The following is a 57,671-nucleotide window of genomic DNA, read 5'->3' as shown; positions in this document are numbered from 1 at the left end:
TCCAGTTTTGTCCTGTTCGGAAATCAGGCGGATGACTTTGCATGGGACTCCGGCAGCGATGACACCTGACGGAATATCTGATGTCACAACACTGCCGGAGCCAATGATCGAACCATCTCCAATCGCTACCCCGGGATTGATGTGCACGCCTGCTCCAACCCAGACTCGATTGCCAATCTTTACGGGCTTTGCGAAGCATCCACCTGCGGCGCGCTCCATGGGGTCAATTGCGTGATTAGACGTATAGATACCGACTCGCGGCGCAAGGAGCACATCGTCACCGATGTATATGCCACCGCCATCAAGCATGATGCAATCGAAGTTGGCATAGAAATTGTCGCCAATGTGGATATTCCGTCCGAACTCACAACGGAAGGTGGGCTCGAAGTGTACGTTTCGACCTAGATGCCCTAGCAGAGACCTGAGGATCGCCTCCCGCTCACTAGCTGGTTTCGAGAAGGAGTTGTTGTACTCATTGGTCAGCAGCACCGCACTCTGCCTCGCCGCCACTAATTCAGGCGAGAGGTCGTTATACATTTGCCCAGAACAAATATGAGCAAGTTGCGTTTCGAGCTTTGACATTGGGTGCGACTAGTTTTTTAGGAAGGCGATAACCATAGCGCATCGCTGACACTCCTACGGCAACTCCTGGCCACAAGCAACCGTCTCAGAGCCACTCACTCAATGCGGCAATTTGTCCGGATCTACCTCTCAAGTGAGGCATCCGCTTGTTTGTATTAGTCGCGCGAATTGGTAGCTGCCAGATCGGAGTATTTGCACAGCATCTGTATCGGGAAGATAGGGCAATTCGATTCGTACACGATCTTGCTGCCATACCGCGATAGGTACACAGGGAAAAGTGGGCAACCACGGTAGAAAATGCACCGCAGGTTTGGATGAATCACGTGCGATACCCGCCCCAAGCGCCCTGCATCGCAGCGAAGACAATGCCCCGCTCAAGTAGTTCACCGCGTCTTCAGCAAAGGCATCAATGCAGGAGTGATTGCCTGCGCCTGCTCCGAGGTCAGCGGGTCGTACGAGACAACAATATAGGCGCCCTCCTCCAGCACATCCGCACGGGCGACGTGGTCGCCGAGTATGCCTACCACCTGCTCTGGCGTGAGTCCGAAGTAGTTGTTGCACTGTTCTCTGGCCCAGTAGTTCACCTGCCTGATGTGAAGGCACTCTTGTCTGCGTGGACCGGCCTGAGCCCGGGCATGCATACGTTCTTCATCGCTGGATTTCCAGAATTCATCTTCCTCTTCGGCCAGCACATCCATGTCCTCCACCGCAGCGAAGAATGCACCAAAGCTGCGTATATAGAGGGGGATCACCTGGTCGAAGACATACTTCAGGTCGGCTCCATTTTTTGCAGAATCAAATTCGACAGTCATGTAGTCTTCAAGGCATGGAGCCACCTCTGAATGTCGCCGATACCTCCGGCTTAGAAGTCCAATTTCAAGGCGACTGACCTCCTCGTGAAGTCGATAGCTCACTTCATTGACAGGCCAATCCGATCGGTCTTCAAATGTGATGACATCCACATCTGCCAGCCCCCAAGGTGCAGGAAGCAAAGACAAGCTCTTGCATAGCTTTGCGTAGATTTCAGAAGGACTTTCGTCGAAGTCGAATACTCTGCAAACTCTGACAACGTTGGACGTATTTTTCATTTTCTCCGCTGCCGGACATTCATTCCGCTCGGACAGACCGAGTGGATTCCGAAATTCAATCTAAGCTTGTCCGCTGCGATTTTTACTCTGGCATCTGCAGGCAAGTGCCAAGCGGCATACACACCGTTTTGGTGCAGCGCAGACTTGCGGCACTTAAGGCCCTGGCCGCTTTGGCTCTGAATAAATGGAAGGCCGGATGCGCAAACCTGCTCTCTTCCAAGAGAAAGTTGCGGGGAGCCTGTATCCCGCCACCTGGTCTCTCTCATTAGAGAAAAGTGGCTTTCCTGCGGGGGACAGCACCCCGTCTCAACCGCAAACCTTCGGTTTGGTGGTCAGTGCCAGCCGCTCTTTATTTGTAGCTGATGACAAAGGTGGCATCGGCATTCGCGCTGCCGGGCGTCGGCTCCTGCACGAGCGACGTCCAGGTATAGCGGGCCTTCAGTTTGATATTCACCGGCTCATTACCAAATTCGCCAACCATCCACTGATTGACCTCCCCCGATTCGGGCCCGAAGCTCACGAGCTCTTCATTTTCTCGTTGAATCTCGATACCTACGTTTTTGGCCACCGAATCCTCAGAAAGGGACAGAGTCGTTGATCGATTCGCCGGGTTCTGCGCATCCGAAAATACAACAAACATTCTGGTACTTGTCCCGATATCGCCCCCTGCGCATGCAAGGCTCAGGCTGAAATCCTTCCACGGCCCTTTTCCGTTATCCATCAGGTCGGAGGCACTGATGCTATCGAGAGATACCGGAACCAATGGGGTATTGAGCTTGCATGTCGGCACTCTAGGCTCAACCGAGATGCCGCTTCCTGATACCGAGATTCTTCTAAATGTTTGTTGCAAGTCGACATATCTGGACTCACCAATCAGTCCTCTAATATATCCCCCTGCTGTGATGGGCCCTGTCTTCACCAACTCCACGACAAAGTCTTCTGCTGCCGCGAGAAAATAGTTAGTACGGTCGTCATATCGCGATTGAGGCCACCAACTATTTATATTGATGCCGCCCCTGATTCGGATCCCCACGCCAGCGATGGAAGTCTTGAAGGTTTCAAAGCCATCCGGCTGGCTACTGGTCGCGACGGAGTAAAGAGTTCGGCCGATTTTCCTGTTGCACTTGACGAACCCGTCGGGGCCTGAGGCACTGACGGACTTCGAGTAAATAACTGTTCCCGGCGGAACCGAGGGATCAAAAGACCCTGTCTCCCACGGCTCCAGCCACCAGTCAACCGTCGAAACTGTCTGACCGCCTTCCAGCTTGATAGTGCAGGCGTCTTGAGCCTGTGCTGTCATCGATGCAGCCACAAGAGACGAAGTGCACAAGAATCGCAAAATGACTGGCATCAATTTGCGTTTTCGAAATCGTTGATTTGCCATTGAAATTCCACAAATACCTTTTCTGAGCATGGTATTTGTGGTTCATATGGCGATTTCTAGGATTTTTCTTAAAAGCTTGGCGTGAGCCGGCTCTCACCGAGTTTTGAACTTCTCCCCACTCAGGCTTGCAATCAGGTCGGCTTCAGGCTGACCTGAGTCACTCACAGCCCCATACCGAAGCGGCAGCAATCGCCAACACCAGTTGCTGCACGCCGCCTGTCCTTAACAGCTGTTTTACGCTCCACACAAGCTGTTCGAATTGCATGACCGCCACGTACCGGCTCAAAGGGCCGCTTCTGCGTGCCGCGACAGGTTCGTGTCGTCCCTAAGCAGTCTGTCAACGCCTGAAGAATGAGCGAGCTCTTCGAGAGCACCGCTTGTTATTGCAGACGGCTTCACAGACGAAAACGCGGGCTTGCGCGAGCCATGGCGGGGTCGGACCGGCCTTGCGCACCCTGCGCCGGCGGCCGCAGAAGCACACCAATACAGGTATTAACCCGAATAAAGTCGCTGAAACTGGCTAAAATCGCGCCCATCCCGCGGGAGAGCGGAGCCTTTAGAGGGTTCCCGCCGAAGGCGCAAACTCCCATAATCGCTCAGGCAATAAGTACCGCAGGTGGGTCTGACAAGACCCGGATATCGCCAACTGGAGAGCAGCCCGCAACCACAAGTCTGCAGGGCTCACCGAAGGGGCAAGCATGTCCACCGCGAAGGTGCTCATGCGCAACTCTCAGGTAAAAGGACAGCGGGAGAGGCAAGCCGGACACTCCCGCCGATGTGAGTGGCTGGTCTATTTTCAAGTGCCTTCATGCTTCCTTCCGTCTCTTTGCTGGACTCGTTCCAGGCCTCCAACTTCACCGTCATGCTGGTCATCTATCTGGTGGCCATTACCGCCGAAGCCATGTCCGGCGCACTCGCCGCAGGCCGGCGCAATATGGATATCTTCGGCGTCGTCGTCATCGCCTTTGTCACTGCCCTGGGCGGCGGCACCATCCGCGACATGGTGCTGGGCCACTACCCCATCGGCTGGACCCAGCACCCTGAGTATGTGTATCTGGTCATCAGCTTCGGTCTGCTGACCACCGTGATTGCACGCCATATGCACAGGCTCAAGCAGGTGTTTCTGCTGCTGGACGCCATGGGTCTGATCGCCTTTTCGCTGATCGGCTGCAATACCGCGCTGGAGCTGGGCTACCCCACCATCGTCATCATCATGGCCGGCATGATTACCGGCATCAGCGGCGGCATCTTGCGCGATGTGCTCTGCAACCAGGTCCCCGTGGTGTTCCGCCGCGAGCTGTATGCCAGCGTGTCGCTGTCCGTATGCCTGATGTTCCTGGGCCTGCGCTATCTGGATGTCAGCCCCAATATCAGCACCATCGTGTGTTTTGCCGGCGGTCTGGCCTTCCGTCTGGCCGCCATTCGTTTCAAATGGCGCCTGCCGGTTTTTTCGTACCAGCAGCGCTGGGAATAAGATCGAGCTCCCCCTGTGGCGCTGCGCGCCTTTCCCCTCTCTTGCTACGCAGGAGGGGGACGCAGCCATCGCGGCGGGGCGGCCCTTGCCTGGCTGCTCTGACCTAGACTGCGCCATGCATTACTCATGTAGTTTCACTTTCCATGTCTGAACCGATCACATGGATGCCGGATGGCACCCCCTACAGCTCCAGATTCGGCGATCGCTATCACAGCGAGTTCGGCGGCCTCGACCAGGCCCGCCAGGTTTTTCTCGGTGGCTGCAACCTGCCAGCAGCCTGGGCCGATGCAGCGCAGTGGCGCATCCTGGAGACCGGCTTTGGCTTCGGCCTGAATTTCCTGGTCACCTGGGCGGCATGGAAGGCCGATCCCAGACGCCCGCGCATTCTGCATTTTGTCTCGGTGGAGGCCTACCCTGTCTCGCGCGAGGATCTGCTCGCGTTTTTGCCGGCCGATGAGGTACTGCGCGCGCTTGGCGAACAACTGGCCGAGCAATGGTGGGGACTGCTGCCGGGCGTGCATCGCCTTTCCTTTGATGACGGCCAGGTGCTGCTGACGCTCTATATAGGCGATGCCAGGACCATGCTGCGCAAGCAGCAGATGACGGCGGACAGCGTGTATCTGGATGGCTTCTCTCCCCAGCTCAACCCCGAGATGTGGGATGAAGATGCCATGAAGAACATTGCCCGCCATTGCCGCCGGGGCACGCAGCTTGCCACCTGGTGCGTGGCCGGCCATGTGCGCCTGGCGCTCAAGGCTCAGGGTTTTGAAGTCAAGAAGCGCGCTGGCGTGCCGCCCAAGCGCCATAACCTGCATGCAGCCTACAACCCGGCCTGGGAGCCACGCCATCGCCCTGACGGCCTGCCTGCGCCCGTGGGCCAGGCCGGCCGCTGCCTGGTGCTGGGTGCAGGCCTGGCTGGTGCCGCCGCTGCCGCCAGCCTGGCAAGACGCGGCTGGGAAGTGACGATGCTGGATGCGGCGGCCGAGCCTGCGGCAGGAGCATCAGGCTTGCCAGCCGGCTTGTTTTGCCCGCATATTTCGCCCGATGACAGTGTTCTATCGCGCCTGTCCAGAAGCGGCGTACGCACAACGCTACAAAATCTGCAGCAACTGAGCCAAGCGCAAAAGTTGCATCCAGCCCAGGACTGGGCCCATGGCGGCGTGCTGGAGCATGACCTGAACGAGCCCTCCCATCTGCCCAGGTCATGGCTGCAACCCGGCAGCGAGAACAGCCCCTGGGGCCTGCACTGGAGTGCGCCTGCGCTGCCGGCTCAGCTGGCTGCGGCACAGCTGCCTGCAGACAGCCACGCCGTATGGCATGAGCAGGCTGGCTGGGTACGCCCCGCACAACTGGTGCGCGCGCTGCTGCAAGCCCCCGGGATTCATTGGCAGGGCCATGCCCGAGCTTCGAGCCTGGTGCGCGATGAAGTGCGCAATATCTGGCAGGTGCTGGATGCGCAGGGCCAGACCCTGGCCGAAGCCCCCATGCTGGTGCTGGCCCTTGGCCCGGACACCAAGCCCTTGTTGCAAGCCAGCGGCCTGGCAGCAGGAGAATGGGAGCTGCAAGCCATACGCGGCCAGGTCAGCGTGGCCGAGCATGATGCAGGGACGCTGGCGGCCATGCCGCCCTTCCCCGTCAACGGTCATGGCAATCTGGTGCCGGACTTCCCCTCGGCCGACCGGGCCGGCGCGCACCAGTGGATCATGGGATCGACCTTCGAGCGCGATGTGACCGAGCTGCCGCCCACGGCTGCCGACCAGCAGGCCGCCCATGCCAGCAATGGCGAAAAGCTGGCCGCTTTGCTGCCGGGCTGCAGGCAGGCGCTGCGTTCCTTCTTCGATGCTGACCAGCGCCCTGCCACCTGGGCGCGCCTGCGTTGCGCGGCCTATGACCGTCTGCCGCTGGCAGGCCCTGCCGGGCAGTCGGCAGCCGATCTACCGGGCCTGTGGGTGCTGACGGGGCTGGGCTCACGCGGGCTGACGCTGTCCATGCTTTGCGGCGAGCTGCTGGCGGCACGCCTGCATGGCGAGCCGCTGCCGCTGGATGCCAGGCTGGCTCAGGCCCTGGGTACGCAGCGCCTGTGGAGCCGCTCTCTGCAGCAGCCCAGGTAGGCCACTCGCAAAAAAAGCACGCAGCGCTTACGGAGAAGTAAGTGCTGCGTGCCGTTTCGGCCCTGATTCTGAAGCCGGGTTTATTCGCTGCTTAACGATGCCACGGTGACCAGGGGCTCCAGTCTGGTCGCCAGTACCTTGTCCAGCGTCTTGCCGTCCATGTCCACGACTTCAAAGCGCCAGTCTTCCCACTCCACCACGTCGGCCTCGGTGGGCACGCGGCCCAGCAGCAGCATGATCATGCCGCTCAAGGTGTGATAGCGGCCGCGCTCTTCCTCGGGCACGGTATGCAGGCTCAGGCGGTCCTTGAGTTCGGGCACGGGAATATGGCCGTCCAGCAGCCAGCTGCCGTCTTCGCGCTGCACGGCCCAGCTGGTTTCGGGATCACGCGGCTGGAATTCGCCGGTAATCGCCTCGATCAGGTCCTGCAGCGTGACAATGCCCTGCACCTCGCCGTACTCGTCGATCACAAAGGCCATATGCAGATCGGAGGTGCGGAAGTTGTCCAGCAACTCCATGCCGGTAATGGTCTCGGGCACATAGAGGGCAGCCTGCAGAGGCTGGTCCTTGAGCGCCTGCCTGCCCTTGTTGAGCAAGGCCTGCGTCAGCCACTGGCGGGCATTGAGCACGCCCACGATATTGTTCATATCGCCGCGCACGACGGGGAAGCGCGCATGGTCGGCCTGTTCGACACGGGTCAGAGTCTCTTCCAGGCTCTCGTCGATATCGAGGCAGATGACATCGCTGCGCGGCACCATCAGCGAGCCGATCTGGCGATCGTCCAGACGGAACACATTGCGCACCATGGTGTGCTCCTGCGACTCGATCACGCCGGCCGTGTGGCCTTCCACCAAAATGGCCTGGATTTCCTCTTCGGTCACCACGCTGCCATTGCTCTCCTTGACGCCCAGGACCTTGAGCAGGCCGCGCGTCGATGCCGACAGCAACCAGACAAAGGGTTTGGTGGCCAGGGCCAGGAAGTTGATGGGACGCGAGATCAGGCGCGCCAGGGCCTCGGGATGGGTCTGACCCAGGCGCTTGGGAACCAGCTCGCCCACGACGATGGAGAAGTAGGTGATCAGCACCACCACCAGGCCGGTGGAGAGGTAGTCGGCATATTTCTGGGTCATGCCCATGGTGATCAGCCAGTTCTCCAGCGGGCCGGCCAGAGCCGCCTCGCCGACGATGCCGTTGAGCACGCCGATGGAGGTGATACCGATCTGGATGGTGGAGAGGAAACGCGTCGGATCCTCTCCCAATTTGATAGCAGCTGCCGCGCCGCTGTCGCCCTCATCCACCAGTTTCTGCATGCGGGTCTTGCGGGCGGTGACCAGCGCAATTTCCGACATGGCGAAGACGCCGTTCAGACAGATGAGAGCGAAAAGTATGGCTATTTCCATAGTCAGGCACCCGCTTTCAATCCAGGCGCCTCAATCATTGAACAAGCCTTGATTCTAGAGAATGCCCGGCGCAGGGCCGCTCACAAAATGCAAGCGCGCAGAAAGGAAATTGGTTCAAGCGCTCCGTACGGGCGTTCTGGCAGCTCTTCACATATTCATTCAGATATATATGAAGCACTAAATAATCGTTTGTTTTTATATAAAGCCTCTCTACAGTTCAGTCCAACGATCCAAGTGCAATGCCACCCGAGGCAAGGCATCCGCTCCACGGAAGAACTGAAGACATGTATCAATACACCGATTTCGACAAAGCGTTCGTCAAGCAACGCGCCGACCAGTTCCGTGACCAGCTCCAACGCTGGCAGGCAGGCAAGCTCACGGAAGACGACTTCCGCCCGCTGCGCCTGCAAAACGGCTGGTATGTGCAGCGCTATGCCCCCATGCTGCGCGTGGCCGTGCCCTACGGCGAAATCAACTCGGCCCAGATCCGCGTGCTGGCCAAAGTGGCCCGCGAGTACGACGAGCCCGAGGCCGAAGTCTTCAAACAGGCCCTGGAAGGCCAGGGCAAGCTGGGCACGACCTATCTGCCCAAGAACTGCGCCCACTTCACCACCCGCACCAATGTGCAGTTCAACTGGATTCCGCTGAGCAAGTCCGCCGATGTGATGGATCTGCTGGCATCCGTGAACCTGCACGGCATCCAGACCAGCGGCAACTGCATCCGCAACACCACCACCGATGCGCTGGCCGGTATCGCACCCGACGAGATCATCGACCCCCGTCCCTACGCTGAAATTCTGCGTCAGTGGACCACGCTGCACCCCGAGTTCGCGTTTCTGCCACGCAAGTTCAAGATCGCCATCACCGGCGCCAGCGAAGACCGCGCCGCCACGGGCTGGCATGACGTGGGCCTGCACCTGGTCAAGAACGAAGCCGGCGAGATCGGCTTCAAGGTCTTCGTGGGCGGCGGCATGGGCCGCACGCCCGTGATCGGCACCGTGATCCGCGAGTTCCTGCCCTGGAACCAGATCATGAATTACATCGAGGCCATCGTCCGCGTCTACAACGAGCTGGGCCGCCGCGACAACAAGTACAAGGCCCGTATCAAGATTCTGGTCAAGGCCGAAGGCCAGGCCTATATCGATGCCGTGGAAGAGGAATTCCGCCAGATCGTCGAAGTGGACGGCGGCCCTCACACCGTGCCCCAGGCCGAGTTCGATCGCGTGTCTGCCATGTTCACCACGCCCGCTCTGCCCGTGGTGGCCGATGCCGCAGGCGATGAGCAGGCCCTGATTGCCCAGACTGCCAAGGAACCCGCCTTTGCACGCTGGATTGCCCGCAACGTCCACGCCCACCGCGTGGCCGGTCTGCGCGCCGTGACCCTGTCCTTCAAGCGTGTGGGCCAGGCCCCCGGCGATGCACAAAGCGAACAGCTCGACGCACTGGCTCATCTGGTGGACAAGTTCTCTGCCGGCGAAGCCCGCGTGACGCACGACCAGAACGTGATGCTGCCCTGGGTGCAGGTCGGCCAGCTGCATGCGCTGTGGACCGAGGCCAAGGCCCTGGGTCTGGCCAGCACCAATGTGGCGCTGCTCACCGACATGATCGCCTGCCCCGGCGGCGACTTCTGCGCGCTGGCCAATGCCCGCAGCCTGCCGATTGCCGACGCCATCACGGCCCGCTACCAGGATCTGGACGAGCTGGACGACATCGGCGAGATCGATCTGCATATCAGCGGTTGCATCAACAGCTGCGGCCACCACCACAGCGGCCATATCGGCATTCTGGGCGTGGATAAGGACGGCAAGGAGTGGTATCAGGTCACGCTGGGCGGCTCCGACGGCTCGACCCTGTCCGGCCAGGCCGTGGCCGGCAAGGTCATCGGCCCCTCGTTCAGCGCAGCCGAAGTGCCCGATGTGATCGAAGCCGTGCTCAGCACCTATCGCGACCTGCGCCAGCCCGGCGAGCACTTCATCGACGCCGTGCGCCGCATCGGCCTGGACCCCTTCAAGGAAGCCGGCAAGGCAGCCCGCCACCCTGTGGAAGCCGAAGAAGAAGCGCTGGCCTGAAGCCATAAGAACAAGGATAGAGTCATGAAAATTCTGGCAAGCAACGAATACCAGGCCCCCAGCGAGAGCACCGGCAATGTGCTGGTGCTGGCCAACGATGTGAACGCCCTTGAGGTGAATCTGGACGGTATCACGCAGGTGGACCTGTACTTCCCCAACTTCACCGACGGCCGCGCCTTCAGCCAGGCCTATCTGCTGCGCCGTCGTCTGAAGTTTGCGGGCGACATCCGTGCCACCGGCGATGTGCTGATCGACCAGCTGGTTCAAATGGAGCGCACGGGCTTCAGCAGCGCCGTGCTGCGCGAAGGCGTGGACGCCGCCGATGCGCAGCGCCAGTTCGAGCGCTTTGGCGGTTTCTACCAGGCCGATGCCGTGCACACACAGCCCCATTTCGTAGAGGTGCAAGCATGAGCCAGCTCGCCCCCGTAAGCACCCTCGACCTGGATCTGGCACCAATCAATGCCGAGCTGGGCCGCGACGCCCAGGCGCTGGTGAACTGGGCCGTGGGCCTGGGTCAGCCCACCATAGTCACGACCAACTTCCGCCCCTTCGAGGCGGTGATCCTGCACATGGTGACGCGCGCCAACCCCGACGTGCCCGTGGTCTGGATGGACAACGGCTACAACACCGAAGCCACCTATCAGTTTGCCGATGCGGTGACCAAGCAGCTTGGGCTCAACCTCAAGATCTACCTGCCGCTGCGCTCACGCGCCCACCGCGAGGCCGTGGAAGGCGCCACGCCGGCGCTGGACGATCCGCGCCATGCGGCCTTCACCGAAGAAGTGAAGCTGGAGCCTTTTGCCCGCGCCCTGCGCGAAACCGCACCCAAGGTCTGGTTCACCGCCCTGCGCGCCACCGACACCGCCGTGCGAGCACAGATGGAGCCCGTGAGCATCAATCCCGACGGTCTGATCAAGGTTGCGCCTCTGCTGCACTGGTCGTCCAAGGAGCTGTACGAGTACTGCGAAAAGCACGGCCTGCCCAACAACTTTGACTATGTGGACCCGACCAAGGGTGAAGACAACCGCGAATGCGGACTTCATATATCTCACTGACCCCCTGAGCCGCTTTGCGGCTTCCCCCTTTCTCGCTGTGCGGAAGGGGGACGACAGCATCGCGGCGGGGCGGCCCTTGCTCGCTGCCTCTTGTTCAGGTTGCGCCAGCTTTTAGGTCTTGCTTAATAAAAAGATAGCTGCTAGCCAAATATCCATAAGCGCTACAGCATTATTTGATTGGATAAAAAATGAACGCTCGTGTGGATACTTCCGTGTTGAGCCATCTCAGCAACCGCCACCTGGATGCACTGGAAGAAGAAACCATTTTCATCCTGCGCGAAGTGGCCGCGACTTTTGAACGCCCCACCCTGCTGTTTTCGGGCGGCAAGGATTCGCTGGTCATGCTGCGCTGCGCCGAAAAGGCCTTTGGCGCTGGCCGCATTCCCTATCCCTTGCTGATGATCGACACCGGCCACAACTTCCCCGAAGTGACCGATTTCCGCGACCAGCGAGCCAAGGAACTGGGCGCCGAGCTGATCGTGCGCAGCGTGGAAGACTCCATGGCGCGCGGCACCGTGCGTCTGGCACACCCCGGCGAATCGCGCAATGTGCACCAGTCGGTGACGCTGCTGGAGGCGATTGACGAGTTCCGCTTCGATGCCCTGATCGGCGGCGCGCGCCGCGACGAGGAAAAGGCCCGCGCCAAGGAGCGTATCTTCAGCCACCGCGACAGCTTCGGCCAGTGGCAGCCCAAGGCCCAGCGCCCCGAGCTGTGGACGCTGTTCAACACCCGCATTGCACAGGGCGAGCATTTCCGCGTCTTCCCCATCAGCAACTGGACCGAGCTGGATGTGTGGCAGTACATCGCCCGTGAAAACATAGCCCTGCCATCGATCTACTACACCCACAAGCGCGATGTCGTGGAGCGCAAGGGCCTGCTGGTGCCCGTGACCGAACTGACCCCGCCGCGTGACGGCGAGGAAGTCGTGCAGCGCGATGTGCGCTTCCGTACCGTGGGCGACATCACCTGCACCTGCCCTGTGGAAAGCACGGCAGCAACGGCCGCAGACATCGTGATCGAGACTCTGGCCGCCGAGGTCAGCGAACGTGGCGCGACGCGCATGGACGACAAGACCAGCGAAGCGTCCATGGAAAAGCGCAAGAAAGACGGTTACTTCTAACGCTCCCCCTGTGGCGCTATCGCGCCTTCCCCCTCTCTCATCAGGCTTCGCCTTCGGGAGGGGGACGACACCAGCGCGGCGGGACGGCCCTTGCGCGGTGTCCGGGGTTGGGCCATGCCTGTTCAAGGATCACGCCCAGGCTTGATCGAAGAAAGAATGCGATGACTGAAACTATTAATTCCGTAGCTGCTAGCGCAAATCCATCAAGCGCTTCAGGCCAATTTGATGCACATAACAGCAGCGCGCTGCGCTTTATCACCTGCGGCTCGGTCGATGACGGCAAGAGCACGCTGATCGGTCGTCTGCTGGTGGACACCCGCGCCGTGCTGCAGGATCAGCTGGCCGGCGTCACCAAGTCCGGCGAGACGGACCTGGCCCTGCTGACCGACGGCCTGGCCGCCGAGCGCGAGCAAGGCATCACGATCGATGTGGCCTACCGCTACTTCGCCACCGAGTCGCGCAAGTTCATCATCGGCGACGCTCCCGGTCACGAGCAGTACACACGCAATATGGTGACGGCAGCATCGAGTGCCGATGCCGCCGTGGTGCTGGTCGATGCCACCAAGCTGGACTGGAAGAATGCCGATCTGGAGCTGCTGCCCCAGACCCGCCGCCACAGCCTGCTGGCCCATCTGCTGCGCGTGAATTCGCTGGTGTTTGCCGTCAACAAGCTCGATGCCGTGGAAGACCCGGCCCTGGCCTTTGCCCATATCAGCGCGGCGCTGCAGAAGTTCACTGCCTCCGCAGACATCAAGATCACGGCCACCGTGCCCGTGTCCGCGCTCAAGGGCTACAACGTGGTCAACAGCACTGACGGCTGGGCCGGCTACCACGGCCCCAGCCTGCTCCAACTGCTGGAACAACTGCCCAACACGCCGACCGACAGCGATCTGGCGCTGGCCTTCCCCGTGCAGTGGGTGGAGAAGTTCTCTTCTTCGTCCGACACCAGCCAGGGCCGCCGCGTGTTCTGGGGCCGTGTCGCCACCGGCGTGGCCCAAGTCGGTGCCCAGGTGCAGATTCTGCCCAGCGGCCAGCTCGCGACCGTGGCCCAGGTCATCGACCACGCCCGCGCGCCCAAGGAAGTGGCGGCAGGCCTGTCCGCCGGCATCACGCTGGACCGCGAGGTCGATGTCTCGCGCGGCGACTGGATCATTGCCGCCCCCGTGCAAGCCGAAGTGGCCGAGGATGATTTTGATGCCCCTGCTGCTGCAAGCCCCTGGCCCAGCAGCCGCGAGATCACTGCCACCGTGGCCTGGATGGACACCGAACCCCTGGTGCCCGGTCGCGTTTACTGGGCGCTGCATGGCCATCGCTGGGTCAAGGCCAAGGCGCGCCGCTTGGTGCACCGCCTCAATATCAATACACTGGACAAGGAAGACGCCCAGCAGCTTGAGGCCAATGCCATCGGCCAGGTGGAGCTGGTGCTGCAGGAAGCCATCCCGGCCGCCCCCTTCACCCAAGCTCGCCAGCTGGGCTCGCTGATTCTGGTGGACACTGCCAGCAATGCGACAGCCGGTGCTGCGCTGGTGAACTGAAGCTAATGAAGACAGGGCCGCAACGGCGATCTGGCCGTCAAACCAGATCTCCATACGGCCTTATCCAGCCAGGCACTGGCGCTGCGCGGGAAAAAACCTAAAATCACGGGGTTTTACCAATCCCCACCCAAGAAGAAGATTCTCAATGACTCACGTCGTTACCGAAAACTGCATCAAGTGCAAGTACACCGATTGCGTGGACGTTTGCCCCGTGGACTGCTTCCGTGAAGGGCCCAACTTTCTGGTGATCGATCCCGATGAATGCATTGACTGCGCCGTCTGCATTCCCGAGTGCCCGGCCAATGCCATCTTTGCCGAAGAAGATGTGCCTGCCGATCAACTGGCCTTCATCAAGCTGAACGTGGATCTGTCCCAGCTCAAGAGCTGGAAGAGCATCACCAAGCGCAAGGCTTCGCTGCCCGACGCCGACGAGTGGAATGGCAAGCCGAACAAAGTGGATTTGCTGGAGCGCTAAGCCGGTCAGTGCGCGGACTGCGCTACGCTTGCCTGCATGAGCCTGTCCAACGCAACGACCAACGCTTCTCTCTCACTACAACCCGCCGTGGAAACCGACGCCATCATCATTGGCGCAGGTCCGGCGGGTTTGTTTCAGGCCTTTCAGCTTGGCCTGCAGGGCATTCAAGCCCATTTGATCGATGCCCTGCCCCATGTGGGCGGCCAGTGCAGCCAGCTCTACGCACACAAGCCCATCTACGACATCCCCGGCATTCCGGTCTGCACGGGCCTGGAGCTGGTGCAACTGCTGGAGAAGCAGATCGCGCCCATGCAGGTGACCCGCCATCTGTCCCAGCAAGTACAGACCCTGCAGGCCCTTGACGACGGGCGCTGGCAGGTCGGCACCACGGCAGGAGTGCTGTTCCATACCCGCACCGTCTTCATCGCCGCAGGCGTCGGCGCGTTCGTGCCCAAGGCCCTCAAGGCGCCAGGAGTGGATGAGCTCGGCACGGGTCAGCTGCACTATCACCCGCAGCAGCTGGATATGGCTGCAGGCCGCCAGGCGCTGGTCTATGGCGGCGATGAGGAAGCCGTAGCTGCAGCCATTGACTGCAGTTCAAGCGCGGCCAGAACCGTTCTCATGCATCGCCGTGACAGCTTCAATGCCGAGCCGGCGCAGCTGACCCGGCTTCAGCAGTTGCGCGAGTCTGGCGTTGTCGAAGTACTGATCGGCCAGATCACCGAAGTGCGGAACGGCGATGGCCGGCTGGAGGCCGTGCAATGGATGGACGGCGAAGGCAATGAACATCTGCTGCCTGTCGAACAGTTGCTGGTCTATCAGGGCATTTCACCCAAGCTGGGCCCTTTGACGGACTGGGGACTGGCACTAGAGCGCAAACAACTGGCGGTGGATCCGGCAACGCTTGCCACCAGCGCCCCGGGGATTTATGCCATTGGCGACATCGTCAGCTACAGCGGCAAGAAACGGCTGATCCTCTGCGCCTTCCACGAGGCCACCATGGCCGCGTTTGCAGCCGCCGAATACCTGCAAGGCAGCAAGCCTTTGCTGGAGTACACGACGACCAGCGCGCGCCTGCATGCCATCCTGGGCGTGTCTCACTGAAGAGCCGCCAGTGCCTTGTCTCGGACTCCTTGGAGTCTGCTGCTTCTGAGGCAGGCATAAAAAAACCGCTATCCCTCGGGATAGCGGTGTAAATCACGACGGGGTCAAACCCCACCGCGCGCACTTTGATCTCGGCTCAATGGCCATGTGCCGGCTTGACCGGAATGATGGGCACTTCCTTGCCTTCCTTGTCGTAGACCTTGCCACCTTCGACGCGGTCGCCATCGGCCAGGGCTTCCAGCACATGCTGGCTCAGGGCGCGGCCATAGCCGGCTTCAAAGACGGAAGGCTGATCGGAATTGCCTTGCTTGAAGTGGTTGTAGAGCAGGTTCAGGGTCACTGCAACCAGGGCCGTTGCGCTGATGCCCGAGTGAAAGATCGTGGCAAACCATGCGGGGAACTGGTCATAGAACTTGGGAGCCACCACCGGCAGCAGACCCGCGCTCACCGAGGTGGCAACAATGATCAGATTCATATTGTTGTTGTATTCCACCTTGGCCAGGGTACGGATGCCGCTGGCAGCCACGGTACCGAACAGCACCAGACCGGCACCGCCCAGCACGGAGGGAGGCACGCAGGCCACGATGCGGCCCATCACCGGCAGCACGCCAAACACGATCAGGATCAGGCCGGAGAAAGCCACCACGAAACGGCTCTTGATTCCGGTCACGGCCACCAGACCCACGTTCTGTGCAAAAGCGCTTTGCGTGAAGCCGCCGAAGATGGGAGCCACGATGCTGGAGAGCATGTCGGCGCGCAGACCATCACCCAGACGGCGACCGTCCACAGGGCTGTCCACGATTTCGCCCACGGCCAGCACGTCGGCCGAGGTTTCCACCAGGATCACCAGAATCACGATGAACATGGAGATGGTGGCAGCCATGTCGAAAGTGGGCCAGCCGAAGTGCAAAGGCGTAGGCACCGCAAAAATGGGGCCGTTGAACACCTGGGAGAAATCGGCCTTGCCGATGAAGACGGCCGTGATGGTACCCACCACAATCGCCACCAGAATCGACAGGCGCGACAGCATGGCATTGCCCAGCTTGCTGAACAGCAGCACCATGAACAGCGACAGACCGGCCAGGCCGATATTGCCCATGCTGCCGTAATCAGCAGACTTGGCATTGCCGCCCATGGCCCAATGCGCAGCCACAGGCATCAGCGACATGCCGATCACCGTGATCACGCAGCCGTTGACCAGCGGCGGGAAGAATTTGGTGATGCGTGAGAAAACCGGCGCAATGATCAGACCCAGTACCGAGGCGTACATGACGGCCCCCAGCACGCCCTGCATGCCACCACCGGTGTGCAGAATGCTGACCATGGTGGCCACGCCTGCGAACGAAACGCCCTGAACCAGAGGCAGACGGCAGCCGAAGAAAGGGATGCCCAGGGTCTGCAGCAAGGTTGCCACACCACCCATGAACAGGCAGGCGGTCACCAGCAGACCGGCATCGGCAGCAGACATGCCAGCCGCTTCAGCGACGATCAGAGGCACCGCCACGATGCCGCCGTACATGGTCAACACATGTTGCAAGCCATACATGAGGTTGGCGGTGACGCCAAGATTCTCATCTTCGGGGCGCTTGACGGCCGCATCCCTGGATGCTCCGGTCTGATCGTTCATCTTTGTCTCCTAAATTACCTACTCACCAAGGCTCTAGAGGCCTTTCGCTCTGTCCGGTCGACTTGCAGCAACTCTTTCGGCAGCGATCTTTTCCGATCGCCCCGGCGAGGCCTTGTGCTGCAGCCAGTCGCTCTTCTTCGAGAGCGATCCGACCTATGGAAAAGAGCAAACCACTCTTTCATTCACCCAAGTCAGTCTTTCAATCTCCTTTGATTGCAGGACATCCGCCAGACGGACTATTCCATTACGCAATCAAAGCCATACCCAGAAGGGCATGAGTCGAGACTTTACGTTGCCAGAAGACCAAAATTGTCTACAGTTTTGTATACAAAGTGCTGACCAGAACCTTTCCAAAGCAAAAAAGCACACCGATTGGTTGCGATCGGGCGCAGGAAATTGACGCAGATCATGCCCGTCGAGGCGTCCATGCCCCATATAAAGAACAAAAGGATGCAAGACACATTCCCAGTTGTGTCCTGCATCCAGCAGAGAAGAGAAAAGAGAAATCTGGAGCGCTGATCAGTCTTCCTCGGCCTGAGCGATGCCGGGAAACAGTACATCGGTAAAGCCGAAACGGCTGAAATCGCGCACCCTCATCGGATAGAGCTTGCCCCAGAGGTGGTCGCACTCATGCTGGACCACGCGCGCGTGAAAGCCCTCGACCGTGCGGTCAATCGGGTCGCCGTAGATATCAAAGCCGGTGTAGCGCACCTTGTTCCAGCGTGGCACCATGGCTCGCAGACCGGGAACTGACAGACAGCCTTCCCAATCCAGCTGCTCCTCTTCACCGATGGGTGTGATGACTGGATTGATCAGCACGGTACGAGGCACTATGGGGGCATCCGGATAACGGGGATTGGGCTCACCCGAGCCAAACACCACCATCTGCAAATCCTCGCCGATCTGCGGCGCCGCCAGGCCGGCACCGTTGGCAGCATGCATGGTGTCCAGCAAATCCTTGAGAAGCAGATGCAGCGCATCCGTATCAAATTCAGTCACCGGCTTGGCAAGCCTCAGCAGACGGGGATCACCCATCTTCAAAATGGTACGTACAGTCATATATCAATACAGCGTGCAGCAACCACCGGGTCACCGCACTGTTCAATCATCAAAAGCATAGCGTCGCCACCAATCCACGTGAACGGTGCGGCCAGTTCGGGCATCAGGCACAGAGAATTTAATGAAATTGTGATGAACTTCCTGCGAGCCCATTTTTACACCCTATAATCTAGGTCTTCTTCCTCAATAGCTCAGTCGGTAGAGCGCCGGACTGTTAATCCGTAGGTCCCTGGTTCGAGCCCAGGTTGAGGAGCCATTCAAAAGCCTGTATGCAAGTCATACAGGCTTTTTCTTTTATCTGCTCAGGCGGCTCTCACCACGCCCACCGAAGCACCCACGGGTGGCGCATCTACAGCGACGGCCTTGTGTGCAGAGCGAGGGACATAGGGATAGTGATGCGGCACCACGGGAATATGCTGCTCGCCCTGCTCCCAGGCTCGCAATTCATCTTCCAGTCGAGCAGCACGTTCGGCATACATCTGAGCGGAGGACTGGTAGTACTCCGCCGCGATAGTGTGCTCCAGAACAGCCATGCGCGCCTCTTGCAGATAGGCACGCGTACGGCGGATATAGCGCGGTTCGGAACGTCCAAAACCGAAGATCTTGCCGAAAAACATGACCAGCCTCCTTTTCCGGTAACAACGCAAATCCGTCACGACTCCTCAACCGATGGAGCAATGTTGCCAGCGTAATGTCTCCGTTTCAAGACATCTGTCCCACAGCAAGAGTTCGCCTCGTAGGAGGGGCACCCGCCACTTGCGGCCGCCCGCCCAAAGCCGGCTCCAGGCAGGGCCTGAAACACTGCTTTCCTGTCACAAAGCCCAACTCAGGAATCAATCAGACACATTGTTCGGGTATTTCCGCCCCCACATCGCCCGGCGAGCAAGGGCTTGCCGGCGATTCAAGCAAGGGCAAACACGCAGGACTCCCGCCGCGAACCGCTGCCAATCCCGGCCTGCCCATGCGCTGCGGCAGGCAAGAGCACCCGCCATCAAGACTGGATCGCTACAGAATTCAATGCAGCATCCCTGCCGCACAGACAGGCACAACCCAGCGAGTCAGTTGCCCCGCAGGAAGTTCTGCACCCCTTCGGCCACATGAACACCAGAGGACATACAGGCCGTGAGCAGATAGCCGCCCGTGGGGGCCTCCCAGTCCAGCATTTCTCCCGCACAGAAGACGCCAGGCAGAGCGGCACACATCCCCCGCGCATCCAGAGCCTCCAGACGAACTCCGCCTGCCGTGCTGATGGCCTCATCGATGGGGCGCGGTGCGATCACCGTCAAAGGCACCGCCTTGATCGTGGATGCCAGGCGCTTCATGTCCGCCATGCCATCCTTGCCAAGCACCTCATACAGCAAACCCGCCTTGATGCCATCAAGCCCCAGACGCCCCTTGAGATGACTGCTGAGGCTGCGCGAGCCGCGCGGCCGCATCACCTCCTGCTGCACACGCTCCACACTCCACTGCGGCAACAGGTCCAGCTCGAAGCGCGCAGTGCCCTGGCGGGCAATGCAGTCCCGCAACAGGGAGGAGACAGCATAGATCAGGCTCCCCTCCACCCCGGTCTGCGTCGCAACAAATTCACCTTGACGTTCAAAGCCGGCACTTTGCTCGTCCGCAAACTTCAAGACCACCGACTTGAACGGCTGCCCGGCAAAGCGCTGAGCAAAGACCTCGCTCCAGCCGGCTTCACGCCCTTGCGGCCAGCCCACATCAAAGCCACAGTTGGCCGCCTGCAACGGGGCAATGCCCACCCCCTTGTCCTGCAGCAGCGAAACCCAAGCGCCGTCCGAGCCCAGACGCGCCCAGCTGCCGCCGCCCGTCGCCAGCACCAAAGCCTTGCAGCCAATCTTGACCCTGGCACTTTCTGTCTGAAGAACCGGCTTGCCATCCTCTGCCCAGCCGATCCAGCGGTGACGCATATGAAACTGCACGCCCTGCGACTTCATACGCACCAGCCAGGCACGCAGCAGCGGCGCTGCCTTCATATCCGCAGGGAACACTCTTCCGGATGTCCCCACAAAGGTATCAAAACCCAGCTCCTTGACCCAGGCCTGAAGCTCGCTCGCACCCCACTTTTCGAGCCAGGGAGTCAAATCTGCAGAGCGGCAGCCATAGCGAGTGACAAAGCTCGAGAACTCCTCGGAGTGCGTAAGATTGAGGCCGCCTTTGCCGGCCATGAGGAATTTGCGAGCCGCCGAGGCTTTCGCCTCGAACACCCTGACCGACAAGCCGGCCTTTGCCAATTGCTCGGCTGCCATCAAGCCCGCAGGCCCGGCACCGATCACAGCCACATCACAGACCCATTCGGAATCGGCCATCAAGGGCTCCGAGACACTCATACTTCTACCACCTCAATCTGCCGGCAGCCACCGGCCGCCAAAGGGTGCGCAGAATACCACCGACGGCATTTCTGCAATATTGCGGGCACTATTAGCGCGATAGCTGCAAACAACCAGCCACACACCGTGGCGGGAGATGAGTTTCTGTCACAATCAACTCACTAGGCGAATAGACCGCCTACCTTTTTGATTCAAGAAAATCCAGGACTACAAATGGCCAGCGAATTGATCAAGCACATCACGGATGCAAGCTTTGAGTCTGACGTACTGCAACCCGGCACGACCGTGCTGGTGGATTACTGGGCTGAATGGTGCGGCCCTTGCAAGATGATCGCCCCCATCTTGGACGATGTGGCCGAAGGCTACAAAGGCAAGGTGCAGATCGCCAAGATGAATGTGGACGAAAACCGTGAGATCCCTGCCAAGTTCGGCATTCGCGGCATTCCCACACTGATGTTGTTCAAGGACGGCCAGCTGGCCGCCACCAAGGTTGGCGCGCTGAACAAGACGCAACTGTCCGCCTTCCTCGACCAGCACATCTAATGCATTCAACAAACAGAGCTCCCAATGGAGCTCTGTTTGCTTCTGGGCACCCGCTACCCTCCCCCATTTGCATCTGCTACAGACCCGGCACAGGTTGCAGATGACAAGTCCTCGATAAATTGCTTGCAAGCTGCGCCAGTTTTCCTGTCATAATGTATGAACCGCCGGCCACCGCATGGGACCGCGCTGGATTTTTCTTCAGGCAAGCCTGCCCACTTTCACAGTGTCTCGTTAGGCTCTACGCCTCCCCCCCCTGGTTATTCTCACTCCACGCTTGGAGTCATTTCATGCACCTTAATGAACTCAAGGCACTGCACGTGTCTGAAGTCTTGAAGCAGGCCGAAGCGCTTGAGATCGAAAACGTCGGTCGCATGCGCAAGCAGGAACTGATGTTCGCCATCATCAAAAAGCGCGCCAAGGCCGGTGAACAGGTCTTTGCCGACGGCGTGCTGGAAATCCTGCCCGATGGCTTCGGCTTTCTGCGTAGCCCCGATACCAGCTACACCGCCAGCACCGACGACATCTATATCTCGCCCAGCCAGGTGCGCCGCTTCAATCTGCACACCGGCGACATGATCGAAGGCGAAGTGCGCATCCCCAAGGATGGCGAGCGCTACTTCGCACTGACCAAGCTCGACAAGGTCAATGGCAATTCACCCGAGCAAAACAAGCACAAGGTGCTGTTTGAAAACCTGACCCCTCTGTTCCCCAAGGAACAGATGCGCCTGGAGCGCGACATCAAGGGCGAAGAGAACATCACCGGCCGCATCATCGACATCATCGCCCCCATCGGCCGCGGCCAGCGCGCGCTGATCGTGGCGCCGCCCAAGAGCGGCAAGACCATGATGATGCAGAGCATTGCGCACGCCATCACCGCCAATCACCCCGATGTGCACCTGATGGTGCTGCTGGTGGACGAGCGCCCCGAAGAAGTGACGGAAATGCAGCGCTCGGTGAAGGGCGAAATCATTGCCTCCACCTTTGACGAGCCAGCTACCCGTCATGTGCACGTGGCCGAAATGGTGATCGAGCGCGCCAAGCGCCTGGTGGAACTGGGCAAGGATGTGGTCATCCTGCTGGACTCCATCACCCGTCTGGCCCGCGCCTACAACAACGTCGTGCCCTCGTCGGGCAAGGTGCTGTCCGGCGGTGTGGACTCCAACGCCCTGCAGCGCCCCAAGCGCTTCTTCGGCGCCGCCCGCAATGTGGAAGAAGGTGGCTCCCTGACCATCATCGCCACTGCACTGGTCGACACCGGCAGCCGCATGGACGAAGTGATCTTTGAAGAATTCAAGGGCACGGGCAACAGCGAACTGCACCTGAATCGTCGCCTCTACGAGAAGCGCGTCTTCCCGGCCATCGAGCTCAACAAGAGCGGCACCCGCCGTGAAGAGTTGCTGCTGCCTCCCGAGATCCTGCAGAAGACCCGCATCCTGCGTCAGTTCATGTACAACATGGACGAGATCGAGTCCATGGAACTCATGATCAAGAACATGAAGGCCACCAAGAACAACGTGGAGTTCTTCGACATGATGCGTCGCGGCGGCTAAGGCCTCTTCGTGCATCGAAACAACAAAGCCCCGCCTTGCGGGGCTTTGTTGTTTCTGGCGCTTGACCCCATTAATTGACATAGCTCAAACTGACTTGCAAGCCGCCCCTCAATACTAGGGATATACATCTATACAAATCTTGCGATAACCGGAAGCCAAAAGCTTTCAAGTCGCAGGTTCTGCATTCATGGCCCCTTCAGCAAATCGCACACCACCCTACAACACCACACCGATGCGCCTGCTGGCAGCAGCCACATTGCTGACAGCGCTGGCAGCCTGCAGCCCGACGGTGCCGATGCTGCAGCCACAGGCCCAGGCCAAGCTACCGGACAAGTGGCCTCAGGAGTGGACAAAAAAAACAAGAGAACGCTGCGGCAGCAAATACGGCATCGATTGCCTGGCAAGACTTCTACCTTGACCAAAACCTGCAGGAGCTGATTCGCGCAGCGCTTGCCCACAATCAGGACCAGCGCCTTGCATTGCTGCGTGTGCAGGAGGCCCAGGCTGCCTATGACATACAGAGTGCTGCGCGACTGCCGACGATCGGCCTGGGCAGCAGTCATGGCAGAGCACGTGTTCCTGCCGACCTCAACGCCAGTGGCCGCTCCGTCGTCGCCGGCGATCAGCAAGTCTTTGTCGGCCTCAACAGCTGGGAGCTCGATCTCTGGGGCCGTGTCAAAAGTCTCAGCGAGGCTGCTTTGGGCAATTATCTGGCGCTGGATGCCACGCAGCATGCGGTTCAATCCAGTCTCGTCAAGCAGGTCGCGCTGAATTATCTGGCTCTGCGCAGTCTGGATGAGCGCCTGACCCTGACCCAGCGCACGATTGCCAGCCGCGAGGAATCGCTGCGCATCTTCAAGCGCCGCACCGAGGTGGGCTCCACTTCACGCTATGCGCTCACGCAGGTACAGACTCTGGTTCACCAGGCCAAGGCCATAGGCACTCAGCTGGCACAGCAGCGCGCGCTGCAGGCCAATGCACTGCAGCAGCTCACGGGAATGGATGCAGACCGCTTGCCGCAAAGCAGCTCCACCGTCGTGATCCTGAACCCGATTCCCGAAGGCCTGCCGTCCGATCTGCTGACACAGCGCCCCGACATCATTGCCGCCGAGTACGGCCTGCAGGCAACCAAGGCCAATGTGTCTGCCGCGCGCGCTGCGTTTTTGCCTCGCATCGCCCTGACCGGCAGCTGGGGCACGGCCAGTGCGGAGCTCGACGGCCTGTTCAGAAGCGGCAGCCGTGCCTGGCAGTTTGCTCCCACGATTTCGCTACCGATCTTTGACGGCGGCCAGCGCCAGGCCAACCTGAATCTGCAGGCCGTGCGACAGAACATGGCGGTTGTCCAGTACGAAAAAACCATTGAGACAGCAATGCGCGAAGTGCTGGACGCGCTATCCAGCCGCACCATGCTCGAGCAGCAGCTCGTGGTTCTGACCGATCAGCGCGCTGCACTCAAGGAACGCGCCCGACTGGCCCGGCTGCGCTATGACCAGGGAGCCTCGCCCTATCTCGATGTGCTGGATGCCGAACGCGACCTGCTCAGTGCCGAGCAGCAACTGGTTCAGGGCCGCGAAGCCCTGTTGTCCACCCAGGTCGCTCTCTATGCCGCTTTGGGTGGAGGCTACTTTGCTCAAGGCCAGAGCAGCCCCCCCCAGCCCTGCAGCCCTCCAACCTTGACCTGCGAATCCATGTCCATGAACAAGAAATTGACCATCGCCGCGCTCATCGTTGCCGCCGCCGCCCTTGGCGCTTATGGCTGGCAGCAATGGCGCAGCGCACAGGCATCCGAAGGCCTGGTCAGCGGCAACGGCCGCATCGAAGCCACCGAAATCGACGTCGCCACCAAATACGCCGGCCGCATCGCAGAAATCCTGGTGCAGGAAGGCGAGTTCGTGAAAGCCGGTCAGCCACTGGCGCGCATGCAGATCGAGAGCCTGCAGGCCCAGCAGCGCGAAGCCATTGCGGGCCGCGAGCGCGCCTCTCATGCAGTGACCTCGGCGCGTGCCGAAATCGCGCTACGCGAAAGCCAGTACGCTGCCACCATGGCCACCGTGGCCCAGCGCGAAGCCGAGCTGGATGCAGCGCTGCGCCGCGTCAAACGCTCCGAGACACTGGCCCGCGAAGGTGCTTCATCGGAGCAGGAACTGGACGACGACCGGGCCCGCGTGCGTGGCGCCCAGGCTGCGCTCAAGGCTGCCCAGGCACAGGCCACGGCCGCCAAGGCAGCGATCGATGCTGCCAAGGCCCAGACCATAGGTGCGGAATCGGCGGTGACGGCCGCTGCCGCCACCGTCCAGCGCATCGACGCCGATGTGAAGGACAGCGAACTCACCGCCCCGCGCGATGGCCGCGTGCAATACCGACTGGCCCAGCCCGGCGAGGTGATCGGCGCAGGCGGCAAGGTGCTGAACATGGTGGATGTCTCGGACGTCTACATCAGCTTCTTCCTGCCCGAGACCGTGGCAGGCCGAGTGGCCCTTGGCACCGAGGTGCGCATCGTGCTGGATGCGGCTCCGCAATATGTGATTCCGGCTCAGGTGTCCTTTGTCGCCAGCACCGCCCAGTTCACACCCAAGACTGTGGAGACGGCCAGCGAAAGACAGAAGCTGATGTTCCGCGTCAAGGCACGTATTGCACCGGATCTGCTGCAAAAGCACCTGACTCAAGTCAAGACAGGCCTGCCCGGCGTGGCCTGGATCAAGCTCGATAAAGAGCGCGAATGGCCGGCCAAGCTGGAACTGCGCACCGGCGACGCTTCTGCCTCTTGAACGTTGCGTCCCCATTTGCCATGACCCAGCATGTAGCCACCTTGCGCAATGTGACGCTCGCCTACGGCAAGACGCAGGCGCTGCGCGGACTGAGCCTGGAGATTCCTGCAGGCATCATGGTCGGCCTGATCGGCCCTGACGGCGTGGGCAAGTCAAGCCTGTTGTCTTTGATTGCCGGCGCGCGTGCCCTGCAGGGCGGCGAGATACAGGTGCTTGACGGCGACCTGCGCAGCAAAAAACACCGCGATGCCGTCTGCCCCCGCATTGCCTACATGCCTCAGGGCCTGGGCAAGAACCTCTACCCCACACTGTCGGTGGAAGAGAATCTGCAGTTCTTCGGCCGCCTTTTCGGCCATGACGCGGCCGAGCGCCGGGCGCGCATCGACGATCTGACCCAGAGCACCGGACTGCAGAAATTCCTCTCCCGCCCTGCCGGCAAGCTCTCGGGCGGCATGAAGCAGAAGCTGGCGCTGTGCTGTGCCCTCATCCACGACCCCGACCTGCTGATTCTCGATGAGCCCACGACCGGCGTGGACCCGCTGGCACGCGCGCAGTTCTGGGATCTGATCAACCGCATCCGCGGCCAGCGCCCGCAGATGAGCGTGATCGTGGCCACGGCCTATATGGACGAGGCCCAGCGATTCGATTGGCTGGCTGCCATGGATGATGGCCTGATTCTGGCCACCGGCACCCCCGCCGAGTTGCTGGAGCGCACCGGCATGCCGGCGCTGGAGGCCGCCTTCATCGCCCTGCTGCCCGAGGAAAAAAAAGCGCGGCCATGCCGCCGTGGTGATCCCGCCGCTGCAGACCAGCGATGACGACATCGCCATCGAGGCGCGTGATCTCACCATGCGCTTTGGCGACTTTGTGGCCGTGGACCATGTGAATTTCCGCATTCGTCGCGGCGAGATCTTCGGCTTTCTGGGCTCCAACGGCTGCGGCAAATCGACCACCATGAAGATGCTGACCGGGCTGCTGCCCGCCAGCGAGGGCGATGCCTGGCTGTTTGGCAAGAAGATCGATCCGCATGATGTGGCCACGCGCCGGCGCGTGGGCTATATGTCGCAGGCCTTCTCGCTCTACGGCGAGCTGACCGTGCTGCAGAACCTGGTGCTGCACGCCGAACTCTTCCACGTGGATCCGGCCGAGATCCCCGCGCGGTCGAGGAGATGCTCACCCGCTTCGGGCTCACAGAAGTGCGCGAGACGCTGCCCGGCAATATCCCGCTGGGCATGCGCCAGCGCCTGTCGCTGGCCGTGGCCATGGTGCACAAGCCGGAGCTGCTGATTCTCGACGAGCCCACCTCGGGCGTGGACCCCGTGGCGCGCGACCAGTTCTGGCGCTTGCTGATCGAGCTCTCGCGCCGCGACCGGGTGACGATCTTCATCTCCACGCACTTCATGAACGAGGCCGAGCGCTGCGACCGCATGTCCATGATGCATGCGGGCAAGGTGTTGGACAGCGACCGGCCCGCAGCCCTGACCGCCAAGCGCGGCGCGGCCACACTGGAGGAGGCCTTCATCGGCTATCTGGTGGAGGCCTCGGGCGAGGCAGCGCCCGTGCTTGATATTAAAAAAGAAGCTACTACCGCTGACTCAGCCTTATCCTCAGCATCAAAAGTATCTGATATCAATACAGATAAAGCGCAGCAAGCTCCTATTTCAGAAGCACACAAAGGCCCTGGCTTCAGCCTGCAACGCTTGTGGAGCTATCTGTGGCGCGAGTCGCTGGAGCTGCAGCGCGATCCCGTGCGCGCCACGCTGGCTCTGGTGGGCTCGCTGGTGCTGATGGTGGTGATCGGCTTCGGCATCAGCATGGACGTCGAAGACCTGAAGTTTGCCGTGCTCGACCGCGATCAGAGCACTATCAGCCAGAACTATGTGAACAATCTCGCAGGCTCGCGCTATTTCATTGAAATGCGCCCCATCCAGGACTACGCGGACCTGGACCGGCGCATGAAGAGCGGCGAGCTGGCGCTGGCCATCGAGATACCGCCCGGCTTTGGCCGTGATGTGCTGCGCGGCTCGAAGGTAGCCGTGGGCGCCTGGTTCGACGGCGCCATGCCCCAGCGCGGCGAGACCGTCAAAGGCTATGTCCAGGCCATGCACCAGCTGTGGCTGGTGCAGCAGGCGCGCGAGCGACTGGGCGTGCAGCTCGGCAGCCAGGTCAGCCTGGAAACCCGCTTTCGCTACAACCCCGATGTGAAAAGCCTGCCCGCCATGGTGCCGGCCGTGATTCCGCTGCTGCTGATGATGCTGCCCGCCATGCTCACGGCCCTGGCCGTGGTGCGGGAAAAGGAGCTGGGCTCCATCGTGAATCTGTACGTCACTCCTGTGACCCGCATCGAGTTTCTGCTGGGCAAGCAGCTGCCTTATGTGGTGCTGGCCATGCTGAACTTCTTTCTGATGTGTGCCATGGCGGTATTCGTGTTCGGCGTGCCCATGACCGGCAGCTTCCCCCTGCTCGTCATAGCCGCCCTGCTCTTCAGCGTCATTGCCACGGGCATGGGGCTGCTGGCCTCTGCCGTCACCAGCAGCCAGATTGCCGCCATGTTCTTTGCCATGCTGGGCACGCTGATTCCGGCCACGCAGTTCTCGGGGCTGACCGATCCGGTGTCCTCGCTCGAAGGCGCCGGCCGCTGGATCGGCGAGATCTACCCGGCCACCTATATGTTCGCCATCAGCCGCGGCGTCTTCAACAAGGCGCTGGGCCTGCACGATCTGGCGCCTACCTTGGTGCCGCTGCTGATTGCCGTTCCCGTGATCATGGGCGTGGCCATCTGGGCCTTGCCCAAGCAGGAGAAGTGAAGATGCCCCCCCCTGAGCTGCTGCGCAGCTTCCCCCTCTCTCGCTGCGCGGGAGGGGGGCATGCGGGCAACCGACGACAGCCTCGCTACGGGGCGGCCCTTGCTCGCTGTCCTGGCGGTTGGCCAGCGCCAATTTCAGCAACAGCCCCTCGTTTTCGTCATGGAGAAACACCATGTGGCATAGCCTGAAAAATATCTGGCGCCTGGGCGTCAAGGAGTTGTGGAGCCTGTGGCGCGATCCGGTGATGCTGGTGCTCATCGTCTACACCTTCACGGCCTCGGTGTACACCGCGGCCACGGCCATGCCCGATACGCTGCACAAGGCGCCGATTGCCATCGTCGACGAAGACCAGTCGCCACTGTCCGCACGCATCACCTCGGCGTTCTACCCACCTCAGTTCATGCCGCCGCAGATGGTGGATTTCAGCCATGTGGATCCCGGGCTAGATGCAGGTGACTTCACCTTCTCGCTGACCATTCCTCCCAACTTCCAGCGCGATGTGCTGGCCGGCAAAAAGGCCGAGCTGCAGCTGAATGTGGATGCCACCCGCATGAGCCAGGCGTTCTCCGGCAGCGGATATGTGCAGCAGATCGTGCTGGCCGAAGTCAACGAGTTCGTGCAGCGTCACCGGGGAGGCAGCGCACTGCCCGTGGACCTGGAGCTGCGCGCCCGCTTCAACCCCGGACTGAACAAGCTCTGGTTCGGCGGGCTGATGCAGATCATCAACAACGTCACCATGCTCTCCATCATCCTCACGGGCGCGGCGCTGATCCGCGAACGCGAGCATGGCACCATCGAGCATCTGCTGGTCATGCCCGTGACGCCTACCGAGATCATGCTGGCCAAGGTCTGGTCCATGGGCGCCGTGGTGCTGCTGGCGGCAGGCGTCTCGCTCAATCTGGTCGTGCGCGGCGCGCTCAAGGTGCCCATCGAAGGCAGTCTGCTGCTGTTCATGGCAGGCTCGGCCCTGTGCCTGTTCGCAACTACGGCCATGGGCATCTTTCTGGCCACGGTGGCGCGCAGCATGCCGCAGTTCGGCCTGCTGATGGTGTTGACGCTGCTGCCGCTGCAATTGCTGTCCGGCGGCATGACACCCCGCGAATCCATGCCCCAGCTGGTGCAGGATGTGATGCTGTTCGCCCCCACCACGCATTTTGTGGAGCTGGGTCAGGCGATTCTGTATCGCGGCGCCGGCATAGAAACCGTATGGAAGCCTTTTCTGTGGCTGGCGGGAATCGGCGCCGTGCTGTTCTGGCTGTCGCTGATGCGGTTCAGAAAAACCTTGTCGAGCATGGCCTGAGTTCTGGCCGGGCACCACGGCAACCATGGCGGGCGTATCGCCTGTTTCTGCTGAAAGTCTTTTTCCTTCCAACTTCAAGGCCTCGACCCATGCCATTCACCATTGAAGAACGCCAATCACTGCTTGCCCTCAAGGGCGTGGGCCCGACGGTACTGAGCCGGCTGGAATCCCTGGGCTACGGCTCATTTGCGCAGTTGCGTCAGGCCAACGCCCTGGACATTGTCGCCAAGGCCTCGGCCCTCACAGGCTCCAGCTGCTGGAAGAACAGCCCTCAGGCACGCGCGGCCATCCAGGCGAGCATCGATGCGGCCAGGCAGCATCCGGCGCAAGAGAGCGAAGCCATTCGGTAAGATTCGCAACCGCCCAGCGTCTGCTCTGGGCCGCCATGAATATCCACATGGCGCCTTCAAGCCCGGCCGCCACTCGATGCGCGTCAAAAAGACTATGAGTGCGCGAGAAGCCGCACCGTATCGCGGGCGGCCACCCACTCCTCATTCGTGGGCTCAACTCCCACCAGTACCCGGCTGTCTGCAGATGAAATGACCGGTGCATGGGCTGCATTGGCCTGGTCATCCAGCCCCAGGCCCAGCCATGCCAGATCGGCGCAGACGCAGCCGCGAATCTCCTCGCTGTGCTCGCCAATGCCCGCCGTGAACACCAGCATGTCCAGCCCGCCCAGCGCAGCGACCAGAGAGCCGATCTCGCGCACGATGCGGCGCACAAAGAGGTCCAGCGCGATGCGCGCCCGCTCGCCAGCCTCACCTGAATCCCGGACATGGCGCAGGATCACGCGCGGCTCGGACGAGATGCCCGACACACCCAGCAGCCCCGAGTCGTGATAGAGCAGATGCCCCACCTCCTGAAGCGTCAGCTTCTCGATCTCCATCAGATAGAGCACGGCCCCCGGGTCCAGCGCCCCTGTACGGGTGCCCATCATCAATCCGTCCAGGGCCGAGAAGCCCATGGTGGTCGCCATGCTTTGCAGCTGGTGCATGCCGCACAGGCTGGCGCCGCTGCCCAGATGGGCGACGATGGTGCGGCCCCTGGCCCTGTCGCCATGACGCTCGGCCAGCGCGGTTGCCATATAGGCATACGAGAGCCCGTGAAAGCCATAGCGGCGCACGCCGCGCTGCCACCATTCGTAGGGCAGTGGCAGGATCTGCTCCACCTTGGGCAAGCTGTAATGAAAGCCTGTATCGAAGCAGGCAATCTGCACGATGTCGGGGCGCTCGCGCAGCAGGATCTCGATGGCCTCCAGCGCAAACGGCTGATGCAGCGGTGCCAGCGGCACATAGCTGCGCAAGTCTCGCAACACGCCTGCATCGATGCGGGTGGACTCGAAATATTTGCTGCCGCCATGCACCACCCGATGGGCGATCGCCGCCACGGGCCGGCCCTCAAGCCGGGCCGTGATGCGCTCGCGGATGATGCGCAGCGCATCGCGATACGGATGCTCTGCACCCAGCTCGATGGCAAAGGGCTGGACGCCGGTTTCGCCGAAGTCGGGAGCGGGCCCGCCAATGCCCTGCACCTTGCCGTTCCACAGGGGTTTGCGCGGCAGGGGACTGGCGGCCTCGAAGACGGCGAACTTGATGCTCGATGAGCCGCAGTTCAGGACGATGATGACGGAATTGCTCATGTCAGGACCTTTGCCTGCCGACGTGACAGAGACTGCTGCGCTTGCCAGTCCGGTGCCATCGGCCATGATTTTCAGGGCGGCGTCTGCCGGTAGTGATGAGCGAGCAGCAGCGCAATCGCACAGGATGCAATGCGGGATTCGCGCGAGTCCGCCCGGCTGGTCAGCACGATGGGCACCTTGGCGCCAAGCACGATGCCTGCGCTGGCAGCGCCGCCCAGGTACATGAGCTGCTTGGCCAGCATATTGCCGCTTTCCAGATCGGGCACCAGCAGGATGTCGGCCTGACCGGCCACTGGCGAAGCGATGCCCTTGGTACGCGCGGCCTCGATGGAGACTGCATTGTCGAAAGCCAGCGGTCCGTCCAGCACGCCTCCGGTGATCTGGCCCCGGTCGGCCATCTTGCACAGTGCAGCAGCATCCAGTGTCGCGGGCATGTTGGGGTTGACCGTCTCGACGGCGGCGAGGATGGCGAGCCTGGGCCTTGCCACACCCAGAACCTGTGCCAGCTCGATGGCATTGCGCGCGATATCGGCCTTCTGCAACAGATCGGGGGCCAGATTGATGGCAGCGTCGGTGACGATGAAGGGGCGTGGGTAGCTGGCCGTCTGCAACACAAAGCAATGGCTGACACGCCTCTTGGTGCGCAACCCGGCACTGCCGGCAACAACAGCCGCCATCAGCTCGTCGGTGTGCAGGCTGCCTTTCATCAGTGCCTCGACTTCGCCGCTGGCGGCAAGTCTGGCACCACGCTCGGCTGCTGCATGACTGTGCGGCACGTCCTCGATGCGCAGGCCCTGCAGCTCGAAACCCTGCGCCAGCGCAATCGCTTCGAGCCTGGCGCGCGGAGCGATCAGGACCGGCTCGATCAGCCCCAGCCGATGCGCATCAAGCGCGGCGGACAGGCTGGTGGCATCGCAGGGATGGACGACCCCCACGCGAACCGGCGGCAGTTCCTTGACAGCCGCCAGCAGCCGGGTCAGGCCGTGATGCGAGGTAACGTCAAGCGGCTGTGCCGCGCCGCCTGATGGCATGGAAACCGCTTGCTGCGAGGCTGGCTGCCGGGGCTGCGCATCGTGGGCGCAGAGCAGCGTCAGCGTGCTCGCGTCACGGGAGGCAACGGTGACGCGCAGGCTGTCGCCGACGTTTATGCCCTCAAACGGCTGCAGCGTCATGTCTGGGCTCGGTTGACTCATCGCACTCCTTTCTTGCCGCGTGGTGCGGCCGGTTTACGTCGCGCAGCAGCTGCAGCCCGCTGGGGAGCTGCAGGAGTCTGTACCGAAGCCGGCACCAGCTCGAGAGGCTCCTGGATCCGGGGCTGCTGCGCCAGCACGGCCTGCTCGAACAAGGCCTGCACCTGCTGCAAGGCATGTCTCACGGCATCATCCTCTGCGCCGGGCTCCTTATCGATGGCTGCCATCTGGGTGATGGCTTCGCCGGCCTTGCGGATGGTGTCGGCAGGCGTGTTCTTCAGCAGGCCTGGAATGGCTTCAATGGCGGCGCTGCCGCATTGCCTCATCACCAGGGTCTGCTCGCGGATGGCGGCTCGCAGCTCGGCCAGACTCCAGCGCCCAGGCGCTTGCTGCTCCAGCAATTGCGCAGCCAGGTGGTAGTAGCGCTCGTCCACCGCGCGACGCCGGGAGAGCACGCTCAGCAAGCCGCGCAGCGTGGCTTCGAGCACGCCGCCCTGATCCACACTGCTCTCGATCTGTCGCTGCCTGCCCGCCATCAGCGCCAGATGCTCGGGGGTGGAGCCAGGATGCTGGCGCACTGCCGCGCTCTCGCCATAAGCATGTCCAGCCAGCGCCTGCATGAGCGGCGAGCCATAGAGCATGTCGAACCACAGGGCGTAGATATGGTCGCGCCGGTCGCGGAAATCATCGAGAGCGCGATCCAGTGCGGCCGAGCACCGCTGCTGCATCTGCAACCAGGGATTGGCCTCATCCACGGGCTGGCGATGTTCGCGTATGTATTCGGCGCTGCTGCGTATCAGGCAAGCCAGGGGGTGCAGGCTGCTCCAGGCTTCAAATTGCAGGCGCATGGGATGCAAGGTCTGCAACCAGTGTGCCGATTGGGAAGTGCTCAGCGCACGCACCCAGGGTTGCCACATGCTGCGATACAGAGCCAGGTTGATGTCGGATACCCGGGCCGCCGCGTCGAAACGGCGATCGGACTCGGGATCGAGCTTGACGATATCGCGCACTTCATCGATGCCGCTGGCACGGATGCTCAACAGATAAGGATCATGGAGCAGCTTTTGCTCCTGCTTCGTGGCATCGTCAACGCTGGCGCGATAAATGCCTGCCGGCAGCAGATTGATCTGCTCGATGGCACTGGCGAACTTGCGGTGCTGCTTGCTGCCGACGGCGCCCGAAACAAAGATGCCCAGGTGGCCGATGCTGTCGTGCGTGCTGAAGATGATGGTCTGGTCGTGGCCGCGCACGTCGTCGTCACTGGCGTACAAATCGGTGATCCAGCCCAGAGCCTGGGCCGGCGGCGTGATGTTGTCGCCATAGGAGCAGAACACGAGGATGGGCGAGCGGATATTGCGCAGATCGATGCGTACCCCGTCCGATGTCAGCAACTGGGCCGTCGACAGCCTGTTGCCTATGAACAGGTTGTCGACGATGTACTGCATCTCCACATCGTTGAGGAAGACATAGCCGCCCCAGTATTTCTCGAAGTCTATATAGCGCTCGGCTTCGGTGTCGACATTCGCATAGACCTTGTACTGCTTGCTCCAGAGCGTGTTGGCCGGATCGAGCTGCTCGAAGTTCTGCACCAGATGGGCGCCGTCGAAGCGGCCGTGACCCAGATCGCTGGCCAGAGCCGTCATCCAGCTGCCCCCGAGAAGTCCGCCCGAATAACGCATGGGATTGTCACCGGCCCAGTACGACAGGGGCGCTCCGGCAACAATGATGGGCCCGAACAGCTCGGGCCAGACAGCGGCCGTCATCAGGATCTGCCAGCCCGCCTGGCAGTTGCCGATGACCGCCGGCTTGCCCTCACTCTCGGGGTGACGCTCGGCCACGCGACGCATGAACGCGGCCTCGGCACGCATCACATCTTCCACCGTTTGACCAGGTACGGGATCAGGCAGAAAACCGACGAAGTAGCAAGGGTGACCAGCCTCCAGCGCAGCACCGATCTCGCTGTGGGGCTTGAAGCCACCAATGCCCGGGCCATGCCCGGCACGCGGATCTATCACGACGAATGGACGCTTGGCGGGGTCGGCAGGCCGGTCTTCGGACGCCTGAATGCGCACCAGGCCATAGTTGACAGGTCTTGGGAGGTCCAGCCCCGACATCACGAGTTCCGCGGGGAAATGCAGCACGTTCGGCATCCTGGCCTCACGCTGGGCCCGGTACTGGTCGCCCACCTGCCGCTCGATGTCGGCATACAGCACGGCACGTTGAGCGGCGTCCACCGCATAGGCCCCGGCAGCCCTCCACCACGCAAAAGGATCAACAGACCCGTTGGTCGACGGACCGGCCCCGCTGGGTTTGCTCATGTCGTGCTCCCGAAGTCACAATCTTCTCGCTCAAGAAGATTCAAAAACAATAGCTCCCAGCGCTTTATGGTTCACCACAAAACGCCGAAAACATCGGATTTTTGCAATGGAGGGCCAGCTGACCAGCCGGCCCGCAGGCTGCAGCGCCGCCGTCTTTAGCTGAAGCTGCGCCAGCCTGTTGCCTACTTCTGCGGCGCTTTGCCGCTCTTGGCCTGAGCGGGGTCCTGAGTTGCCGGCGTCCAGGCCGACAGCCATTGCTTGAAGATGTCCTGCAGCGGCAAAGCGGGCAGATTGGACGCGCCGTCTGCACGCAGGGCCTCGGCCACAGATTTTTGCCAGGCCTCCAGGGCCTGCTGCAGACCGCTGGCAAAAGCCTGCTGGTTCTTGATCGCGATATCGCTGGCGCTCTTGGCATCGCTCATGCGGTCTTCGAGCCTGCGCATGAAAGCCTCGGCGGGCAGGCTGGCCAGTGATTGCCAGTCTTCGGCACGCAGCAGGCTTTGCAGTTCCGCCGTGGTTTCACTGATGCCTGCAGCACTGGTCTGCTGCGCGGCTGCCAGCCAGCGATGGCCACTTTCACGCATAAGCTGAGCGATGCGCAGTTGCAGCTCGGCATTGGCCTTGAACAGATTCAGGGGGGTCGCTTGAATGCTCATATCGTTCTCCCTATGGTGATGGTGGTGCCTATCGAGAGGCTGGCGGACCGTCCGGCATATCACCGTGACCAAACGGCTTTTGAAAACTCAATGCCCGAGCACGTACTGGCCCGGAGCGTCATACAAGGGCCCACCGCTCGTGCCGCCCATGCGCGGCGGGGCTGTCGGTGTGCCGGATCTGTTTTTGAGCCACTCGTCCCATGCCGGCCACCAGGAGCCCTGGCTCTGCTCGGCCTCTTGCTGCCACTGCTGGGCGACAATGTCCTGAGCGCCGACAGCCCGAGTGAGCAACTGATAGCGGCGTCGCGGATGGCCGGGCTCGCTGACAATGCCGGCGTTGTGGCCGCCACTCGTCAGCACAAAGGTGACTTCAGCCGCAGTGTGGTGGTGCAGCTTGAATACCGATTGCCAAGGCGCTACATGATCGGTGAGCGTTCCCACGCAGAAGATGGGCACTTGCAGATTGAGAAGCGAGACCGGCTTGCCATCGACCGGATAGCGGCTTTCACTGAGATCGTTATTCAGAAACAGACGGCGCAGGTATTGCGAGTGCATCCTGGCAGGCATGCGCGTGGCGTCGGCATTCCAGGCCATGAGATCGCTCATCGGTGCCCGCTCGCCCAGCAGGTATTGATTGACCATGCGCGACCACAGCAGATCATGGGAGCGCAGCATCAGGAATGCGCCCGCCATCTGATCGGCGCGCAGATAGCCTTGCTGGGCCATCTGGGCCTCAAGCAGGCTGACCTGCGCTTCGTCGATGAACAGCGCCAGCTCGCCGGGTTCGGTGAAATCGGTCTGCGCGGCCAGCAAGGTCATCGATGCCAGACGCTCGTCTCCATCGCGCGCCATCGCGGCTGCCGCAATGGCCAGCAAGGTTCCGCCCAGACAATAGCCTGCGGCATGCACCTTCTGCCCCGGCACGATGGCCGTGACGACATCCAGCGCCGCGCGCCAGCCCAGCTCGATATAGTCGTCCATGCCCAGATCTCGATCGCCGGCATCAGGGTTCTTCCAGGAGACGCAGAACACCGTATGCCCCTGATCGACCAGATACTTGATCAGCGAATTGTGTGGCGAAAGATCCAGGATGTAGTACTTCATGATCCAGGCCGGCATGATCAATACCGGCTCGGGATGGACCTTGTCGGTTGTCGGCGCGTACTGGATCAGCTCCATCAGTTGGTTGCGCACCACCACCTTGCCTGCGGTGACGGCCACATCGCGCCCCACCTGATACCCCTCGCAACCTGCAGGCGGCTTGTTTGCCAGCTGCGCATGCACATCTTCCATCAGGTACTGGAAGCCACGCACCAGATTCGCCCCGCCCTCTTTGACGGTACGTTCCAGAACTATCGGGTTGGTGGCAAAAAAATTCGCGGGCGAAAGCATATCCAGCCACTGCCTGCTCCAGAACCCGACCAGACGCTCGTGATGTCTTTCAACACCCGGAACACCTTGGACGGCGGCCTGCCACCAGCGCTGCTGAGCAGCAAAGCCCGCACTGATGACATTGAACGGCCATTGCCCCCATTCAGGAGCCTGAAAGAGACGCTCCGCCTCCTGCGTCTGTGGCCCGCCATAGCAAAGTCTGGCCCATTCCTCCAGCGCCAGCCCTGCCAGATCCAGACGCTTTCCCGGGCTGATGGCAAGATTGCCGGCCCAATCCATCCAGGCCTGCCATTGGGACTCGGGGGAAACCGACAGCCACTGCTGCGCCCACATCGCACGCACAGCTTGATCAAGCTGCTGGCTGGAACTGAACTGAGCTTCGGCCTCGCGGTCAACCATAGCGGCCCCTTTTTGCTGCATGGCAATAACGCAACATCTTATGCGCTGCAGAAGTTGTTGCATAGTCACGCCCTGCCGGGAGTTGAGCCACATCAAGCTCCCGCAGCCGGAAGCGAAACCGGCTCCAAACACCAGGCTGCTACAGCTAGAAGAACTCCGCAGCCTTGCCTGGATCAGGCCTTCCGCCGAAGCTATCGGCCATGGTTTGCAAGCTGAACGCACACCACCGCCTGCTGACGCATGCGGTACTGTTTTCTCATTGTGTGCAATAATGGAGAGCTTTTATGCGGAAAGTACACCGGACAGGCTGGTGCGGCTCCCGCACTTGACCAAAGGAAAGATCATGAAAGAAGGCATTCACCCCAATTACCGCGAAGTTCTGTTCGTTGACATGTCCAACGGCTTCAAGTTCGTGACACGTTCTTGCGTTTCCACCAAGGAAACCGAAAACTTCGAAGGTAAAGAGTACCCTCTGTTCAAGCTGGATACCACTTCTGAATCGCACCCCTTCTACACTGGCACACAAAAGTCGGTGGACAACATGGGTGGCCGCGTGGAGAAGTTCCGCAACCGCTTCGGCAAGAAGTAATTCTTACTTTTTTGCTGAAAAGGCAGCCCGGGCAACCGTGCTGCCTTTTTCTTTTTTGGGTGCCGCCCCACGGAATCCCAATGCTCCTATCATCGGAGCACCAAGCGCTTTGACTTCAAGCGCTTTCGCCTGATCTGGCCGTGCAAATTCGCACAGCCGCTACCGGATTGACTGCGTGAACCAGCCCACACCTGCCATCGTTGCCCAAAGCGCTGTACGCCGCCTGCCGCGCTGGGCCCTGCTTTTGCTGTGCCTGGCCTATGTGATTCCCGGCTTTGTCATGCGTGGCCCCTGGCGCTCCAACGATATGGAGGCCTTTGGCTATATGCGCGAGCTGGCGCTGGGCAAGACCGAGTGGCTGGCCCCCAAGCTCTCGGGCCTGGCTCCCAGCATGGACGGCCTGCTGCCCTACTGGCTGGGTGCCTTGTCCTTGCAGGGTTTCGAGTGGCTGCTTGGCGCCGAGATGGCGGCGCGCCTGCCCTTCATCGCCTTGCTGATCGTGACCCTGGGCGCCACCTGGTGGGGAGCCTATTACCTTGCACGCACCCCTGGGGCGCAGCCCGTGGCCTTTGCCTTTGGCGGGGAAGCCCAGCTGATCGACTATGCCCGCGCCATGGCCGATGCGGCTTTGCTGGCCCTGGTTGCCTGCCTGGGCCTGGCGCAGCTCTCGCATGAAACCACCAGCTATGTCACGCAGCTGGGCTGCACGGCGCTGCTGTTTTTTGCAGCGGCGGCCATGGCCTATCACCCCAGGAAGTCAGCCGCGGCACTGCTATTCGGCCTGCTGGGATTGGCCCTGAGCGGCGCCCCCACTCTTTCCGTGCTGTTCGGACTGGGTGGCAGCGTGATCGCCTTCACACAGCGCAGCTGGGGCGACAATCCCGGCCGCGCTCACCGTCAGGCCCGCGCCTGGGCCGCAGCCTGGCTGGCCGCCACGGTGCTCGCAGCAAGCCTGACCACGGCTCTGGATCAATGGGTCTGGCATCTGGTGGACTCGTTCAAGGACTGGGATGCCCTGCTGCAACTGCTGCTGTGGTTCTGCTGGCCTGCCTGGCCCCTGGCTTTGTGGACGCTGTGGGTCTGGCGCCGCCAGATTGCCTACCCCGGCCACAACCCGCATCTGTCCATCGCCCTGCTGTTTGCCACAGTCCCGGTGGCTGCCTGCCTGAGCAGCACCCCGGCCGATCGGGCACTGCTGCTGGGACTTCCCGCCATCGCCACCCTGGCCGCCTTCGCCCTGCCCACTTTCCGCCGCAGCATCAGCGCGCTGATCGACTGGTTCACGCTGCTGTTCTTTACGGCATCCGCGATTGCCATCTGGGTGGTCTGGCTGGCGTTTCAGACCGGATTCCCGCCCAAGATCGCCGCCAATATTGCGCGTCTGGCTCCGCAATTCGAGGCCAGCATCTCCTGGCCCACGGTCATCGTGGCGTTGATCGCCACTGCCGGCTGGTTTGTGCTGGTGATCTGGCGCACCTCGCGCAATCGTGCAGCCATCTGGAAGAGCCTGGTGCTTCCTGCCGGCGGCGCCACACTGAGCTGGGTGCTGCTGTCCACACTCTGGATGGAGCCGCTGGATCATGCTCGCAGCTATGAATTCCAGATGACACAGCTGGGTGGCGAACTCAAGCAGAACGGCGCCACAAGCTGCGTGCTGACCTACGGCCTGGGCCGTTCGCAGATTGCGGCCGTGCGCTACTACACCCATGTGGATACGGCACTATTGCGTCGCAGCAATCCCGGCGACTGCGGCTGGGCGCTGGTCGACGCAGACCGCTGGGCGGGCGATCACAATCGCAAGCTGCGCCAGGGCTGGAGCGAGGTCAGCCGCATCACCCGTCTGGCAGGCCAAAAGGAAGTCCTGGTACTGCTCAAGTACACCGGCCCCAAAGCCCCATGAAGGGCGAATTGCAGTACATAGGACGGCATGCGGGCACCGTGCTGGCCGGACAGCTGGCCGTCATGGCCTTTGGTACCACCGACACCATCGTGGCCAGCCGCTATTCCAACGATGCCGTGGCCGCCCTCTCCGTAGGGTCGGCCATTTTCATCAGCGTCTATGCCTCGCTGATGGGCATTTTTCAGGCTCTTCTGCCCTTGTGGTCCGAGCAGCGCGGCGCCGGTCAGCCCCTGGCCATAGGTCAATCGCTGCGCCAGTCCATGTATCTGTGCGCCATGGCCTGCGTGCTCGGCATGGCGGTGCTGCTCATGCCCGGTGCACTGCTGCACTGGACGGGCGTGCCCGATGCGCTGCAACTGGAGGTCAAGCGCTATCTCGCCGTACTGGCCTGGGGCTTGCCACCGGCGCTGCTGTTTCGCATCTACAGCGCGCTCAACCAGGCGCTAGGCCACCCCAAGCTGGTCACCTGGCTGCAACTCATCTCGCTGCTGATCAAGATCCCCTTGTCCATCTGGTTCACCTTTGGCGGGCTGGGGCTTGCGCCCCTGGGAGCAGTGGGCTGCGCACTGGCCACGCTGCTGGTCAACTACACCATGTTTGCCGTGGCTCTGTGGCTGATGCGCACTCAGGATTTCTATGCTCCGCTGGCGCTTTGGCAGAAGCTGGAGCGCCCTGACTGGCGGCAACTGGGCCATTTCTGCCGCCTCGGCATTCCTGCAGGCCTGGCCATTCTGGTGGAAGTCACCTCCTTCACCCTCATGGCCCTGTATGTGGCAAGGCAGGGCTCGCTCTCGTCCGCCAGCCACCAGATCGCCGCCAATCTGGCCGCCATCTGCTATATGGTGCCGCTGTCTCTGGCCATTGCGACCAGCGCCCGCGTCAGCTATTGGCGCGGCGCCGGTGACGAAGCCCAGGCCAGGACGCTGATTCAACAGTGTTTCAAGCTTGCTCTGTTCATCGGTATTGCGACAGCAGCTACGCTCTTGATCGCTCGCACCTGGATTGCAGACATCTACACCGACTCCCCGCGGGTGCTGGCAATGACGTCCTGGCTGCTGATCTGCGTGGCTGCATACCATGTGGCGGACTGCGTGCAGACCTATTGCATTTTCGTGCTGCGCTGCTATCGCGTGACCGTGGCGCCTCTGGTGATCTATTGCCTGCTGCTGTGGGGCGGCGGCCTGGGCCTTGGCTACTGGCTGACCTACCGATGGCAAGCAGCCGAAGGCTGGCTGGACTGGCAGGCCACGCCCATGCCCTTCTGGGTTTGCAGCGCGGCAGCCCTGTTTGTCACGGCCATGGCCTTCAGCAGCATTTTGCACAGAGCCATACGACCTCCTAAGCCGCAGACCCAGCCTGGAGCCTCCTAGTGAGAAAGTGCCTTGGCAGGCGCTTCAGCAACTGCCCGCACACGGCTGGGCGGGAAGGTGACGGCGAATTCCGAACCCTTGCCCAGCTCACTCTCAATACTGAGCCTTGCGCCATGCCGCTGCAGCACATGCTTGACGATGGCCAGCCCCAGGCCGGTGCCGCCCGTGTCACGTGAGCGGCTGCGATCCACGCGATAAAAGCGCTCCGTCAGGCGCGACACATGCTTTTCGTCGATGCCAGGGCCGGAGTCCTTGACGGCAAAGCGGGCCGATCCATCGGGCAGCAGTTGCCAGCGCACATCGATCTGCCCGCCAGCCGGCGTGTAGCGCATGGCATTGGCCAGCAGATTAGAAAACGCACTGTGCAGCTCTGCACTCGCGCCTGCCAGATCTCCGGCCTGCCGCAGCGCCTGCTCATCAGGAAAGTTCAGCACATGGGGTTTGGCCTGCTTGCGCGTCAAGGCATTGGACAGGCCACGAGCCTCGTTCTCACAGCGATTGAGCAGTTGCGCCACCGACACCCAGTCATTGTTGCTGGGCAGCGGGCTTCCCTCCAGGCGCGACAGGGTCAGCAAGTCTTCCACCAGATGCTGCATGCGCTCGGCCTGCTGGGCCATCAGCTCCAGATAGCGCCTGCGCTCGTCTTCCTCGAGCGGCAGGTTCTGCAGGGTCTCGACAAAACCGGCCAGCACGGTCAGAGGCGTGCGGATTTCGTGCGAGACATTGGCCACGAAGTCGCGGCGCATGGCCTCGGCCTGCTCCAGCGCCGTCACATCGCGCGCCAGCAGCAGCTTGCGCCCTTCACCGTAGCCGTAGAGCTGCACCGACAGCTTGACCGGCCGCGAAGGTGTGCTTTCGCGCCCCTGCATGACCAGATCATGACTGAAGTCCTGCGCTGCAAAATAGGCACTGAACTGAGGATCTCGCACCAGATTACCGATGCTTTGCAGCACATCGCGCTCGGCATCAAAGCCGAACTGCTTGGCGGAAATCTGATTGCACCATTCGATGCGGCCCTGTGCATCGAGCAGGACCACGCCATTGGGACTGGCCTGCAAGGCAGACAGAATGTCATTGAGCCGCTGGTCGCCCTGCTGCACCTGCTGCACGCTCTGGCGAATCCAGCGGCGCATGCGCACGCTGGCCTCGCCCCAGATCCCTGCCAGATTGGGCACTGCGCCCAGCTCCGACTGGCGCAGCCAGTGCAGCAGCCGCGCGCCATTCCAGCTGTCCACCAGCCACCATATCCAGCCGCCGATCAAGGCGCCCGTCATGGCCGCCACGCATTGCTGCAGCACCGTCGCACCGGGTGCAACGAGATAGGCCCACAGCAGCCATACCACCACGGCTGCCGCGACCTGAGAAGCCAACAATCGAAAACCACGCCACCCCATATTTGCTTTCAGTTGTGATTTTTGACGACCCAGCCAGGCCGGGCCGAGGTTCGGGGGGGAAATGCTGTCAGGCCATGGCCTGGGCGCTGAAACGGTAGCCCGCACCGCGCACGGTCTCAATCAGAACACCCGCCACGCCCAGCGATTCTCGCAAGCGCTTGACGTGCACGTCCACGGTGCGCTCTTCAATGAAGACATGATCGCCCCAGACCTTGTCGAGCAACTGCGCACGGCTGTGCACGCGCTCGGGGTGCTTCATCAGATAGTTGAGCAGCTTGAACTCGGTGGGACCGATCTTGAGCAGATCGCCCTGCCAGCTCACGCGGTGGGCCGCGGCATCCAGCACCAGCTCGCCAATGCTGACCTTGTCCTGCACCTGTTCAGGCGCACGGCGGCGCAGCACGGCACGAATGCGGGCCAGCAGCTCCTGGGTGGAGAAAGGCTTGGTGATGTAGTCATCCGCACCGGCATCCAGTCCCGCCACCTTGTCGGGCTCGTCGCCACGCGCCGTCAGCATGAGAATGGGCACGGCCTTGGTGCGGCTGTCGGCACGCCATTTGCGAGCCAGAGACAGACCGCTGGCCCCGGGCAGCATCCAGTCGAGCAAAATCACGTCGGGCAGCACGGCATCAAGCTCGCGCTGCGCCGAAACGCCGTCTTCCGCCCAGACGGGCTGGAAGCCGTTATGCCTCAAATTGACCGCGATCAACTCTGCAATCGCAGGTTCGTCCTCCACGATGAGGACCATGGGCATCTTCTTCATCCCTGAGTAGCCTCCGTCTTACAACACCGCAGATTCGATTTCAGCCATGGTCTGATGGCGCACATCCTTGCCCTCGACCAGGTAGATGATCAGCTCGGCCACGTTCTTGGAGTGGTCGCCGATACGCTCGATGGCCTTGGCCAGGAACAGCAGGTCCAGGCTGGCGGAGATGGTGCGCGGATCTTCCATCATGTAGGTGATGAGCTTGCGCACAAAGCCGTCGAACTCTTCGTCGATCAGGTCGTCTTCACGCAAGATGGCCACTGCCGCCTTGGTGTCCAGTCGTGCGAAGGCATCCAGGGTCTTGCGCAGCAGCTCGGAAGCCATCTGTGCCGCCATGCGCAATTCGCCGCTGGGCAGCGAACGGGCAGCGCCGCTTTCGATGATGGACTTGACCATGCGCGCCATCTTGCAGGCTTCGTCGCCCATGCGCTCCAGGTTGGCCGTGGCCTTGGAGAAGGCGATCAGCAGGCGCAGGTCGCGGGCCGTGGGCTGGCGGCGCGCAATGATGGACGACAGCTCATGGTCGATCTCGACCTCCATGGCGTTGACGCGCTGCTCGGTGCTGATGACCTGCTCAACCGCTTCGGTGCTGAAGCTGGTCAGTGCGTAGACGGCATTGCTGATCTGCGACTCGACCAGACCGCCCAGCTCCATGACGCGTGCCGAGACACGATTGAGTTCGGAGTCGAACTGCGTGGACAAATGTTTTTCTGTCATTTTTAAGTCCTTAGCCGAAGCGGCCTGTGATGTAGTCTTCCGTTTCCTTGCGCTGGGGCTTGAAGAACATTTTTTCGGTGTCGCCAAACTCCACCAGATCCCCCAGATACATATAGGCCGTGTAGTCGCTGCAACGGGCGGCCTGCTGCATGTTGTGTGTCACGATGACCACGGTGTAGTCGTTCTTCAGCTCCGCGATCAGCTCCTCGATCTTGGCCGTGGAGATGGGGTCCAGCGCCGAGCAGGGCTCGTCCAGCAGCAGCACTTCGGGCTTGATGGCAATGCCGCGAGCGATGCACAGACGCTGCTGCTGACCGCCCGACAGACCCGAGCCGCTTTGCTGCAGCTTGTCCTTGACTTCGTTCCACAGTGCTGCCTTGCGCAGCGCCCACTCCACGCGGTCGTCCATGTCCGAGGCGTTGAGATTCTCGAACAGCTTCACGCCGAAAGCGATGTTGTCATAAATGGACATGGGGAACGGCGTGGGCTTCTGGAACACCATGCCGACCTTGGCACGAATCAGTGCCACATCCTGCTTGCTGGTCAGCAGATTGTCGCCGTCCAGCATGATCTGACCTTCGGCGCGCTGCTCGGGATAGAGCTCGAACATGCGGTTGAAGGTGCGCAGCAGCGTGGACTTGCCGCAGCCCGAGGGACCGATGAAGGCCGTGACCTTCTTCTCGGGAATATCGAGATTGATGTTCTTCAGCGCGTGAAACTTGCCGTAGTAGAAGTTCAGGTCGCGCACGGCCAGCTTGATGTTGGCGGGAGCAGTGATTGCAGTCATGATCTTGAACTTTCGAATTATTTCTGGCGGGTGATGAAACGCGCCAGGATATTCAGACCCAGCACAGCCACAGTGATGAGGAAGACACCGGCCCAGGCCAGTTGCTGCCAGTTCTCATACGGGCTCATGGCAAATTTGAAGATGGTGACCGGCAGGCTGGCCATGGGCTTGCTCATGTCGGCATTCCAGAACTGGTTGTTCAGCGCCGTGAACAGCAGCGGAGCGGTCTCGCCTGCAATACGAGCCACTGCCAGCAGCACACCGGTGATCACGCCGGCGCGGGCTGCGCGCAAGGTCACCATGATGATGACCTTCCACTTGGGCGTACCCAGCGCATAAGCTGCTTCACGCAGGCTGGCGGGAACCAGCACCAGCATGTTTTCCGTGGTGCGGATGACCACGGGAATCACGATCAGCGCCAGCGCGATCACGCCGGCCATGCCGGAGAAGCTCTTGAAGCGCACCACCACCACGGTATAGACAAACAGACCGATGACGATGGAGGGTGCCGACAGCAGAATGTCGTTGACGAAGCGGGTGGTGGAAGCCAGCCAGCCTTTTTTGTCGTACTCGGCCAGATAGACCCCGGCCATCACGCCGATAGGCGTGCCCACGAAAGTGGCCAGCGCCACCATCATCAGCGAGCCCCAGATGGCATTGGCAATACCGCCCTCCTCGTTGGGAGGAGGCGTCATCTGCGAGAACAGTGCGAAGTTCAGACCGCCCAGGCCCTGGCGAATGGTTTCCCAGAGAATCCAGACCAGCCAGAACACGCCAAACAGCATGGCTGCCATGGACAGGGTCAGCGCGACCTGATTGAGGCGCTTGCGCTTGTTGTACTTGGCCTGACGCACCGCAGCCAGATCGGCTGCGTCGAGCATTTTGGTGGAGGTGGAGGTCGGGCTCATGAGCGGGCTCCTTCGTTCTTCTGCAGACGGTTGAGCAGCAGCTTGGAGCAGGCCAGCACCACGAAGGTGATGAAGAACAGCACCAGACCCAGATAGATCAGCGACGCCTGATGCAGGCCCTCGCCCGCTTCGGCAAACTCATTGGCCAGCGCCGAAGTGATGCTGTTCGCAGCCTCGAACACGGACAGGGAATTGAGCTGGTTCATGTTGCCGATCACAAAGGTCACGGCCATGGTCTCGCCCAGTGCACGACCCAGGCCCAGCATGACGCCGCCCAGCACGCCGGTCTTGGTATAGGGCAGCACCACTTTCCAGACCACTTCCCAGGTCGTGGAGCCCAGACCGTAGGCCGACTCCTTGAGCAGCGCCGGCGTGACTTCGAACACATCGCGCATCACGGAGGCGATGAAGGGGATGATCATGATGGCCAGAATGATGCCGGCCGACAAAATACCGATACCCACGGGAGGGCCGGAAACAAAAGCGCCCAGATAGGGCACACCGGTCAGCAGGTTCTGCAGGGGCTGCTGCACATAGGTGGCCAGCACGGGGCCGAACACCATCAGGCCCCACATGCCGTAAACAATGGAGGGAACTGCGGCCAGCAACTCGATGGCAGTGCCCAGAGGGCGCTTGAGCCAGGCGGGCGAGAGTTCCGTCAGAAACAGGGCAATGCCGAAGCTCACGGGCACTGCAATGATGAGCGCGATGGCCGAAGTGGCCAGCGTGCCGTAAATCATGACCAGACCGCCGTATTGATCCTGCACGGGGTCCCAGACACTGCTGGTCAGAAAGCTCAGACCATATTCGGAGATGGCGGGCCAGGCGCCGAAGATCAGCGAAACCATGATGGCCAGCAGCAGCACCAGCGTCAAAATTGCTGCGCTGCGTGCCAGGCCACCAAACAAACGATCCGCCATACGTCCCGAGATCATCGGAGCACGTGGCGGAGAGGGAGAGCGTCGCTTGGCGGCATCGGTGGGGGCTGCAGCCAGCGAACTGGAGGGCGACGTAGTGGACACGTGAGCGCCTTTATTCGCAAAGGGTTGAAACAAGCAGCGAACATACCGTCCGGCACGGCAGCCCGCTGCTCACTGATGACACGAAATTACTTGGAAACAACCTTGCCCGAAGCGTCCTTGATGTCGTTCCAGGACTTGTAGATCACGTTCTTGACTGCGTCGGGCATGGGCACATAGTCCAGGTCGGCGGCAGTCTTGTCACCTTGCTTGTAAGCCCAGTCGAAGAACTTCAGCGAGGTGGCGGCCTGAGCAGGCTTTTCCTGAGTCTTGTGCATCAGGATGAAGGTTGCCGAGGTGATGGGCCAGGCGTTCTTGCCGGGCTGGTTGGTCAGAATCTGGTAGAAGCTCTTGGCCCAGTCAGCGCCAGCAGCAGCTGCCTTGAAGGTCTCGTCGTCAGGAGAGACAAAAGCGCCTTCCTTGTTCTGCAGCTGTGTGTAGGTCAGCTTGTTCTGCTTCACATAGGCGTACTCGACATAGCCGATGGAGTTGGGCAGGCGCCCCACGAAGGCGGCAACGCCTTCGTTACCCTTGCCGCCGGCACCGGTGGGCCAGTTCACGGCCTTGCCCTCGCCCACTTTTTCCTTCCACTCGGCATTGACCTTGGAGAGGTAGTTGGTGAAGCCGAAGGTGGTGCCGGAGCCGTCAGCGCGGCGCACGGGAGCGATAGCGGCGTCAGGCAGCGCCACACCGGGGTTCAGAGCCGTGATGGCGGGGTCATTCCACTTGGAGATCTTGCCCAGGTAGATATCGCCCAGCACCTGGCCCGACAGCTTCAGCTGGCCGGGAGCCACGCCCTTGATGTTGACCACGGGAACAATGCCGCCGATCACGGTGGGAAACTGAACCAGACCCTTCTTGGCCAGTTCGTCATCCTTCAGGGGTTCATCGGAAGCACCGAAGTCCACGGTCTTGGCTTCGATCTGCTTGACACCGGCGCTGGAACCCACGGACTGATAGTTAATCTTGACGCCGGTGGCCTTGTGATAGTCGGCAGCCCACTTGGAATACAGAGGAGCCGGGAAGCTCGCACCGGCACCTGTGGCTTCCTGGCTGGCGTTGGCAATACCCGCTGCAGACAGAGCACCAGCCACCAGAACGTGAATCAAGGACAACTTCATGAAACGACCTCTTAGGGTTGAAAGATTCGATGGAGTGAACTTTAAAAACCTTTTATGACAAGGTCGTGACATGAAAATTTCAAGGCGCAACCGAGTGAAAGAGCTCCAAAGCGGTCATGCGAGTGTCATATTTCATTCGCAAACTGCTGAGCCTTGACCCGCAGACCCGGCCCGGGTAACAGCTTGTCGCAAGGCTGGAGTCTGATCGCCGGCAATGTATGACATAGTCTGTCACACAGCGTGAGCACACTCTGGCGGCCCAACCCGGCAAATACCTGCAAATACCTGACTTGGCAGAGGTTGAACCCCACGCCCCGCAAGCTCGATGACGGCCCGTATTGCATATTCCACTGCCCGGTGCATGTGTCGCCTGTTCCATCACGCTCATGCTCTGCCCGTGCCCCAACCCGCATAACAACAACGCATTGATTGGCTCAGAAATGGCTCCTGAATCGCTGCTTGCCGCCGTAGACCTTGGTTCCAATAGCTTTCGCCTTGAAATAGGCCGCATCGGCTCGCATCAACGCATCGAGCGTGTGGAATACCTCAAGGAAACCGTGCGCCAGGGCAATGGCCTGAACTCGCGCCAGGAACTCTCCCGCGAAGCCATGGAGCGCGGCTGGGAGTGCCTGGCTCGCTTTGGCGAACGCCTCAGGGGCTTTGATGCCTCGCATGTCCGCGCTGTAGCCACCCAGACCCTGCGCGAGGCACTGAATGCCGACGAATTCGTGACGCGTGGAAGCCAGTTGCTGGGCTTTCCCATCGAAGTCATTGCCGGCGAGGAGGAAGCCCGGCTGATCTATCGCGGCGTGGCCAGTTCGCTGCCGCCCAGCCAGCAAAAACGCCTGGTCATCGACATTGGCGGACGTTCCACCGAAATCATCATCGGCCAGCACAGCCAGCCACTGCAAGTGGCATCGTTCGCACTGGGCAGCGTCTCCTGGAGCAGCCGTTTCTTCAGCGACGGCGCACTGAACAAGACCAACTTCCAGGCCGCCGTTGCCGCCGCCAAGCAACGCCTGACCCAGGCCCAGTTCGCCTACCCGGGCACGGCCTGGGACTGCGCCTATGCATCCTCCGGCACGGCCAACGCCGTGGCGGACGCTCTCACGGCCCAGGGCCTGGACGGGCAGGTGATCACGCCCGCCAAGCTGCGCTACCTCTACGAGCTGCTGCTGGACATCGGTCATGTGGAGCGCCTGCGCATGCCGGGCCTCAAGGAAGATCGCCGCCCGGTGGTCGCAGGCGGCATCAGCGTGATGATGGCCGTGGTCGACCTGTTGGGCATTACCGAGCTGGAAGTTGCACAGGGCGCACTGCGCCAGGGAGCTTTGCACGACCTGCTCGACCATGAGCCCCCTGCCGACAAGGAAGCCGCGGAAGTCGGCGCACTGCAACTGGACTTCGGCGTGGACGTACCCCATGCCCAGCGCGTTCAGCGCATTGCCACCCAGCTGTGCCAGCAAATCCTGCCCGCAGAAGCCGCGCCGCTGAGCACTCAGGCCCTGGCCATTGCCGCGCAACTGCACGAGGTGGGCATGCGCGTGGCTCTGAGCGACTATCACCGCCACGGCGCCTACATTGTCGAGCATTGCGGCCTGGCCACCTGGGAGCCCGAGCTGCGCCAGCACATCTGCCAGCTGGTGCTGGGTCACCAGGGCAAGCTGCGCAAGCTGGAGGACGCCATCGAAGAGCCGCAGCTGGCCCTGCCGCTGATGGCACTGCGCATTGCCGTGCAGTTGAGCCATACCCGCCGCGACCCTGACATGCAGGGCATGCAGATCAAGCGTTCGGGCTCGGAATGCAAGCTCTCCACACCTTCGGGCTGGATGCTGACCTACCCGCAATCCGCCCGCCTGCTCGAGGAGGAAGCCATGGCCTGGAGCAAGACGCCCTGGAGCCTCAAGCTGCAGCTGCGCTGATATCACCTGCCAGGCCGCCGCGGCCTGCAAAAGGTAAAGGGACTGCGAGGCAGTCCCTTTTTTTGCTCTGAAAGCCCTTCAAAAAGATAGCTGCAAGCAACTGTCAAACATTGATTTCAATACTAAAAATATCTGAAAACATTGCATATCAGGCGCAAGGCGCTCCTCTTTTCAGAGTATTCAAACGCTCTTGCCGCCATAGCGCACCATCAGGGCCTGCTGGGCGCCCTTGCCCTCCAGCGGACGCGCGGGCTTCTGGTAAACGCCCGAGGCATCCAGCGTCCAGGCATCGCGGTCGTCGCCCAGATAGGCCACCAGGCACTCGTCGATCACACGCTGGCGCAGCTTTTTGTCAAGCACCGGCCAGGCCAGCTCCACGCGGCTGAGCATATTGCGATTCATCCAGTCGGCACTGGACAGCAGCAGCTCTTCTTCCTGGCCCCAGGCAAAGTAGAAGACGCGTGAATGCTCCAGAAAACGGCCGATGATGGAGCGCACGCGGATATTGTCCGTCACGCCCGGGCGCTGCGCCGGCAACATGCATGAGCCGCGCACGATGAGATCGATCTGCGCGCCCTTGCGGCCGGCCTCGACCAGGGCGCGAATCAGGGGCTCGTCGGTCAGCGCATTCATCTTGAGCACCATGCGTGCCTTCTCGCCCCGCGCCGCTGCGGCGGCCACCAGGCCGATCAGCTCCAGCATGCGGTTTTGCAGATGGAACGGCGCCATGACCAGCTTTTGCAGCTTGGGCATGGTGTTATGGCTGGACAGGTGGCGAAATACCGCATCCATATCGGCCGTGATCTCGTCATCGCAGGTCAGCTGGCTGATGTCGGTGTAAAGGCGCGCGCTGCGGGCGTTGTAGTTGCCCGTGGACAGATGGGCATAGCGCTTGAGCTGGTTGTTGCGCTTTTCACGGCGCGTGATGAGCAGCATCTTGGCATGGGTCTTGAGGCCGACCACGCCATACACCACCTGCACGCCCAGCGACTCCAGCTTTTCCGCCCAGTTGATATTGGCCTCTTCATCAAAGCGCGCCTTGAGCTCCAGCACGGCCAGCACCTCTTTGCCGCGGCTCACGGCCTCGGCCAGCAGGCTCATGATCTCGGAGTCGGTGCCCGTGCGGTAGATGGTCTGCTTGATGGCCAGCACTTGCGGATCGTTCACGGCCTCGCGCAGCAACTCCAGCACGCCATCGAAGCTCTCGAATGGCTGATGGATGATGATGTCGCTCTTGCGCATCTGCGCCAGGATGGATCGGCCTGGCACGAGCTGCGTGGGCCAGGCCGGCTTCCACTTGGGAAACAGCAGGGCCGGGTCGTCGACCAGATCGATCAGCTGCATCTGGCGCACCAGATTCACCGGCCCCTTGACGCGGAACAGCGCCTCGGCCGGCAGGCCGTATTGCTCCAGCAGCAGGTCAGAGAGCACCACAGAGCAGGACGAGGACACCTCCAGACGCACGGCCTGACCGTAATGGCGATGGTGCAGGCCCTGGCGCAGGGCCATGCGCAGATCCACCACATCGTCCTCGTCCACGGCCAGATCGGAGTGGCGGGTGACACGGAACTGCGAGAACTCCGACACTTCGCGCCCCGGGAACAGCTCGGCCAGATGGGCACGCACCACGCTGGAGATGCTGACAAACAGCTTTTGCTTGCCCGAGATCTTCTCGGGCAGACGGATCAGGCGCGGCAAGGCACGCGGCACCTTGACGATGGCCACTTCATTGGCCCTCCCGAAGGCATCCACGCCATTGAGGCGCACGATGAAATTCAAGGCCTTGTTGGCGACCTGCGGGAAGGGATGCGACGGATCCAGCCCCACCGGCATCAGCAGGGGCTGCACCTCGCGCATGAAGTACTCGCGCACCCATTTGCGCTGCGCCACGCTGCGCTCGCCGTGAGAAACCAGGCGAATCGCATGCTTGTCGAACGCGGGAATGATGGACTGGTTATAGAGCTGGTACTGCTTGGCCACCAGGCCGTGGGCCGTGGTCATCAGTCGCTCGAAGCTGGCGCGCGAGTACGGCCCCTGTTCATCACCGACCTTGGCGGCCGAGACATGAGGTGCACAGCGCACCTCGAACCACTCGTCGAGATTGGAAGACACGATGCACAGATAGCGCAGGCGCTCGAGCAGCGGCACATCCTCGCGCTCGGCCCAGTTCAGCACGCGCTCATTGAAGACCAGAATGCTTTGATCGCGGTCCAGCAGCTCCAGAGTCGGCTCGATCACAGGCGGCATGGCTACCTCGTTCTTGGACGCCGCTCGGCGTCGGCGCGGCGCTTTTGCAGGGGCCGGTGTCGCAGCGTCAGAAACGGCACCGGGCACACCATGGTGCCCGGCCGCCCCGGCTTGCGCAACTGCAGCCGGCTCGCTCGCGCAGTTGTCGACCGCTGTCGTGACGGGAGGCACAAGCGAGATATGCGCCAGACCCAGGGATGCAGGTCCCGCCTCATGCGCCTGACTATCGGTCTGCGAGGTCACTGGGGAAACTGCAGCCGGATCCTGCCCTGAAGATGAAGTGATGGAAGTGGAAAAAAAAGAGTCAGAACCAGATACGGATTGGGACATGTGGCAGCAGCCTGCGAAAGCTTGAAGCGCCCCTGAGGGCATGTCCGCAGTCTGCCCATGGTTTATGACAATTAGATGACCAAAAGATGACTGTCATCGTTGTTCATGACAGTCATCAGGGTTTGCGCAGCTTCAGCTGGCCCTGACCACCTCGGCGAGACGCTCGGCACAGTTGCTGGCCATGTCCGCACTCCTGGCCTCGACCATGACTCGCACCAGGGGCTCGGTACCGCTGGGACGGATCAGCACACGGCCGTCGCTGCCCAGCAGCTTTTCAACCGCTGCCTGCTCACCTGGCAGCTTGGCGTTGCACTTCCAGTCCTGGCCAGGCTGCAAGCGCACATTGATCATGACCTGGGGGAACAGCTTCACGGACTCCAGCCACTGGGCAATGGTCTTCTTCGAGCGCACGCAGGCTTGCAGCACCTGCAGTGCACTGACCAGGCCGTCACCGGTCGTGTGCTTGTCCAGCGCCAGCAGGTGGCCCGAGCTTTCGCCGCCCAGCTGCCAGCCCTTGGCATTGAGCGCCTCCAGAACATAGCGGTCTCCCACCTTGGCACGGACAAAACCCACGCCCTGCTCCTTGAGCGCCTGCTCCACCGCCATATTGGTCATCAGGGTTCCCGCCACGCCGCTGACTACGTCGCCGCGAGCCAGACGATCGGCCGCCATGAGATAGAGCAGCTCGTCGCCGTTGTAGAGACGGCCTTGCGCATCGACCAGTTGCAGACGGTCGGCATCGCCGTCCAGCGCCACGCCATAGTCGGCATTGTTGGCACGCACCGCCCTCACCAGCGCTTCGGGATGGGTCGCGCCAACTCCCTCGTTGATGTTCAGGCCGTCCGGGGAGCAGCCGATTTCCACCACATTGGCACCCAGCTCGTGAAAGACCTTGGGAGCAATCTGATAGGCCGCGCCATGGGCCGCATCCACTACGATCTTCAGGCCCCGCAACGACAGGCTGTGATCGAAAGTGCTTTTGCAGAACTCGATATAACGGCCGGCGGCATCGGCCAGACGTCGCGCCTTGCCCAAAGAGGCTGAATCCACCCAGACGGGGTCTTCCTTGAGAGCGGCCTCCACATCCTCTTCCCAGGAATCAGGCAGCTTGGTGCCCTCGGCACTGAAGAACTTGATGCCGTTGTCATAAAACGGGTTGTGGCTGGCGCTGATCACCACCCCCAGGCTGGCGCGCTGGGCACGCGTCAGATAGGCCACGCCCGGTGTCGGCAAGGGGCCAAGCAACATGACATCGACACCGGCAGAGTTGAAGCCCGACTCGAGCGCGCTCTCCAGCATGTAGCCAGAGATGCGGGTGTCCTTGCCGATCAGCACCAGAGGGCGCTCTTGCGTGCGACGCAACACGCGCCCCACGGCATGTGCCAGGCGCAGGGCAAAGTCAGGCGTGATGGGCGACTTGCCCACCGTGCCGCGAATCCCGTCGGTGCCGAAATACTGTCGTGCCATATTCTCGTTGTCCTTTTTAGATTCAATACTCAGTCATCAGGCCTGCAGCGCTTGCGCATCATGCATGGCCTGCCAGACTGCCAGCGCAGCCACCGTATCCTTCACATCGTGGACACGCACAATTTTGGCCCCACGCTCGACCGCCAGCAATGCCGCCGCGACGCTGGGCACCATGCGCTGATCCACAGGCAGGCCGGTCACCTGCCCCAGAGAGCCCTTGCGCGACCAACCCGCCAGCAAGGGGAAGTCTAGGCCCAGCAGCTCACGCTGATGTGCAAGCAAGGCAAAATTTTGTACCACGCTCTTGCCGAAACCAATACCGTAATCCCAGGCGATGCGGGAGCGAACAACGCCTGCATCGAGCAAAGGCTGAGTCACCTGCAGCAGAAAGTCCCGAACCTGAGCCACGGCATCGCCCTCCATATGCTCCAGGTGCATGTCTTGCGGGGTCTTGTGCATATGCATCAGGCACACGCCACAGCTGGCGTGCCTGCTCACCACCTCGAAGGCACCGGGCTGGCGCAGCGCCCAGATGTCGTTGATGATGTCCGCCCCCAGATCCAGAGACGCGGCCATGACTTCGGGCTTGTAGGTATCGATGGAGATGGGCACGTTGAGCTTGACGGCTTCACGCAGCACGGGCAGAACGCGAGCCAGCTCGTCTTCGAGACTCACAGCAGGCGACCCCGGCCTGGTGGACTCGCCACCTATATCCAGAATATGCGCCCCTTGCTCCAGAAGCAGCTCCGCATGGGCCATGGCCTGGGATACACCGGCATGCCTGCCTCCGTCCGAAAAGGAATCCGGGGTCACATTCACGATGCCCATGACCTGAGGCTTGTCGAGCTGCAAGAGAAAACGCGAGGTTTGCCACTGTTGCGACATAAATCTTCCGATATCTGAGAGTGCAAAAACAAAAGGCCCCTGAGGGACCTTTTGTGTGTGAGGCTTGGCGCTCAAGCCGTAGTCGGTGAGGGCTCGGCATTCGATGCGGGATTGCCTCCCGAGGAATTGCCACCATCCGACGAGGGTGGGTTGCGAGGCGTCCAGTCCTTGGGAGGACGAGGCTCCTTGCCCGCCATGATGTCGTTGAGCTGCTCGGCGTCAATCGTCTCCCAGTCCAGCATGGCCTTGGCCATGGCATGCATCTTGTCGCTGTTGTCTTCGATCAGCTTGCGCGCCAGAGCATATTGCTCGTCGATGATGCGACGCACTTCGTCGTCCACCTTCTGCATGGTGGACTCGGACAGATTGGAGCCACGGCTGAAGGTACGGCCCAGGAAAGGTTCGCCTTCCTGCTCGGAATAGACCATGGTGCCCAGGGCATCGCTCATGCCGTAGCGCGTCACCATGTCACGGGCGATCTGGGTCGCGCGCTCGAAGTCGTTGGACGCACCAGTCGTCATCTGGTTCATGAACACTTCTTCGGCGATACGGCCACCAAACAGCATGGCGATCTGGTTGAGCATGTACTCCTTGTCATAGGAGTAGCGGTCCTTCTCGGGCAGGCTCATGGTCACGCCCAGCGCACGGCCGCGCGGGATGATGGTGACCTTGTGCACGGGATCGCACTTGGGCAGCAGCTTGCCGATGAGGGCATGGCCGGCTTCATGGTAGGCCGTGTTGCGGCGCTCTTCCTCGGGCATGACCATGGTCTTGCGCTCGGGGCCCATGATGATCTTGTCCTTGGCCTTCTCGAAGTCCTGCATCTCCACAGTGCGCGCATTGCGGCGTGCCGCCATCAGAGCCGCTTCGTTGCAGAGGTTGGCCAGATCGGCGCCCGACATGCCGGGCGTGCCGCGCGCGATGATGGCGGGGTTCACGTCCTGGCCCACGGGAATCTTGCGCATGTGCACGTTCAGGATCTGCTCGCGGCCGCGGATATCGGGCAGCGTCACATAGACCTGACGGTCGAAACGACCGGGGCGCAGCAAGGCCGCATCCAGAATGTCGGGGCGGTTGGTTGCCGCCACCACGATCACACCGAGGTTGGTCTCGAAACCGTCCATCTCGACCAGCATCTGATTCAGTGTCTGCTCGCGCTCGTCGTTGCCGCCGCCCATGCCGGCACCGCGCTGGCGACCGACGGCGTCGATTTCGTCGATGAAGATGATGCAAGGCGCATTCTTCTTGGCGTTCTCGAACATGTCGCGCACGCGGGCCGCGCCCACGCCGACGAACATTTCAACGAAATCGGAACCCGAGATCGAGAAGAAAGGCACCTTGGCTTCGCCCGCGATGGACTTGGCCAGCAGCGTCTTGCCGGTACCGGGAGGGCCGACCAGCAGCAGACCGCGGGGAATGCGGCCGCCGAGCTTCTGGAACTTGTTGGGGTCCTTGAGGAAGTCCACGACTTCCTTGACTTCTTCCTTGGCCTCATCGGCACCAGCCACGTCGGCAAAGGTGACGGTATTGCTGTTCTCGTCGAGCATGCGCGCCTTGGACTTGCCGAAGCTGAAGGCGCCGCCCTTGCCGCCACCCTGCATCTGGCGCATGAAGTACACCCATACGCCGATCAACAGCAGCATGGGGCCCCAGCTCACGAGCAGCGTCATGAGCAGCGAGCCTTCTTCACGTGGCTTGACGTCGAACTTGACGTTGTTGTTGATCAGGTCGCCCACCAGACCGCGATCGAGGTAGGTGGCCGTAGTGCGGATCTTGCGGTCATCGGTGGTGGTGGCTACGACCTCGGTACCGCCAGCACCTTCCTGAATGGTGGCACTCTTGATACGGTTGTTGCGCACTTGCTCCAGGAATTCCGAGTAGCCAACATGAGAGGCACCGCCAGCACCTCGGGTGTCAAACTGTTTGAACACCGTAAACAGCACCATGGCGATGACCAGCCAGACGGCGACTTTTGAAAACCACTGATTGTTCAAGCGGGGCTCCAATGGAATATTCAGACGTAAAGGCCCGGAGGGGACTCCAGACCTAGTTGAGGTTCATTTTAGGTGTTTCAAGCGCCAAAGACGCCTATTTCCCCCTATAGCGGCCATAGGCAAGGTACGGCCCAGCAGGCAATCGGCCCTAAGCCTGTGTTTTATCAAGGCTTTGCGCTATCAGTTTCACTGGTTTGCTGCAGCAAGGCATGAGGTCAAATGCCCCTATGCGAGCCGGCAACTCCGTCAAGAGCCCTGCTTGAGACCCATCCCCACCAGGAAAATCTCGGCAGACCGGTCGCGCGATGCCTTGGGCTTGATGGGCTTGACCACCTTGAAGGTCTGCTTGAACAGATCCACCAGCTCGTTATAGCCGCTGCCGTGAAAAAGCTTGACCACCAGCGCGCCCTCGGGCTTCATGTTGTTGATCGCAAAATCGACGGCCATCTCGATGAGCACCGCAACCCGCGCCCCGTCCGTGGCACCATGGCCCGACAGATTGGGCGCCATGTCCGAGACCACCACGTCGGCCTTGCCGCCGCCCATGGCCTCTTCCAGCTGCGCCAGCACCGCCTCCTCACGAAAGTCGCCCTGGATGTAATGCACGCCCTCGATGGGCTCCATGGGCAGCAGGTCCAGCGAGATGATGCGGCCATTGAGCTCGCCCACGGCCGCACCGCTGGGCGAGAGACGACGGCGCACATACTGGCTCCAGGCGCCGGGCGCGCAACCCAGGTCCACCACGGTGTGGCCGGGCTGAATCAGCTTGAGCGACTCGTCAATTTCCTTGAGCTTGTAGGCCGCGCGCGCACGATAGCCGTCCTTTTGGGCAGCTTTCACATACGGGTCATTGATGTGATCGTGCAGCCAATTCTTATTGACCTTCTTGCTTTTGGTTTTCGTTTTCATGCCTGAATTCTCGCAGCCTTGATAATACGGGTATGCCCCAAATTGAATTAACTCCCGCGCAGCGCCGGGAACACCGCGCCGAAGCCCACCATCTGGACCCCGTCGTCCTCATCGGTGGCGATGGTCTGACCACTGCCGTTCAAAAGGAAGTGGACGCCGCACTCAATGCCCATGGTCTGATCAAGGTCCGCGTTTTCGGCGACGACCGTGCAGCCCGCGAGCAAATCTATCAACAACTCTGCGACGAGCTGAACGCGGCTCCCATCCAGCACATCGGCAAGCTGCTGGTGCTGTGGCGCCCTATTCCCGAAAAGGAAAAGGCCTTTGACGAAGACCGCATGCCCGGTCCTCGCGA

At 61.4% G+C, this 57,671-nt stretch carries 44 protein-coding genes, 1 tRNA gene, 2 pseudogenes and 2 riboswitches (2 of these 49 cut by a window edge); of the genes and pseudogenes, 22 read left to right on the top strand and 25 right to left on the bottom strand.

Going from position 1 to position 57,671, the window contains the following annotated elements:
- The 3 genes from V8Z78_RS10210 to V8Z78_RS10200 form a co-directional block, all read right to left on the bottom strand.
- Positions 1-582 carry the 5' portion of a sugar O-acetyltransferase gene (locus tag V8Z78_RS10210; protein WP_003066680.1) on the bottom strand. 42 nt of this gene lie to the left of the window's left edge, so only the first 582 of its 624 coding nucleotides appear in the window; it begins with the start codon at positions 580-582; its stop codon lies beyond the left edge, outside the window.
- 383 nt (positions 583-965) lie between these two features.
- Entirely contained in the window at positions 966-1,670 is a 705-nt protein-coding gene (locus V8Z78_RS10205) for a hypothetical protein (protein ID WP_349731313.1), read from the bottom strand.
- A gap of 349 nt (positions 1,671-2,019) precedes the next feature.
- Positions 2,020-3,054: a fimbrial protein gene (locus tag V8Z78_RS10200; protein ID WP_349731312.1), complete on the bottom strand. Its 1,035-nt coding sequence runs from the start codon at positions 3,052-3,054 to the stop codon at positions 2,020-2,022.
- A 530-nt stretch (positions 3,055-3,584) separates the two neighbouring features.
- A riboswitch (glycine riboswitch) is annotated at positions 3,585-3,677 on the top strand.
- 13 nt (positions 3,678-3,690) lie between these two features.
- Positions 3,691-3,810: riboswitch (glycine riboswitch) on the top strand.
- Positions 3,811-3,862: 52 nt separating this feature from the next.
- Here V8Z78_RS10200 and V8Z78_RS10195 point away from each other — a divergent pair.
- Both V8Z78_RS10195 and mnmC read left to right on the top strand, forming a co-directional pair.
- Positions 3,863-4,528, top strand: coding sequence for a trimeric intracellular cation channel family protein (locus V8Z78_RS10195; RefSeq protein WP_003069687.1), 666 nt, complete (start codon positions 3,863-3,865; stop codon positions 4,526-4,528).
- A 143-nt stretch (positions 4,529-4,671) separates the two neighbouring features.
- Entirely contained in the window at positions 4,672-6,639 is a 1,968-nt protein-coding gene (gene mnmC, locus V8Z78_RS10190) for a bifunctional tRNA (5-methylaminomethyl-2-thiouridine)(34)-methyltransferase MnmC2/FAD-dependent 5-carboxymethylaminomethyl-2-thiouridine(34) oxidoreductase MnmC1 (RefSeq protein WP_502878838.1), read from the top strand.
- Between the two features lie 80 nt (positions 6,640-6,719).
- Here mnmC and V8Z78_RS10185 read toward each other — a convergent pair whose 3' ends face one another.
- Positions 6,720-8,039 carry a hemolysin family protein gene (locus tag V8Z78_RS10185; protein ID WP_349731311.1) on the bottom strand — a complete coding sequence of 440 codons (1,320 nt, stop codon included), beginning with the start codon at positions 8,037-8,039 and terminating at the stop codon, positions 6,720-6,722.
- Between the two features lie 284 nt (positions 8,040-8,323).
- Between V8Z78_RS10185 and V8Z78_RS10180 the strand changes: the two genes are divergently transcribed.
- The 7 genes from V8Z78_RS10180 (at position 8,324) to V8Z78_RS10150 (ending at position 15,398) form a co-directional block, all read left to right on the top strand.
- Positions 8,324-10,108, top strand: a complete 1,785-nt coding sequence (locus V8Z78_RS10180) for a nitrite/sulfite reductase (protein ID WP_349731310.1) — start codon at positions 8,324-8,326, stop codon at positions 10,106-10,108.
- A 24-nt stretch (positions 10,109-10,132) separates the two neighbouring features.
- Positions 10,133-10,519, top strand: coding sequence for a DUF934 domain-containing protein (locus tag V8Z78_RS10175; protein WP_003069695.1), 387 nt, complete (start codon positions 10,133-10,135; stop codon positions 10,517-10,519).
- Positions 10,516-11,163 carry a phosphoadenosine phosphosulfate reductase domain-containing protein gene (locus V8Z78_RS10170; protein ID WP_314354195.1) on the top strand — a complete coding sequence of 216 codons (648 nt, stop codon included), beginning with the start codon at positions 10,516-10,518 and terminating at the stop codon, positions 11,161-11,163. Before V8Z78_RS10175 ends, V8Z78_RS10170 begins: the two co-directional genes overlap by 4 nt.
- A 188-nt stretch (positions 11,164-11,351) precedes the next feature.
- Positions 11,352-12,284, top strand: a complete 933-nt coding sequence (gene cysD / locus V8Z78_RS10165; protein ID WP_279091655.1) for a sulfate adenylyltransferase subunit CysD — start codon at positions 11,352-11,354, stop codon at positions 12,282-12,284.
- A 161-nt stretch (positions 12,285-12,445) separates the two neighbouring features.
- Positions 12,446-13,819 carry a sulfate adenylyltransferase subunit 1 gene (locus tag V8Z78_RS10160; protein WP_279091656.1) on the top strand — a complete coding sequence of 458 codons (1,374 nt, stop codon included), beginning with the start codon at positions 12,446-12,448 and terminating at the stop codon, positions 13,817-13,819.
- A gap of 145 nt (positions 13,820-13,964) precedes the next feature.
- Entirely contained in the window at positions 13,965-14,294 is a 330-nt protein-coding gene (fdxA, locus tag V8Z78_RS10155; RefSeq protein ID WP_003053491.1) for a ferredoxin FdxA, read from the top strand.
- Positions 14,295-14,330: 36 nt separating this feature from the next.
- Positions 14,331-15,398 (top strand): NAD(P)/FAD-dependent oxidoreductase, encoded by a 1,068-nt coding sequence (locus V8Z78_RS10150; protein ID WP_349731309.1) that lies wholly within the window; start codon positions 14,331-14,333, stop codon positions 15,396-15,398.
- Positions 15,399-15,534: 136 nt separating this feature from the next.
- Here the strand turns inward: V8Z78_RS10150 and V8Z78_RS10145 are convergent, their stop codons facing one another.
- Together V8Z78_RS10145 and def are read right to left on the bottom strand one after the other, a co-directional pair.
- Positions 15,535-17,025, bottom strand: a complete 1,491-nt coding sequence (locus V8Z78_RS10145) for a nucleobase:cation symporter-2 family protein (RefSeq protein WP_003069706.1) — start codon at positions 17,023-17,025, stop codon at positions 15,535-15,537.
- A gap of 519 nt (positions 17,026-17,544) precedes the next feature.
- Positions 17,545-18,084, bottom strand: a complete 540-nt coding sequence (gene def, locus V8Z78_RS10140) for a peptide deformylase (RefSeq protein ID WP_034358695.1) — start codon at positions 18,082-18,084, stop codon at positions 17,545-17,547.
- 180 nt (positions 18,085-18,264) lie between these two features.
- Here def and V8Z78_RS10135 point away from each other — a divergent pair.
- Positions 18,265-18,340 (top strand) — tRNA-Asn (locus V8Z78_RS10135).
- Positions 18,341-18,386: 46 nt separating this feature from the next.
- On the opposite strand, the gene V8Z78_RS10130 is transcribed toward V8Z78_RS10135, so the two are convergent.
- Positions 18,387-18,701: a hypothetical protein gene (locus V8Z78_RS10130; RefSeq protein WP_349731308.1), complete on the bottom strand. Its 315-nt coding sequence runs from the start codon at positions 18,699-18,701 to the stop codon at positions 18,387-18,389.
- A gap of 441 nt (positions 18,702-19,142) precedes the next feature.
- Positions 19,143-20,429, bottom strand: a complete 1,287-nt coding sequence (locus V8Z78_RS10125; protein ID WP_080554195.1) for a TIGR03862 family flavoprotein — start codon at positions 20,427-20,429, stop codon at positions 19,143-19,145.
- Positions 20,430-20,642: 213 nt separating this feature from the next.
- Between V8Z78_RS10125 and trxA the strand changes: the two genes are divergently transcribed.
- The 7 genes and pseudogenes from trxA (at position 20,643) to V8Z78_RS10090 (ending at position 29,747) form a co-directional block, all read left to right on the top strand.
- Positions 20,643-20,972: a thioredoxin TrxA gene (gene trxA / locus V8Z78_RS10120; protein WP_003053480.1), complete on the top strand. Its 330-nt coding sequence runs from the start codon at positions 20,643-20,645 to the stop codon at positions 20,970-20,972.
- Positions 20,973-21,259: 287 nt separating this feature from the next.
- Positions 21,260-22,522: a transcription termination factor Rho gene (gene rho, locus V8Z78_RS10115; protein WP_012839098.1), complete on the top strand. Its 1,263-nt coding sequence runs from the start codon at positions 21,260-21,262 to the stop codon at positions 22,520-22,522.
- Between the two features lie 392 nt (positions 22,523-22,914).
- Positions 22,915-24,084: pseudogene (locus V8Z78_RS10110) on the top strand (efflux transporter outer membrane subunit); the annotation flags it as partial.
- A 126-nt stretch (positions 24,085-24,210) separates the two neighbouring features.
- The gene (locus tag V8Z78_RS10105) at positions 24,211-25,290 is read left to right on the top strand and encodes an HlyD family secretion protein (RefSeq protein WP_034362613.1); all 1,080 of its coding nucleotides are present in this window, start codon (positions 24,211-24,213) and stop codon (positions 25,288-25,290) included.
- A gap of 20 nt (positions 25,291-25,310) precedes the next feature.
- A pseudogene (rbbA, locus tag V8Z78_RS10100) lies at positions 25,311-28,097 on the top strand (ribosome-associated ATPase/putative transporter RbbA).
- A gap of 172 nt (positions 28,098-28,269) precedes the next feature.
- Entirely contained in the window at positions 28,270-29,397 is a 1,128-nt protein-coding gene (locus V8Z78_RS10095) for an ABC transporter permease (protein WP_046462517.1), read from the top strand.
- An 89-nt stretch (positions 29,398-29,486) separates the two neighbouring features.
- Entirely contained in the window at positions 29,487-29,747 is a 261-nt protein-coding gene (locus tag V8Z78_RS10090) for a Pathogenicity locus (RefSeq protein WP_046462518.1), read from the top strand.
- A 92-nt stretch (positions 29,748-29,839) separates the two neighbouring features.
- On the opposite strand, the gene V8Z78_RS10085 is transcribed toward V8Z78_RS10090, so the two are convergent.
- The 5 genes from V8Z78_RS10085 to V8Z78_RS10065 all read right to left on the bottom strand — a co-directional run bounded on the left by V8Z78_RS10085 (position 29,840) and on the right by V8Z78_RS10065 (position 36,991).
- Positions 29,840-31,036: an acetate/propionate family kinase gene (locus tag V8Z78_RS10085; protein WP_046462534.1), complete on the bottom strand. Its 1,197-nt coding sequence runs from the start codon at positions 31,034-31,036 to the stop codon at positions 29,840-29,842.
- Between the two features lie 71 nt (positions 31,037-31,107).
- A complete protein-coding gene (locus V8Z78_RS10080; RefSeq protein ID WP_080944571.1) occupies positions 31,108-32,229 on the bottom strand; it encodes a bifunctional enoyl-CoA hydratase/phosphate acetyltransferase in 1,122 nt (373 codons plus the stop codon).
- Entirely contained in the window at positions 32,226-34,544 is a 2,319-nt protein-coding gene (locus V8Z78_RS10075) for a DUF3141 domain-containing protein (RefSeq protein ID WP_046462519.1), read from the bottom strand. Before V8Z78_RS10075 ends, V8Z78_RS10080 begins: the two co-directional genes overlap by 4 nt.
- A gap of 182 nt (positions 34,545-34,726) precedes the next feature.
- The gene (locus tag V8Z78_RS10070) at positions 34,727-35,200 is read right to left on the bottom strand and encodes a phasin family protein (RefSeq protein WP_003067311.1); all 474 of its coding nucleotides are present in this window, start codon (positions 35,198-35,200) and stop codon (positions 34,727-34,729) included.
- A gap of 87 nt (positions 35,201-35,287) precedes the next feature.
- The gene (locus tag V8Z78_RS10065) at positions 35,288-36,991 is read right to left on the bottom strand and encodes a PHA/PHB synthase family protein (protein ID WP_046462520.1); all 1,704 of its coding nucleotides are present in this window, start codon (positions 36,989-36,991) and stop codon (positions 35,288-35,290) included.
- A gap of 343 nt (positions 36,992-37,334) precedes the next feature.
- Between V8Z78_RS10065 and V8Z78_RS10060 the strand changes: the two genes are divergently transcribed.
- The 3 genes from V8Z78_RS10060 (at position 37,335) to V8Z78_RS10050 (ending at position 40,850) form a co-directional block, all read left to right on the top strand.
- Positions 37,335-37,580 carry a type B 50S ribosomal protein L31 gene (locus tag V8Z78_RS10060; RefSeq protein ID WP_003053459.1) on the top strand — a complete coding sequence of 82 codons (246 nt, stop codon included), beginning with the start codon at positions 37,335-37,337 and terminating at the stop codon, positions 37,578-37,580.
- Positions 37,581-37,755: 175 nt separating this feature from the next.
- The gene (locus V8Z78_RS10055) at positions 37,756-39,480 is read left to right on the top strand and encodes a hypothetical protein (RefSeq protein ID WP_046462521.1); all 1,725 of its coding nucleotides are present in this window, start codon (positions 37,756-37,758) and stop codon (positions 39,478-39,480) included.
- Complete coding sequence (locus tag V8Z78_RS10050; RefSeq protein WP_046462522.1) at positions 39,477-40,850, top strand: MATE family efflux transporter; 1,374 nt, start codon at positions 39,477-39,479, stop codon at positions 40,848-40,850. Before V8Z78_RS10055 ends, V8Z78_RS10050 begins: the two co-directional genes overlap by 4 nt.
- On the opposite strand, the gene phoR is transcribed toward V8Z78_RS10050, so the two are convergent.
- The 7 genes from phoR to pstS form a co-directional block, all read right to left on the bottom strand.
- Positions 40,847-42,223: a phosphate regulon sensor histidine kinase PhoR gene (phoR, locus tag V8Z78_RS10045; protein ID WP_046462523.1), complete on the bottom strand. Its 1,377-nt coding sequence runs from the start codon at positions 42,221-42,223 to the stop codon at positions 40,847-40,849. The two genes, V8Z78_RS10050 and phoR, sit on opposite strands and share 4 nt — an antisense overlap.
- 88 nt (positions 42,224-42,311) lie before the next feature.
- A complete protein-coding gene (phoB, locus tag V8Z78_RS10040) occupies positions 42,312-43,007 on the bottom strand; it encodes a phosphate regulon transcriptional regulator PhoB (RefSeq protein ID WP_003053455.1) in 696 nt (231 codons plus the stop codon).
- Between the two features lie 18 nt (positions 43,008-43,025).
- Complete coding sequence (gene phoU / locus V8Z78_RS10035; protein WP_003067322.1) at positions 43,026-43,727, bottom strand: phosphate signaling complex protein PhoU; 702 nt, start codon at positions 43,725-43,727, stop codon at positions 43,026-43,028.
- Positions 43,728-43,737: 10 nt separating this feature from the next.
- A complete protein-coding gene (gene pstB, locus V8Z78_RS10030) occupies positions 43,738-44,514 on the bottom strand; it encodes a phosphate ABC transporter ATP-binding protein PstB (RefSeq protein ID WP_003067324.1) in 777 nt (258 codons plus the stop codon).
- Positions 44,515-44,531: 17 nt separating this feature from the next.
- The gene (gene pstA, locus V8Z78_RS10025; RefSeq protein WP_003067325.1) at positions 44,532-45,422 is read right to left on the bottom strand and encodes a phosphate ABC transporter permease PstA; all 891 of its coding nucleotides are present in this window, start codon (positions 45,420-45,422) and stop codon (positions 44,532-44,534) included.
- Entirely contained in the window at positions 45,419-46,357 is a 939-nt protein-coding gene (gene pstC / locus V8Z78_RS10020) for a phosphate ABC transporter permease PstC (protein WP_034358718.1), read from the bottom strand. The genes pstA and pstC overlap by 4 nt, the downstream gene beginning before the upstream one ends.
- A 173-nt stretch (positions 46,358-46,530) precedes the next feature.
- The gene (gene pstS, locus V8Z78_RS10015; protein ID WP_003067330.1) at positions 46,531-47,562 is read right to left on the bottom strand and encodes a phosphate ABC transporter substrate-binding protein PstS; all 1,032 of its coding nucleotides are present in this window, start codon (positions 47,560-47,562) and stop codon (positions 46,531-46,533) included.
- Positions 47,563-48,002: 440 nt separating this feature from the next.
- Here pstS and V8Z78_RS10010 point away from each other — a divergent pair, with 440 nt between their 5' ends.
- A complete protein-coding gene (locus tag V8Z78_RS10010; RefSeq protein WP_349731307.1) occupies positions 48,003-49,484 on the top strand; it encodes a Ppx/GppA phosphatase family protein in 1,482 nt (493 codons plus the stop codon).
- Positions 49,485-49,664: 180 nt separating this feature from the next.
- On the opposite strand, the gene ppk1 is transcribed toward V8Z78_RS10010, so the two are convergent.
- The 5 genes from ppk1 to V8Z78_RS09985 all read right to left on the bottom strand — a co-directional run bounded on the left by ppk1 (position 49,665) and on the right by V8Z78_RS09985 (position 57,316).
- Positions 49,665-51,731, bottom strand: a complete 2,067-nt coding sequence (gene ppk1 / locus V8Z78_RS10005; RefSeq protein ID WP_012839114.1) for a polyphosphate kinase 1 — start codon at positions 51,729-51,731, stop codon at positions 49,665-49,667.
- A gap of 462 nt (positions 51,732-52,193) precedes the next feature.
- Positions 52,194-53,528 (bottom strand): phosphoglucosamine mutase, encoded by a 1,335-nt coding sequence (gene glmM, locus V8Z78_RS10000; protein ID WP_349731306.1) that lies wholly within the window; start codon positions 53,526-53,528, stop codon positions 52,194-52,196.
- Between the two features lie 36 nt (positions 53,529-53,564).
- Positions 53,565-54,413 (bottom strand): dihydropteroate synthase, encoded by an 849-nt coding sequence (folP, locus tag V8Z78_RS09995; RefSeq protein ID WP_349731305.1) that lies wholly within the window; start codon positions 54,411-54,413, stop codon positions 53,565-53,567.
- Positions 54,414-54,484: 71 nt separating this feature from the next.
- The gene (ftsH, locus tag V8Z78_RS09990) at positions 54,485-56,407 is read right to left on the bottom strand and encodes an ATP-dependent zinc metalloprotease FtsH (RefSeq protein WP_003067340.1); all 1,923 of its coding nucleotides are present in this window, start codon (positions 56,405-56,407) and stop codon (positions 54,485-54,487) included.
- A gap of 246 nt (positions 56,408-56,653) precedes the next feature.
- Entirely contained in the window at positions 56,654-57,316 is a 663-nt protein-coding gene (locus V8Z78_RS09985; RefSeq protein WP_003053442.1) for an RlmE family RNA methyltransferase, read from the bottom strand.
- A gap of 32 nt (positions 57,317-57,348) precedes the next feature.
- Between V8Z78_RS09985 and V8Z78_RS09980 the strand changes: the two genes are divergently transcribed.
- A protein-coding gene (locus V8Z78_RS09980) for a YhbY family RNA-binding protein (RefSeq protein ID WP_003067342.1) crosses the window boundary here: on the top strand, positions 57,349-57,671 show its 5' portion. Its footprint extends 148 nt past the window's final position; only the first 323 of its 471 coding nucleotides appear in the window; its start codon is at positions 57,349-57,351; its stop codon lies off the right edge, out of view.

This window comes from Comamonas sp. wu1-DMT (genome assembly GCF_040187805.1).
Taxonomy (GTDB): domain Bacteria; phylum Pseudomonadota; class Gammaproteobacteria; order Burkholderiales; family Burkholderiaceae_C; genus Comamonas; species Comamonas thiooxydans.
This window is presented reverse-complemented; position numbering and strand designations above follow the sequence as displayed.

Excerpts from the sequence above, each read along its gene's own strand:
- V8Z78_RS10205 (WP_349731313.1), bottom strand. The coding sequence starts at position 1,670 with ATGAAAAATACGTCCAACGTTGTCAGAGTTTGCAGAGTATTCGACTTC.
- V8Z78_RS10200 (WP_349731312.1), bottom strand. The coding sequence starts at position 3,054 with ATGGCAAATCAACGATTTCGAAAACGCAAATTGATGCCAGTCATTTTG.
- V8Z78_RS10195 (WP_003069687.1), top strand. The coding sequence starts at position 3,863 with ATGCTTCCTTCCGTCTCTTTGCTGGACTCGTTCCAGGCCTCCAACTTC.
- mnmC (WP_502878838.1), top strand. The coding sequence starts at position 4,672 with ATGTCTGAACCGATCACATGGATGCCGGATGGCACCCCCTACAGCTCC.
- V8Z78_RS10185 (WP_349731311.1), bottom strand. The coding sequence starts at position 8,039 with ATGGAAATAGCCATACTTTTCGCTCTCATCTGTCTGAACGGCGTCTTC.
- V8Z78_RS10180 (WP_349731310.1), top strand. The coding sequence starts at position 8,324 with ATGTATCAATACACCGATTTCGACAAAGCGTTCGTCAAGCAACGCGCC.
- V8Z78_RS10175 (WP_003069695.1), top strand. The coding sequence starts at position 10,133 with ATGAAAATTCTGGCAAGCAACGAATACCAGGCCCCCAGCGAGAGCACC.
- V8Z78_RS10170 (WP_314354195.1), top strand. The coding sequence starts at position 10,516 with ATGAGCCAGCTCGCCCCCGTAAGCACCCTCGACCTGGATCTGGCACCA.
- cysD (WP_279091655.1), top strand. The coding sequence starts at position 11,352 with ATGAACGCTCGTGTGGATACTTCCGTGTTGAGCCATCTCAGCAACCGC.
- V8Z78_RS10160 (WP_279091656.1), top strand. The coding sequence starts at position 12,446 with ATGACTGAAACTATTAATTCCGTAGCTGCTAGCGCAAATCCATCAAGC.
- fdxA (WP_003053491.1), top strand. The coding sequence starts at position 13,965 with ATGACTCACGTCGTTACCGAAAACTGCATCAAGTGCAAGTACACCGAT.
- V8Z78_RS10150 (WP_349731309.1), top strand. The coding sequence starts at position 14,331 with ATGAGCCTGTCCAACGCAACGACCAACGCTTCTCTCTCACTACAACCC.
- V8Z78_RS10145 (WP_003069706.1), bottom strand. The coding sequence starts at position 17,025 with ATGAACGATCAGACCGGAGCATCCAGGGATGCGGCCGTCAAGCGCCCC.
- def (WP_034358695.1), bottom strand. The coding sequence starts at position 18,084 with ATGACTGTACGTACCATTTTGAAGATGGGTGATCCCCGTCTGCTGAGG.
- V8Z78_RS10130 (WP_349731308.1), bottom strand. The coding sequence starts at position 18,701 with ATGTTTTTCGGCAAGATCTTCGGTTTTGGACGTTCCGAACCGCGCTAT.
- V8Z78_RS10125 (WP_080554195.1), bottom strand. The coding sequence starts at position 20,429 with ATGAGTGTCTCGGAGCCCTTGATGGCCGATTCCGAATGGGTCTGTGAT.
- trxA (WP_003053480.1), top strand. The coding sequence starts at position 20,643 with ATGGCCAGCGAATTGATCAAGCACATCACGGATGCAAGCTTTGAGTCT.
- rho (WP_012839098.1), top strand. The coding sequence starts at position 21,260 with ATGCACCTTAATGAACTCAAGGCACTGCACGTGTCTGAAGTCTTGAAG.
- V8Z78_RS10105 (WP_034362613.1), top strand. The coding sequence starts at position 24,211 with ATGTCCATGAACAAGAAATTGACCATCGCCGCGCTCATCGTTGCCGCC.
- V8Z78_RS10095 (WP_046462517.1), top strand. The coding sequence starts at position 28,270 with ATGTGGCATAGCCTGAAAAATATCTGGCGCCTGGGCGTCAAGGAGTTG.
- V8Z78_RS10090 (WP_046462518.1), top strand. The coding sequence starts at position 29,487 with ATGCCATTCACCATTGAAGAACGCCAATCACTGCTTGCCCTCAAGGGC.
- V8Z78_RS10085 (WP_046462534.1), bottom strand. The coding sequence starts at position 31,036 with ATGAGCAATTCCGTCATCATCGTCCTGAACTGCGGCTCATCGAGCATC.
- V8Z78_RS10080 (WP_080944571.1), bottom strand. The coding sequence starts at position 32,229 with ATGAGTCAACCGAGCCCAGACATGACGCTGCAGCCGTTTGAGGGCATA.
- V8Z78_RS10075 (WP_046462519.1), bottom strand. The coding sequence starts at position 34,544 with ATGAGCAAACCCAGCGGGGCCGGTCCGTCGACCAACGGGTCTGTTGAT.
- V8Z78_RS10070 (WP_003067311.1), bottom strand. The coding sequence starts at position 35,200 with ATGAGCATTCAAGCGACCCCCCTGAATCTGTTCAAGGCCAATGCCGAG.
- V8Z78_RS10065 (WP_046462520.1), bottom strand. The coding sequence starts at position 36,991 with ATGGTTGACCGCGAGGCCGAAGCTCAGTTCAGTTCCAGCCAGCAGCTT.
- V8Z78_RS10060 (WP_003053459.1), top strand. The coding sequence starts at position 37,335 with ATGAAAGAAGGCATTCACCCCAATTACCGCGAAGTTCTGTTCGTTGAC.
- V8Z78_RS10050 (WP_046462522.1), top strand. The coding sequence starts at position 39,477 with ATGAAGGGCGAATTGCAGTACATAGGACGGCATGCGGGCACCGTGCTG.
- phoB (WP_003053455.1), bottom strand. The coding sequence starts at position 43,007 with ATGAAGAAGATGCCCATGGTCCTCATCGTGGAGGACGAACCTGCGATT.
- phoU (WP_003067322.1), bottom strand. The coding sequence starts at position 43,727 with ATGACAGAAAAACATTTGTCCACGCAGTTCGACTCCGAACTCAATCGT.
- pstB (WP_003067324.1), bottom strand. The coding sequence starts at position 44,514 with ATGACTGCAATCACTGCTCCCGCCAACATCAAGCTGGCCGTGCGCGAC.
- pstA (WP_003067325.1), bottom strand. The coding sequence starts at position 45,422 with ATGAGCCCGACCTCCACCTCCACCAAAATGCTCGACGCAGCCGATCTG.
- pstC (WP_034358718.1), bottom strand. The coding sequence starts at position 46,357 with ATGATCTCGGGACGTATGGCGGATCGTTTGTTTGGTGGCCTGGCACGC.
- pstS (WP_003067330.1), bottom strand. The coding sequence starts at position 47,562 with ATGAAGTTGTCCTTGATTCACGTTCTGGTGGCTGGTGCTCTGTCTGCA.
- V8Z78_RS10010 (WP_349731307.1), top strand. The coding sequence starts at position 48,003 with ATGGCTCCTGAATCGCTGCTTGCCGCCGTAGACCTTGGTTCCAATAGC.
- ppk1 (WP_012839114.1), bottom strand. The coding sequence starts at position 51,731 with ATGCCGCCTGTGATCGAGCCGACTCTGGAGCTGCTGGACCGCGATCAA.
- glmM (WP_349731306.1), bottom strand. The coding sequence starts at position 53,528 with ATGGCACGACAGTATTTCGGCACCGACGGGATTCGCGGCACGGTGGGC.
- folP (WP_349731305.1), bottom strand. The coding sequence starts at position 54,413 with ATGTCGCAACAGTGGCAAACCTCGCGTTTTCTCTTGCAGCTCGACAAG.
- V8Z78_RS09985 (WP_003053442.1), bottom strand. The coding sequence starts at position 57,316 with ATGAAAACGAAAACCAAAAGCAAGAAGGTCAATAAGAATTGGCTGCAC.